General features: G+C 65.0%; 50 protein-coding genes and 1 pseudogene (1 of these 51 running past the window's edge). 25 read left to right on the plus strand and 26 right to left on the minus strand.

Annotation, left to right across the window (positions count from 1 at the left end; all coding sequences use genetic code 11):
• Positions 1-87: 87 nt before the first annotated feature.
• Positions 88-942 (plus strand): AraC family transcriptional regulator, encoded by an 855-nt coding sequence (locus N7650_RS12605; RefSeq protein ID WP_279898472.1) that lies wholly within the window; start codon positions 88-90, stop codon positions 940-942.
• 5 nt (positions 943-947) lie between these two features.
• Here the strand turns inward: N7650_RS12605 and N7650_RS12610 are convergent, their stop codons facing one another.
• From N7650_RS12610 to N7650_RS12620, 3 genes are read right to left on the minus strand one after another with little or no spacing between them, the layout of a single operon-like run.
• Entirely contained in the window at positions 948-2033 is a 1086-nt protein-coding gene (locus tag N7650_RS12610) for an extracellular solute-binding protein (protein WP_279898474.1), read from the minus strand.
• Between the two features lies 1 nt (position 2034).
• Positions 2035-2943 carry an N-carbamoylputrescine amidase gene (aguB, locus tag N7650_RS12615; RefSeq protein WP_279898475.1) on the minus strand — a complete coding sequence of 303 codons (909 nt, stop codon included), beginning with the start codon at positions 2941-2943 and terminating at the stop codon, positions 2035-2037.
• Positions 2940-4001, minus strand: a complete 1062-nt coding sequence (locus N7650_RS12620) for an agmatine deiminase family protein (RefSeq protein WP_279898476.1) — start codon at positions 3999-4001, stop codon at positions 2940-2942. The genes aguB and N7650_RS12620 overlap by 4 nt, the downstream gene beginning before the upstream one ends.
• Before the next feature lie 135 nt (positions 4002-4136).
• Between N7650_RS12620 and N7650_RS12625 the strand changes: the two genes are divergently transcribed.
• Positions 4137-4988, plus strand: a complete 852-nt coding sequence (locus tag N7650_RS12625; protein WP_279898478.1) for a LysR substrate-binding domain-containing protein — start codon at positions 4137-4139, stop codon at positions 4986-4988.
• On the opposite strand, the pseudogene N7650_RS12630 reads toward N7650_RS12625, so the two are convergent.
• From N7650_RS12630 to N7650_RS12650, 5 genes and pseudogenes are all read right to left on the minus strand, one after another.
• Positions 4985-5707, minus strand: a pseudogene (locus N7650_RS12630) (CPBP family intramembrane glutamic endopeptidase). The gene N7650_RS12625 and the pseudogene N7650_RS12630 sit on opposite strands and share 4 nt — an antisense overlap.
• A 192-nt stretch (positions 5708-5899) precedes the next feature.
• Positions 5900-7540, minus strand: coding sequence for an FAD-dependent oxidoreductase (locus tag N7650_RS12635; protein ID WP_009401583.1), 1641 nt, complete (start codon positions 7538-7540; stop codon positions 5900-5902).
• Between the two features lie 11 nt (positions 7541-7551).
• The gene (locus tag N7650_RS12640; RefSeq protein ID WP_037060827.1) at positions 7552-7872 is read right to left on the minus strand and encodes an NIPSNAP family protein; all 321 of its coding nucleotides are present in this window, start codon (positions 7870-7872) and stop codon (positions 7552-7554) included.
• A 2-nt stretch (positions 7873-7874) separates the two neighbouring features.
• On the minus strand, positions 7875-9605 hold the full coding sequence (locus N7650_RS12645) for an FAD-dependent oxidoreductase (protein WP_009401585.1): 1731 nt from the start codon (positions 9603-9605) through the stop codon (positions 7875-7877).
• Positions 9606-9616: 11 nt separating this feature from the next.
• The gene (locus tag N7650_RS12650) at positions 9617-10426 is read right to left on the minus strand and encodes a shikimate dehydrogenase (protein WP_037060872.1); all 810 of its coding nucleotides are present in this window, start codon (positions 10424-10426) and stop codon (positions 9617-9619) included.
• 148 nt (positions 10427-10574) lie between these two features.
• Between N7650_RS12650 and N7650_RS12655 the strand changes: the two genes are divergently transcribed.
• Entirely contained in the window at positions 10575-11348 is a 774-nt protein-coding gene (locus N7650_RS12655) for an IclR family transcriptional regulator C-terminal domain-containing protein (protein WP_009401587.1), read from the plus strand.
• Between the two features lie 166 nt (positions 11349-11514).
• Here N7650_RS12655 and N7650_RS12660 read toward each other — a convergent pair whose 3' ends face one another.
• Positions 11515-12432, minus strand: coding sequence for a LysR substrate-binding domain-containing protein (locus N7650_RS12660; protein ID WP_009401588.1), 918 nt, complete (start codon positions 12430-12432; stop codon positions 11515-11517).
• Between the two features lie 118 nt (positions 12433-12550).
• Between N7650_RS12660 and N7650_RS12665 the strand changes: the two genes are divergently transcribed.
• The 4 genes from N7650_RS12665 to N7650_RS12680 all read left to right on the plus strand — a co-directional run bounded on the left by N7650_RS12665 (position 12551) and on the right by N7650_RS12680 (position 16022).
• The gene (locus tag N7650_RS12665; protein ID WP_009401589.1) at positions 12551-13444 is read left to right on the plus strand and encodes a sugar phosphate isomerase/epimerase family protein; all 894 of its coding nucleotides are present in this window, start codon (positions 12551-12553) and stop codon (positions 13442-13444) included.
• Positions 13441-14217: an SDR family oxidoreductase gene (locus N7650_RS12670; RefSeq protein WP_009401590.1), complete on the plus strand. Its 777-nt coding sequence runs from the start codon at positions 13441-13443 to the stop codon at positions 14215-14217. The genes N7650_RS12665 and N7650_RS12670 overlap by 4 nt, the downstream gene beginning before the upstream one ends.
• A 43-nt stretch (positions 14218-14260) precedes the next feature.
• Positions 14261-15556 carry an MFS transporter gene (locus N7650_RS12675; protein WP_009401591.1) on the plus strand — a complete coding sequence of 432 codons (1296 nt, stop codon included), beginning with the start codon at positions 14261-14263 and terminating at the stop codon, positions 15554-15556.
• Positions 15557-15767: 211 nt separating this feature from the next.
• Positions 15768-16022 (plus strand): type B 50S ribosomal protein L31, encoded by a 255-nt coding sequence (locus N7650_RS12680; RefSeq protein WP_279898481.1) that lies wholly within the window; start codon positions 15768-15770, stop codon positions 16020-16022.
• 61 nt (positions 16023-16083) lie between these two features.
• Here the strand turns inward: N7650_RS12680 and N7650_RS12685 are convergent, their stop codons facing one another.
• From N7650_RS12685 to N7650_RS12715, 7 genes are all read right to left on the minus strand, one after another.
• Positions 16084-17727 carry an acetolactate synthase large subunit gene (locus N7650_RS12685; protein WP_009401593.1) on the minus strand — a complete coding sequence of 548 codons (1644 nt, stop codon included), beginning with the start codon at positions 17725-17727 and terminating at the stop codon, positions 16084-16086.
• 53 nt (positions 17728-17780) lie between these two features.
• Complete coding sequence (locus N7650_RS12690; RefSeq protein ID WP_009401595.1) at positions 17781-18506, minus strand: transporter substrate-binding domain-containing protein; 726 nt, start codon at positions 18504-18506, stop codon at positions 17781-17783.
• A gap of 125 nt (positions 18507-18631) precedes the next feature.
• Entirely contained in the window at positions 18632-19882 is a 1251-nt protein-coding gene (locus N7650_RS12695) for an OprD family porin (protein ID WP_279898482.1), read from the minus strand.
• Between the two features lie 169 nt (positions 19883-20051).
• Positions 20052-21368: an MFS transporter gene (locus tag N7650_RS12700; RefSeq protein ID WP_279898484.1), complete on the minus strand. Its 1317-nt coding sequence runs from the start codon at positions 21366-21368 to the stop codon at positions 20052-20054.
• A 72-nt stretch (positions 21369-21440) separates the two neighbouring features.
• On the minus strand, positions 21441-22493 hold the full coding sequence (locus tag N7650_RS12705; protein WP_279898485.1) for a lactonase family protein: 1053 nt from the start codon (positions 22491-22493) through the stop codon (positions 21441-21443).
• Between the two features lie 106 nt (positions 22494-22599).
• On the minus strand, positions 22600-25275 hold the full coding sequence (gene acnA / locus N7650_RS12710; protein ID WP_037060878.1) for an aconitate hydratase AcnA: 2676 nt from the start codon (positions 25273-25275) through the stop codon (positions 22600-22602).
• 146 nt (positions 25276-25421) lie between these two features.
• Positions 25422-26312 (minus strand): LysR family transcriptional regulator, encoded by an 891-nt coding sequence (locus tag N7650_RS12715; RefSeq protein ID WP_009401600.1) that lies wholly within the window; start codon positions 26310-26312, stop codon positions 25422-25424.
• Between the two features lie 171 nt (positions 26313-26483).
• Between N7650_RS12715 and N7650_RS12720 the strand changes: the two genes are divergently transcribed.
• Complete coding sequence (locus tag N7650_RS12720) at positions 26484-26963, plus strand: OsmC family protein (RefSeq protein ID WP_009401602.1); 480 nt, start codon at positions 26484-26486, stop codon at positions 26961-26963.
• Positions 26964-27138: 175 nt separating this feature from the next.
• Here the strand turns inward: N7650_RS12720 and N7650_RS12725 are convergent, their stop codons facing one another.
• Positions 27139-27843, minus strand: a complete 705-nt coding sequence (locus N7650_RS12725; protein WP_009401603.1) for a FadR/GntR family transcriptional regulator — start codon at positions 27841-27843, stop codon at positions 27139-27141.
• A 258-nt stretch (positions 27844-28101) separates the two neighbouring features.
• On the opposite strand from N7650_RS12725, the gene N7650_RS12730 reads away from it, so the two are divergent.
• From N7650_RS12730 to N7650_RS12745, 4 genes are read left to right on the plus strand one after another with little or no spacing between them, the layout of a single operon-like run.
• A complete protein-coding gene (locus N7650_RS12730; RefSeq protein WP_009401604.1) occupies positions 28102-28881 on the plus strand; it encodes a transporter substrate-binding domain-containing protein in 780 nt (259 codons plus the stop codon).
• A gap of 10 nt (positions 28882-28891) precedes the next feature.
• The gene (locus N7650_RS12735; protein ID WP_009401605.1) at positions 28892-29557 is read left to right on the plus strand and encodes an amino acid ABC transporter permease; all 666 of its coding nucleotides are present in this window, start codon (positions 28892-28894) and stop codon (positions 29555-29557) included.
• A complete protein-coding gene (locus N7650_RS12740; protein ID WP_170394749.1) occupies positions 29554-30204 on the plus strand; it encodes an amino acid ABC transporter permease in 651 nt (216 codons plus the stop codon). The genes N7650_RS12735 and N7650_RS12740 overlap by 4 nt, the downstream gene beginning before the upstream one ends.
• Entirely contained in the window at positions 30191-30919 is a 729-nt protein-coding gene (locus N7650_RS12745; RefSeq protein WP_009401607.1) for an amino acid ABC transporter ATP-binding protein, read from the plus strand. The genes N7650_RS12740 and N7650_RS12745 overlap by 14 nt, the downstream gene beginning before the upstream one ends.
• Before the next feature lie 101 nt (positions 30920-31020).
• Here N7650_RS12745 and map read toward each other — a convergent pair whose 3' ends face one another.
• Complete coding sequence (gene map, locus N7650_RS12750; protein WP_279898489.1) at positions 31021-31791, minus strand: type I methionyl aminopeptidase; 771 nt, start codon at positions 31789-31791, stop codon at positions 31021-31023.
• The gene (locus N7650_RS12755; RefSeq protein WP_279898490.1) at positions 31788-32042 is read right to left on the minus strand and encodes a ParD-like family protein; all 255 of its coding nucleotides are present in this window, start codon (positions 32040-32042) and stop codon (positions 31788-31790) included. The genes map and N7650_RS12755 overlap by 4 nt, the downstream gene beginning before the upstream one ends.
• Positions 32043-32202: 160 nt before the next feature.
• Here N7650_RS12755 and N7650_RS12760 point away from each other — a divergent pair, with 160 nt between their 5' ends.
• The 8 genes from N7650_RS12760 to N7650_RS12795 all read left to right on the plus strand — a co-directional run bounded on the left by N7650_RS12760 (position 32203) and on the right by N7650_RS12795 (position 40661).
• Positions 32203-32805 carry a CDP-alcohol phosphatidyltransferase family protein gene (locus N7650_RS12760; protein ID WP_279898491.1) on the plus strand — a complete coding sequence of 201 codons (603 nt, stop codon included), beginning with the start codon at positions 32203-32205 and terminating at the stop codon, positions 32803-32805.
• A gap of 26 nt (positions 32806-32831) precedes the next feature.
• Complete coding sequence (locus N7650_RS12765; protein ID WP_279898492.1) at positions 32832-34586, plus strand: bifunctional alpha/beta hydrolase/class I SAM-dependent methyltransferase; 1755 nt, start codon at positions 32832-32834, stop codon at positions 34584-34586.
• A complete protein-coding gene (locus N7650_RS12770; RefSeq protein ID WP_279898493.1) occupies positions 34586-35905 on the plus strand; it encodes a phosphatase PAP2/dual specificity phosphatase family protein in 1320 nt (439 codons plus the stop codon). Before N7650_RS12765 ends, N7650_RS12770 begins: the two co-directional genes overlap by 1 nt.
• Positions 35902-36357, plus strand: a complete 456-nt coding sequence (locus tag N7650_RS12775; protein WP_009401614.1) for a hypothetical protein — start codon at positions 35902-35904, stop codon at positions 36355-36357. The genes N7650_RS12770 and N7650_RS12775 overlap by 4 nt, the downstream gene beginning before the upstream one ends.
• 11 nt (positions 36358-36368) lie before the next feature.
• Complete coding sequence (locus N7650_RS12780) at positions 36369-36992, plus strand: lysophospholipid acyltransferase family protein (RefSeq protein WP_279898495.1); 624 nt, start codon at positions 36369-36371, stop codon at positions 36990-36992.
• Position 36993: 1 nt separating this feature from the next.
• Positions 36994-37926: a phosphatidate cytidylyltransferase gene (locus N7650_RS12785; protein ID WP_279898497.1), complete on the plus strand. Its 933-nt coding sequence runs from the start codon at positions 36994-36996 to the stop codon at positions 37924-37926.
• 225 nt (positions 37927-38151) lie between these two features.
• Positions 38152-39072, plus strand: coding sequence for a 3,4-dihydroxyphenylacetate 2,3-dioxygenase (gene hpaD / locus N7650_RS12790; protein WP_279898499.1), 921 nt, complete (start codon positions 38152-38154; stop codon positions 39070-39072).
• A gap of 290 nt (positions 39073-39362) precedes the next feature.
• Positions 39363-40661: an FAD-binding oxidoreductase gene (locus N7650_RS12795; RefSeq protein WP_279898502.1), complete on the plus strand. Its 1299-nt coding sequence runs from the start codon at positions 39363-39365 to the stop codon at positions 40659-40661.
• A gap of 72 nt (positions 40662-40733) precedes the next feature.
• Here the strand turns inward: N7650_RS12795 and N7650_RS12800 are convergent, their stop codons facing one another.
• From N7650_RS12800 to N7650_RS12820, 5 genes are all read right to left on the minus strand, one after another.
• On the minus strand, positions 40734-42056 hold the full coding sequence (locus N7650_RS12800) for a PAS domain-containing methyl-accepting chemotaxis protein (protein ID WP_009401620.1): 1323 nt from the start codon (positions 42054-42056) through the stop codon (positions 40734-40736).
• Positions 42057-42109: 53 nt separating this feature from the next.
• Entirely contained in the window at positions 42110-44644 is a 2535-nt protein-coding gene (locus tag N7650_RS12805) for an EAL domain-containing protein (RefSeq protein ID WP_279898504.1), read from the minus strand.
• A gap of 577 nt (positions 44645-45221) precedes the next feature.
• Positions 45222-46274: an NADP(H)-dependent aldo-keto reductase gene (locus N7650_RS12810; protein ID WP_009401622.1), complete on the minus strand. Its 1053-nt coding sequence runs from the start codon at positions 46272-46274 to the stop codon at positions 45222-45224.
• 9 nt (positions 46275-46283) lie between these two features.
• Positions 46284-47621 carry an LLM class flavin-dependent oxidoreductase gene (locus tag N7650_RS12815; protein ID WP_279898505.1) on the minus strand — a complete coding sequence of 446 codons (1338 nt, stop codon included), beginning with the start codon at positions 47619-47621 and terminating at the stop codon, positions 46284-46286.
• The gene (locus N7650_RS12820; protein ID WP_037060839.1) at positions 47618-48883 is read right to left on the minus strand and encodes an acyl-CoA dehydrogenase family protein; all 1266 of its coding nucleotides are present in this window, start codon (positions 48881-48883) and stop codon (positions 47618-47620) included. The genes N7650_RS12815 and N7650_RS12820 overlap by 4 nt, the downstream gene beginning before the upstream one ends.
• 348 nt (positions 48884-49231) lie before the next feature.
• On the opposite strand from N7650_RS12820, the gene N7650_RS12825 reads away from it, so the two are divergent.
• The 4 genes from N7650_RS12825 to N7650_RS12840 all read left to right on the plus strand — a co-directional run bounded on the left by N7650_RS12825 (position 49232) and on the right by N7650_RS12840 (position 55415).
• Positions 49232-50764, plus strand: a complete 1533-nt coding sequence (locus tag N7650_RS12825; protein ID WP_279898506.1) for a sugar ABC transporter ATP-binding protein — start codon at positions 49232-49234, stop codon at positions 50762-50764.
• The gene (locus N7650_RS12830; RefSeq protein ID WP_279898507.1) at positions 50757-51776 is read left to right on the plus strand and encodes an ABC transporter permease; all 1020 of its coding nucleotides are present in this window, start codon (positions 50757-50759) and stop codon (positions 51774-51776) included. Before N7650_RS12825 ends, N7650_RS12830 begins: the two co-directional genes overlap by 8 nt.
• A 25-nt stretch (positions 51777-51801) precedes the next feature.
• Positions 51802-52857 carry a substrate-binding domain-containing protein gene (locus N7650_RS12835; RefSeq protein WP_009401629.1) on the plus strand — a complete coding sequence of 352 codons (1056 nt, stop codon included), beginning with the start codon at positions 51802-51804 and terminating at the stop codon, positions 52855-52857.
• A gap of 170 nt (positions 52858-53027) precedes the next feature.
• Complete coding sequence (locus tag N7650_RS12840) at positions 53028-55415, plus strand: TonB-dependent receptor (RefSeq protein ID WP_279898508.1); 2388 nt, start codon at positions 53028-53030, stop codon at positions 55413-55415.
• A 31-nt stretch (positions 55416-55446) separates the two neighbouring features.
• Here N7650_RS12840 and N7650_RS12845 read toward each other — a convergent pair whose 3' ends face one another.
• Positions 55447-55905 (minus strand): DUF3574 domain-containing protein, encoded by a 459-nt coding sequence (locus N7650_RS12845; protein ID WP_279898510.1) that lies wholly within the window; start codon positions 55903-55905, stop codon positions 55447-55449.
• Between the two features lie 184 nt (positions 55906-56089).
• Positions 56090-57064 carry a methyl-accepting chemotaxis protein gene (locus N7650_RS12850; protein WP_279898512.1) on the minus strand — a complete coding sequence of 325 codons (975 nt, stop codon included), beginning with the start codon at positions 57062-57064 and terminating at the stop codon, positions 56090-56092.
• A 217-nt stretch (positions 57065-57281) separates the two neighbouring features.
• Here N7650_RS12850 and N7650_RS12855 point away from each other — a divergent pair, with 217 nt between their 5' ends.
• On the plus strand, positions 57282-57671 hold the 5' portion of the coding sequence (locus N7650_RS12855) for an MFS transporter (protein WP_279898514.1). It continues 870 nt past the right edge of the window; the window shows 390 of its 1260 coding nt (coding positions 1-390); the start codon lies at positions 57282-57284; the stop codon falls past the right edge of the window.

Below are 57671 nucleotides of genomic sequence, written 5' to 3' on the forward strand. Positions count from 1 at the left end.
TGACTGACAACAGCAAATCCGGCTAGGCTGCCCTTCTCGAAATCCCCGAACCTGTGCCCATCGCAAGCCACACCACCCGGTACCCACATGTCCACCTCCTACACCGCCCGCTTCAGCGCCGTCCTCGCCTACATCGATGCCAACCTCGAAGGCGATCTGTCCGTGAAGGCCCTGAGCCAGGTGGCGCACTTCTCGACCTACCACTTCCATCGCCAGTTCAGCGCTTTCGTCGGCGTGCCGGTTGCCCGCTATGTGCAACTGATGCGCCTGCGCCGCGCGGCCCGGCGCTTGGCAGGTCAGGCGGAGTATTCGGTGCTGGAAGCGGCGCTGGATGCCGGGTTCGACAGCCCGGAGTCTTTCAGCCGGGCCTTCCGCCGGGATTTCGGGACCAGCCCCAGCGCCTTTCGCCAGAACCCGGAATGGCAGGTGTGGAATGCGGTGTTCGCCATCCCCCACTTTTCGAGGAACATCAGCATGCAAGTGAAGATCGTCGAGTTCGCCGAAGTGCGCGTCGCCGCCCTGGAACACCTGGGCCCGCCCGGCCTGGTCCAGGACACCGTGCGCCGCTTCATCGACTGGCGGATGCACAGCGGCCAGTCGCCGGTGGCATCGAGCCGCACCTTCGGTATCCCCTTCAACAACCCGGATACCACGCCGCCCGAGGAATTCCGCTTCGCCGTCTGTGGCGAGATCGATGAAGCGGTCAGGCCCAACGACACCGGCGTCGGCGAGTTGCGTATCGCCGGTGGCCGCTACGCAGTGGTCCGCCATCACGGCTCGCCGGACCATATCGGCGAAACCATCTACCCGGTCTACCGTGACTGGTTGCCGGCAAGCGGCGAGGAACTGCGCGACCAGCCGCTGTTCTTCCACTACCTCAGCGTGTTCCCGCAGACCCCGCTGGAGCAGTGGCAGACGGATATCTACGTGCCCTTGCAGTAGCGCCGTCAACTGGCGGTCTTGAACCTGGTCCAGGCACGCATCCGTGCACGCATGTCCGACTGCGGGATGTCCTTGCCGGGAATCAGGCGGGCAAAGGCGCTTTCATCAGGGTAGATATCCGGGTTGTCGCGCATCTTCGGATCGACCTGCGTCCGCGCCTTGGCGCTGGACGTCGGGTAACCGGTGAACGTGCTGATCGCCGCCATGTTCTGCGGGCGCATGACGAAGTTGATGAAGGCGTAGGCGTACTCCGGATGCCGGGCGTCCACCGGGATCGCCATGTTGTCCATCCATACCGTGGTGCCCTCGCGGGGGATGCGGTACTGGAAGCTGGCCGGCTTGCCGGCGGCGTCGGCGGCGCGCTGGGCCTGGGTCATGTCGCCGCTGTAGCCGAGGGACAGGCACAGGTTGCCGTTGACCAGGTCGGTGACCGGCTGCGACTGGAACTTGCGGATATAGGGACGCACCTTCATCAGCAGCTCGCTGGCGGCGGCCAGGTCTTCCGGCCTGGCGCTGCGCGGCTCGCGGCCGAGGTAGTTGAGCACCACCGCCAGCACCTCGTCCGGCGAATCGATCACCGAGATCCCGCAGTCGGCGAATTTGGCCGCGTACTCTGGCTTGAACAGCAGGTCGAGGCTGTTGACCGGGGCGTCGGGCATGCGCTTGCGGATCATCTCGTCATTCCAGGTCAGGCCGATGCTGCCCCAGGTATAGGGCACCGTGGCCGCCGCCGAGTGCGGGTAGTGCTCGCGCAACCGGCGCAGGCCCGGCTCGATATCCGCCAGCGCCTCGATCTTCGCCGGGTCGAGCTTTTGCAGGCTGCCGGCACGCATCAGGCGCTCGGCCACGGTGTCGCCCGGGAAGATCAGGTCATAGCCGCTGCCGGAGGTCATCAGCTTGGCCTCCAGCACCTCGCTGCTGTCCATCACGTCGTAGATCACCTTGATCCCGGTTTCGGCAGTGAAACGCGCCAGGGTGTCCTCGGCGAAATAATCGGACCAGTTGTACAGGCGCAGCAGCTTGTCCTGGTCGTCGGCCTGGACCGTGCCAAGGCACAGGGACAGGCCGATCACGCTAAGCAGACGTTTCATCTCACACCTCCCGGGCAGGACGCCAGACGCTGGTCGAACCACCGTCGAGGCTGAGCAGGGTGCCGTACATCTCCGGCCGGCGGTCGCGGAAGATGCCCCAGGTCAGGCGTTCTTCGCGCATGGCCGCGAGGTCCAGGGTGCGCATCAGTACGCCGGGCGTTTCGCGGTCGGCCTCGGCCAGTAGCTTGCCCTTGTGGTCGCTGATGAAGGACGATCCGTAGAAATCCATGTGCAATCCGGGATCACCGGTCGCCACCTCGCGACCGATGCGGTTGGCCGCAACCACCGGCAGCAGGTTGGCCGCGGCATGCCCGCGCATGGTCATCTGCCAGTGATCGCGGGAGTCGAAGGCGGCAGCACCCGGTTCGGAACCGATCGCCGTGGGGAACAGCAGCACCTCGGCGCCCATCAGCGCCAGGCTGCGCGCGGTTTCCGGGAACCACTGGTCCCAGCAGATGCCGATGCCAAGGCGGCCGAAGGCAGTGTCCCAGACGCGGAAGCCGGTATCACCGGGGCTGAAGTATTCCTTCTCCTGGTAGCCGACGGCGTTGGGGATGTGGGTCTTGCGGTAGACCCCGAGCAGGCGGCCATCGGCGTCGGCCACGCTAAGGGAGTTGAAGAAGGCATTGCCGGCCTTCTCGTACCAGCTCAGCGGCAGCACCACACCCAGTTCCCGAGCCAGCGCGGCGAAACGCTGGAGCACCCGACTGTGGGCATATTCCTCGGCCAGGGCGAGATGCTTGTGGTCCTGCTCGATGCAGAAATACGGAGTGGCGAACAGCTCCTGCAAGAGGATCACCTGAGCGCCCTGGGCGGCGGCATCGCGTACCAGTTGTTCGGCACGGTCGAGGTTGTCGTTCAAGTTCCAGGTGCATGGCATCTGGGTGGTGGCAATGGTGAGAAAGGTCATGCTGCTTCCCTCTTCGATGGCCAGGCCGGCTGTTGCTGGGTGATGCAGTGCACGCCACCGCCGCCATGGGCCAGATGCTCGATGCGCACCGGCACCACTTCACGATCGGGGAAGGCCCCGGCCAGCACCCGCGCCGCGTCACGATCGGCCTCGATGCCGTAGGCCGGCATGATGATCGCGCCGTTGGCGATGTAGAAATTGGTGTACGAGGCGCAGAACACCTCTGCCTCCGGGTCCACGGCGGCGCTGGCTTCGTACAGGTCGATCAGCTCGAAGCTGCGCCCTTGGGCATCCCGTGCCAGGGACAGGGCACGACGGTTTTCCCGCACCACTTCGGCGTACACCGAATCGCGGTCATGGGTCGCATCCACCAGCAGCACGCCAGGGCGGGCGAAGGCGCAGACGCCATCCACATGGCCGTCGGTCATATCGCCGGTGACATACTTCGGGTCACCCGGCAGCCAGATCGTCTTCTTCACGCCAAGCAGGCGGGCGAACAGTTCCTCGGCGTCGGCCTTGTCCAGCCCCGGGTTGCGATTGGGGTTGAGCAGCACCGACTCGGTAGTGACCAGGGTGCCTTCGCCATCGACATGGATGGCCCCGCCCTCGTTGGCCAGCCAGGTGCCAAAGCAGTCCAGGCCCATGCCATTAAGCACACGCCGGGCCAGGCCTTCGTCCAGGCCATGGGCCGACTTGCCGCCCCAGGCATTGAAGCGCCAGCTGACGCCGGCCAGGCCGTGCTGCGGGTGGCAAATGAAGGTTGGCCCGGAATCGCGGCACCAGCTGTCGTCCACCGGCTGCTCGATCAACTCGACATTCGCCCCGCACAACCCGGCGGCGCGGGCCCGGGCGCCGGGGGCGACCACCAGTTTCACCGGCTCGAAGCGGGCGATGGCATTGGCGACCCGGGCGAAGTCTTCCTGAACCTGCTCCAGGCGCACGCTCCAGGTGCTCTCCCACAAGGCCCGGTTATGCGGCCAGACCATCCAGGTCGCGGCATGGGGCGCCCATTCCGCGGGCATCATCCAACCAGTGCTTCGATCGCCGTTGCACATCATGCTCAATCCACCTTCAGTTAAGTATTTTTTATGACTTAAATCCGCTGTTGCGGAATGAATGTCATGCTATGGCGCAGACTGAGCGGCAACAAACGATGGATTTAGCCGACAACTGATTAGCAGGACTTATCAATCATGCTTAAACACTGGCCACCCCTGAACGCCCTGCGCGGCTTCGAAGCCGCCGCGCGCCTGGGCAGCTTTCACCAGGCGGCGGAGGAACTGCACCTGACCCAATCGGCCATCAGCCAGCAGATCCGCAGCCTGGAAACCTTTCTCGAGCAGCCGCTGTTCCACCGCAGCGGGCGCAGCGTCAGCCTCACCGATGCCGGGCACGACCTGCACAGCACCACCCAGGCCATGCTGCAACAGTTGTCGGTGGGGATTCGCCGCCTCGACCAATACCGCAAGCCCAACCAACTGGTGGTCAACACCACCCCGGCGTTCGCCCGGCACTGGCTGCTGCCGCGCCTGGGGGATTTCCATCGGCTGCATCCGCAGGTGGACCTGTGGCTGTTCACCACCTACGAAACACCGGACATGTCCAGCCAGACGGTGGACCTGTGCCTGCGGGACGACCTGGAGCAGCAGGCCGGATGCAGCTACGAAGTTTTGCTGGAAGATCGGTTCTACCCGGCCTGCCACCCCGGGCTGATCGACCAGCCGGCGGCACAGCGCACCACCCTGCACGGCGAACGGGAGATGGACTGGAGTCGCTGGTCGGTGCAGGGCGGCGAGGATGTCGGGCAACGCACCCACGGGCTGAATTTTTCCGATCCGGGCTTGTTGCTGGATGCAGCGTGCGAGGGGCATGGGGTGGCGCTGGTCAGCCAGCTGCTGGCCGCGCGGGCGCTGGAGAAAGGCTTGCTGCAACCGCTGAGCGAGCAGCGGGTAGCGGGTGTCAGTTGGGTTTGCCTGGTGCATCAGGACAGTGAGAAGAGTCCGTTGACCCGGTCGTTCATGGGGTGGTTGCGGGCTTGCCTTTAGAAAGGCTGTGCGATCAGCAGGATTGCCGTGCCATGGGCAGCGATTGCCAGAATCACACCATAGCGCAGCCTGATCAAGGCGCAGGCCACACCCTACAGCAGCGTGAACACCAACACCGGCCAGCCCGCCTGGGTGACGGTGAACGCGAGAAACACATGACAGGCGGCAAAGGCCAGCGCACTGCCCAGCGCGGCCCGCAGCGGCGAGGCATGCTGTTCCAAATAGCCCTGCAATACCCCGCGGAACAGCACTTCTTCAAGTGCATTGCCGCCATAGGCAAGCAGCAGCAAGCCACCGAACCAGAGGTTGAAACCGCTGAACCCGCCGCCCTGATACAGGCGCAACGGAAGACCGATGGCACAACCAGCCAACAGCCCGAGGGCCAGCCCCGTGGCGAGATGGCCCTTGCGCCAGACGACCAATGCCAGTAGCTCCGGCGCCAGTTGCTGCAAGACCGCGATCAGTCCCAACGACATCAGCCCCAGCGCAGCGAGCACCAGCGGATTGTCGATGAAGCCGATGCGCACCTGGCCGTCCAGCGCCCACAGACCGGTGGGCGTCATGGCATCGCGCAGGAGGATGAAGGTCAGCAGCAGGATGGCGATGCGCAGGCCGGCCTGGGCTTTCGGGGTGAGCGCGAACCACAGCAGGCATAGGATCAGGCCGGGGGTGATGTGCACGAGGTAAGTGGCAAGGTGGGCGAGTCCGTCCTGGAGCATTGCAGGTGTCCGTCTGCGACTGGGGGGTCAGCAGTCTATCCGATGATGTGTTGTGGGTCTTCAGGGCCCCATCGTTGGCACTCGGGCCTTGTAGCTGGTCACCATCCCAAGGCTCACCAATTTTCTCAAGAGCGGCTCGGAACCTGTGGGAGCTGGCTTGCCAGCGATGAGGCCCTGAAAATCACCAGAACATCATGAAGCCAGCGCCAACCCCGCCAGATACCCGAACACCATCCCAGGCCCCAGGGTGATCCCGCCACTGGGGTAATAACCGCCCATGATGCTGTTCATGTCGTTGCCCACCGCGTGCAGTCCCGGAATCACTTGCCCGTTCCGGTCCAGCACCCGCGCCGCCGCATCGGTCTTCAGCCCGGCGAAGGTGCCGAGGCTGCCCGCCACCAGCCTTACCGCATACAGGCGCCCGTGCAATGGCCGTAACGACGGATTCGGACTGTTCGAGGGATCTCCCGAGGCCCGGTTGTACGCCGACTGCCCTCGCCCGAAATCCGGGTCGTTGCCCAGCCGCGCATGCTGGTTGAAACGCTCTAGGGTTGCCTGCAACTGCAGCGGGTCCAGCCCGCAGCGCGCGGCCAGCTCCCGTGCATCCCGCCCCTCGCGCAGGTAGCCGCAACGCCGGTAATACCCCAGCGGGAACGGCCATGGCTTGGCCCAGCCGATGCCGAAGCGGCGCTGCGCCTGGTGGTCGCAGATCATCCAGGCCTCGGGTTCCTGCCCTGGCGGCGTGCGCGCGAACAAGTGGTTCATGAAGTCGTGATAACAGTCGGCCTCGTTGGTGAATCGCCGGGCATCCGCGCCCACCGCGATGAAGCCCGGTTTGCCGCGATCCACCAGGTGAGGAAATCGCCCTGGCGGCCCGTTGCGCCGAGGTACCAGCGAAACCGGTGCCCAGGCCGCGTCGTGGGCAAGATCGTCACCAACCAGGCCGCCCACGCCTTCCCCAAGCCGCAGGCCATCACCGCTGTTGTCCAGCGGTGCGGCGCAGTAGTGTCGATGCTCGATACGTTGCGCCAGGCGCTGTGGATCATGGGCGAAGCCGCCACAGGCGAGCACCACCCCGCGCCGGGCGAGTACGCGGCGACCGTCCAGTTGCGCCCCGCTCACCCGCTCGCCGTCGCGCAGCAGCCCCAGCACCGGGCTTTGCGTCAGCAACTGCACCTCCCGGTCCAACGCACTGCGCAACAGCCGCGCCACCAGGGCATTGCCATTGACCAGGTACATGCCGCGCCGGTGAAGCAGCAGGTCCAGGCCATGTCGCCCCAAACGCGTGCCCACATGCCAAGCGGCCTTGAACGAACGGCGAACATTGAAGAACGCGCCCATGTCGGCACCGCCGGCGATGCCCATGCCGAACAGGCTGACGATATCCAGCGGCGGCCGCAGGTGCTCGATCCACCGTCCCAGCCGGCGACCGTCGAAGGGCTGCGCGCACAGCGAGCGGCCACCTGAAGCCGAGCCCTCGCCATCACGCATATCCGGCATGGCACTGCCCGGGTAGAACTGCACCGCGGTATGGTTGTGGAAGAATTCGACCATCTCCGCACCGCGCTGCAGGTACACCCGCTGCTGCTCGCTCAACGAGGATCCATGCATCTGGGCCAGCAGATACCGCTCCGGCGCATCGTCGGTCTCGACCCGCCCCAGCGGATTGCGCGGCACCCACAACCAGCCACCGGACCAGGCACTGGTACCGCCCAGCCAACGGCTTTTCTCCGCGACAATCACGCTCAGGCCATGACTGGCCGCAGTCACCGCCGCCGCCAGTCCCGAGGCTCCCGAGCCGATCACCAGCACATCGCATTCCAGCGTCTGCATCGGTTGCGAACTCATTTGAGCGGCGAAAAACCGGTGGGCCGCAGCAGCCGCGACTCCAGTTTCAGCACGGCGCCCAATTCCTTGTTCTTGCGTCCGAACTCGGCCCAGCGCGGATCGGCGGCCATCCTCGCGCGACGTGCGCTGCGATCGTCGAGGCTTTCATAGGCCCAGATATGCACCACCTGGTTGGCCTCGCCGAATTCGGTGGTGAAGAAACCCACCAACTGGCCGAGGTGCTCGGTCTGCACCGCCAGGGCATCGCTCTGGTACAGCGCCAGCCAGTCGGCCATGCGGGTCGGGCTGAGGGTATAGGTGCGCAGTTCGTAGTACATGGTCATTTCTCCAGGGTGAGCGAAGGGGTGTGGGCGAGCCGTTCGGCGGCGTCGCAGGCGGCGAGCCAGCCGAAGGTCAGGCCGGGGCCAAGGGTGATGCCCGGCCCCGGGTAGGTGCCGTCCATCAGCGAATTCATGTCGTTGCCAGCGGCGTACAGGCCGGGGATCGGCGTGCCGCTGGCATCCAGTACCCGTGCCCGGCCGTCGGTGACCAGGCCACGGGCCGAGCCGAGGTCACCGGTGTGCAGGCGGATCGCGTACCAGGGCGCCTGTAGCAACGGCGCGTTGCACGGGTTCGGCTGGTGTCCGGGATCGCCCATGTAGCGGTTGTAGCTATTGCCGCCCTTGCCGAAGGCGCGGTCCAGGCCGTCGCGGGCATCGTGGTTGTAGCTGTCCAGGGTGCGGCGCAAGCCTTGGGGATCGATACCGACCCGTGCCGCCAGTTGCTCGGCACTGTCGGCACGCAGCAGGTAGCCGGCGTCGATCAACGCCTGGTTGTCCACCGGCTTGGGCCGGGCCAGGCCCAGGCCGTACTTGTCCAGGGCCTGGGCATCGCAGATCAGCCAGCACGGCGTGCTGCCCGTGGCGAACATGCGCTGGACGAAATGGTGGTAGGAGTCGGATTCGTTGACGAAACGCTCGCCCTTGCGGTTGACCGCGATCACCCCCGGCTTGGCGCGGTCGGTGACCAGGTGGGGAAAGCGTTCGCGCTCGCCGTTCTTGTGGGTGACTTCGGAGACAGGCGCCCAGAAGAAGTTGGCCGCCAGTCCCTGGCCCAGTACCGCGCCGGTCGCCTGGGCCAGGCGCAGGCCGTCACCGGTGTTGGACGGCGGCGACATGCTCAGGTGGGCGCTGCCGGTATCCGGGCGCTGTGCCGCCGCTTGCGGCGAGGCGGCGAAACCACCGGTGGCGCAGACCACGCCGCCACGGGACAGCACGCGATGCTGGCGACTTTCGCGGGTGATAACCGCGCCCACCACCACGCCGTTCTCGACGATCAGTTCCTCGGTACGGCTGTCCAGCCACAGGGTCAGGCCATGCTCGAAGGCACTGGTCGCCAGCCTGGCGATCAGCGCGTTGCCCGTGGTCAGCCGGGTACCACGAGGATGGCTGATACGGTCGATGGCATAGCGTCCCATCAGTTTCAGGCAATGCAGCAACGAACGCGGCGAGCGCCGGAAGCTGAGGAAGTGCTGGATATCCACGCGATTGACCATCATCGCGCCGAACAGCAGCATCCCCGCCGGCGGCATCTTCAGGTCGTTGAAATGCGCGCCGAGGCGACGCCCGTCGTACTCCAGAATCTCGAGGGCCCGCCCGCGATCGGTGGCGCCCTCCTCGTCCGGGTAGTAATCCGGCGACAGTGGACGCAGGGCGTACTTGAGCTCGGTATTGGCCTCCAGCCAGTGCAGCGCTTGCCGCCCCTGCTCGATATAGGCCTCTACCAGTTCGGCGTTGTAGCCCGGGCCGATGGTCTTGTGCAGGTAGCGGCGCATGGCTTCGGGGCTGTCCTCGGCCCCGGCGGCACGGGCCTGGTCGGTGCCATGTATCCACACCGCGCCCCCCGAGATCGCCGAGGTGCCGCCGAACTGCCCGGCCTTTTCCACCATCAGTACCTTGAGGCCCTTGCATGCGGCGGTGGCTGCCGCAGCAAAGCCGGCCGCGCCGCTGCCCAGCACGATCAGGTCGAACCGCGCGTCGCCCTCGGACGGAAAGCGGGTTGCTGTGTTCATCGTGCCGCTCCTCACAACTGCAGGGGCGTGACGCCCATGAAATGACCGAGGTTGCCAAGCTGGGCGAAGGCCATCTGTGCACCGGTCTGGACCGCGCAACCGCGTTCGCGGGCGGCGGCAAGCAAGGGGGTGATCTCCGGCGAAGTGACCACATCGGCAACCAAGGTGCTGGCACGCAGGCCTTCCAGCAGCGCCGTGGGCAGCGGCAACTCACCGGTGCCGCCCATGCCTGCCGGGGTGGCGTTGACCAGCAGGTCGAAGCTTTCCAACGATTCGTAGCCGATCTCGATGGGCACCTCGGCGAAGGCCTTGCCCAGCAACCCGGCAAGGCTTTCACACCGGGCGGCGCTGGCATCGGCCAGCACCAGCGAGGCGACCCCGGCCTGGCACAGCGACCAGGCGATGGCGCTGCCTACGCCGCCGGCACCGATCACCAGAGCACGTTTGCCCCGGGCCTGGAAACCGTTGAGGCAGGCCGCATTGAGAAAGCCCTCGCCGTCGACGTTATCGCCCAGCAGGCGGCCATCGGCCTGGCGGCGGATCACGTTTACCGTGCCCAGTGCCGCCGCCCGCTCGCTCACCTCATCGAGACGCCCGGCCAGCACCTGCTTGTAGGGCACGGTGACCACCACACCGCGCAGGTTCTGCCAACCGCGCAGGGTCTCGATAAAGGCGTCGAGGGCGTCTTCGCGGATATCGATGGGCAACATCGCCAGGTCCTGGCGGTTGGCCTGGAACCAGCGATTGAAGTTTTCCGGGGATTTGACCTGGGTGATGGGCGACCCGACGATCGCCACCAGTTCGGTGGAGCCGTGCAGCATGCTGACCTCCAAAGGGTCGGTGTTGTTGTGCTGCAAGGGTGCGGTTCAACGCCGTCAGGGCCAATGGCGCAGATCGTCGTTTAGGTTGTTATTCGCTGTAGCACTGCGATAATCGCAGTCTTTCAGCAAATCAACGGAGCGCCAGGCCATGGCCCAGCCCGAGATCCATGCCCGTGACCTGATCGTCGGCCTGCAGAAGGGGCTGGCGTTGATGCAATTGTTCAGCGTCGATCAACCGAAGCTCAGCGTGCCCGAGGCGGCGCGCCTGTCCGGCCTGACCCCGAGTGCGGCACGACGCTTCCTGCTGACGCTGGTGCATGAGGCGTTCGTCGAAACCGATGGTCGTCACTACTGGCTGACACCCAAGGCGCTGCGCATCGGCCAGGCCTATGTGGATTCGGCGCAACTGCCAAGGATGCTGCGACCGGTGGTGGAACAGGTGGCGCGGACCACCCAGGAGCATGTGTCGGTGGGCACCCGCGATGGCGATGAGATCGTGCATATCGTGCGCAGCCGGTACAGCCACATCGCCTCGCTATCGATCCGGCCCGGGTCGCGCTTGCCGCTGTATTGCACCGCTGGCGGGCGAATCTGGCTGGCGTCCTTGGCGGAGGAGGAACTGGCGGCGTATTTCGCCCGGGTCGAACTGCGTGGCCTGACGCCGCATACCTGTGTCGATGAGCAGGCCTTGCGTGAGGAACTGCGTCGTGTGGCGGCCCAGGGATATGCCGAGGTGGACCAGGAGTTCGAGGTGGGCATGCGCGTGCTGGGGGTACCGCTGGTGGATCGGCATGGAGTGTTGCGCTCGACCTTGACCATCACCACCCATGCTTCAAGGATCAGCCTGGAGGAAATGCGGCGGAGGTATCTGATGCCGCTTTATGAGGCACAGGCGTTGTTGAAGCCCGTCATGGAGGCCTGAAAGCCTTGTGTTGCCTGGAAGGGCCTCATCGCTGGCAAGCCAGCTCCCACAGGTTCCGAGCCGCTCTTGAGAAAAATGATGAACTTTTGGATGGCGACCAGCTGCAAGGCCCGAGTGCGCCGCGTACCCTGTGGGAGCTGGCTTGCCAGCGATGAGGCCCGCAAGATCACCCTGAAACCTGAGGGGCACACCACTCCCGCAACAACCCCGCAAACACCTGCGCCGCTTCCGACAACGGCCGGTCCGTCGGTGTGGTGAGGCCGATCGGCGCCCTGAGCAAGGTACTGCTGAACGGCAAGGCCTTGACGATCCCCAGCCGCAGATCCAGATCCACCACCCCACGCTGGACGAACCACACCCCGTCGTAGTCCTGCACATACACCCGTGAAAACGTCTCGCTCAGCGACTCCTGGATGGTAAACCCTTCCTCCGCGCCACTGGACAGCAGGAAGTTGTCGACGCTGATCCGCACCAGCGTGCCCTGGGGCGAAACCAGCAGCACATAGGGCCGCAAATCCTCCAGCATGAGCCTTTCCCGCGCCGCCAGCGGGTGCCCGCTGCGCACCACCAGCAGCAGGTCTTCTTCGTACAGTGCCTCGAAGACTACGCCGAGCATGTCGCGCCCGATCAGGCGTCCGACGATCAGGTCCAGCTCATGGGTGCGCAGCTTGCCGACGAGAAAGTCATAGACACCGGCCAGCACCTGCACCTGGATCTGCGGAAAACGCTGGCGCATCTGCGCGATCACCGGGGCCAGCATGTAGCCCGCCGCCGTCGGCAAGGCGCCGACCCTCAGCACCTGCGGCGCCTGGGGCTGCACCTGCCCCTCATCCAGGGCCATGCGGAAACTGGCCATGGCCTGCGCCGCGTGCTTGTGGAACGCCTCGCCGGCGCGGGTCAACTGCACGCCCTTGCGCCCGCGCACCAGCAGTTGCGAGCCCAGCTCCTGCTCCAATTCCTTGATGCTCTTGGAAACCGCCGACAGGGTGATATGCAGCAAGCGCGCGGCGGTGGCGAGGCTGCCGGAGCTGACCACGGCAAGAAATACACGGAAGTGGCGCAGGCTGATGGTGGAAAGATTCACTGGAATGGCCCGGAAGTTAATCAACCTGCAAGTTAACCAGGCAGCGCTTTTATATCAATTTAATCAACCAGCAACTTCATCTAGCATCCTCTCCATCATCAACAAGGATTCCCTCGCCATGACTCAAGCCCGCCCTCGCCTGGGCGTTTCCAGTGCCTCGCTGCCCAGCCTCGCTCCCGAGGCGCTGGTGGACGAACTCGCCCGCCTGGGTTACCAGGGCGTCGAATGGCGGGTCGCCGATATCGACAACCTGAACTCCAGTCGTGCCTGGGATGCACGCAGTAACAACCGCTGCACGCTGCCCCCCTGCGAGCAGGCCATCGCCCGTATCCGCCAGCAATGCCAGGCCAATGGCCTGGAGATCTTCGGCCTGAGCCCCTACCTGCCAGTGGGCGATGTGGAGCAGGCCTTGCGTCTGATCGACCTCGCTGCCCTGGCCGGCAATGCCCGCCTGCGCTTGTGGGCGCCGGGCTACGAGAACGAGCGCTACAGCGAAGCCAGCATGCGCATGCGTCGCTTCCTCGATCGCTTGCTGCCGCGCGCCGAAGCCGCCGGCGTACGCCTGGCGCTGGAGGTGCACCAGCGCACCATCTGCTCCAGCCCGTCCCTGGCCATGCGCATCGCCGAACACTACCCGGCGCAACACCTCGGAATCATCTACGACCTGGGCAACCTGGCCATCGAAGGCCGCGAGGATGTGCGCCTGTCCCTCGACCTGATGGGCGAGCACCTGGCCCATGTGCAGGTGAAAAATGTGGCCTGGGTGGCCCAGGCCGACGACCTGGGCTGGCGCTGGGAATGGTGCCCGCCGGACCAGGGCGTGCTGCCCCTGCGCAGCATGCTGCAGACCCTGGCCGCGCGCGGTTTCGCCGACTGGCTGTCGATCGAAGACTTCGACACCACCTGGCCCGACGCCCACAAGATGCTGCGCAACCGCGACCTGATCTGCCGCTATCTCGACCTGGATACGCCGGTCGCCCCTGTTTCCACCCCGGAGGTACCCTGCCAATGAACCTGCCCCACATCCCCCGCCGTGTTGCCCTGGTCACCGGCGCCGCCGGCGAGCTGGGCCGCGCCATCTGCCAGCGCCTGAGCCACGACGGCCTCGATCTGATTGCTGCGGATATCAACCTGGACGCCGCCCGAACCCTGGTCGACAGCCTGCCGCTGGCCGAGGGACAACGCGCCATCGCCGTGCACGCCGACCTGGGCGACGCTGCCTCCATCGCTGCCCTGGTGGAGCTGGGCGGCGGCGCCTTCGGACGTATCGATGTGGTGGTGAACAATGCCGCAGTCAATCATCGCGGCTCGCTGCATGATTTCGATCCGGCGCAATGGGACCACATGATGGCCGTCAACCTGCGCGGCCCGGCCCTGCTGTGCCAGAAAGTCGCGCCGTACTGGAAAGCCCAGGCCAGCGGCCGGGTGATCAATATCGTCTCGCGCTGCTGGGTCGCCGGTGGGCCGCCTGCCTATGTAGCCTGCAAAGCCGGGCTGGTCGGCCTGACCCGCTCCATGGCACGAGAACTGGCGCCGGACAACGTGACCGTCAACGCCATCGCCCCGGGCCTGCTGCCGTCGGCCTTCACCCTCGATGGCCGCGATGCGGAAAGCTTCGAGCGCATGGCCCGGGGCTCTATCAACAACACCCCGCTCAAGCGCCTGGCCACCCCGCAGGACATCGCCGGCACCACCGCTTTCCTGGCTTCGGAGGACGCCGCCTTCATCACCGCCGAAGTCATTCATGTCTGCGGCGGCAGCCAGCTGGCGCCCTTCGGCAACTGAGACCCGCCTTACCCGACCACCACAACTACAAGAAAGGTTCGCTATGACCACTCCCCATCCCGAAAACCGGCGCATGGCGCGTCGGGCTGCGTTCGGCAGCTTCCTCGGCAGCGTTGTCGAGTACTACGACTTCTTCATCTACGGCTCGGCTGCGGCACTGGTGTTCAGCACGCTGTTCTTCCCCTCCGGCGACCCGATGGCCGGTACCCTCGCGGCCCTGGCGACCTTTGGCGTTGGCTATATCGCCCGGCCCGTCGGTGCGCTGGTCTGCGGCCACCTGGGCGACCGCATAGGACGCAAGCAGGTGCTGATGATGACCCTGCTGCTGATGGGCCTGGCCACCTTTGCCATCGGCTTGCTGCCCACCTACGCGAGCATCGGCCCCTGGGCCCCAGCATTGCTGGTGTTCTGCCGCCTGCTGCAAGGTTTCTCCGCCGGCGGCGAACAGGTCGGTGCCAGCCTGCTGACCATGGAGCACGCCCCTGGCAAGAGCAAAACCTTCTACACCAGCTGGCTGATCAATGGCGCTTCCATGGGCTCGATCCTCGCCACTTCGGTGTTCATTCCGCTGTCCATGCTCAGCCAGGAACAGCTGCTGGCCTGGGGCTGGCGGATTCCCTTCCTGCTCAGTGCGGTGATGGTGGTCATCACCTGGCTGATCCGCCGCGGCGTGGAGGAAAGCCCGGAATTCAAGGCGAGCAAGCCGGCCGCACGGCGCCTGCCGGTGGCCGAGCTGTTCAACAAGGAGCGCCGCGCGTTCTTCACCGTGTTCAGCTGCGCGCTGATCTGCGCGGTGTCGTCGCTGGTGATGATCTTCGGGCTGTCCTGGGCGACCAACAACCAAAACGTTGATCGTCCATCGATGCTCAGCGCCATCGCCGCCAGCCAGGTCGTGGCGCTGATCTGCCAGCCGCTGTTCGGCCTGCTGGCCGACCGCATCGGACGCAAGCGCATCTTCGCCATCGGCTCGCTGGCCTGCTGTGCCGGGGTATTCCTGTTCCTCTGGTCAATCAGCACCGGCAACCTTGGCCTGATCCTGTTCAGCACCGTACTGCTCAAGGGCGTGCTGTACAGCGCACCGAACGCCTTGTGGCCGTCGTTCTACGCCGAGATGTTCAGCATTCGCGTGCGCTACACCGGCGTCGGCCTGGCGACCCAGTTGAGCTTCATCATCTCCGGCTTCTCGCCAAGCCTGTGCTACGCGCTGATGAGCGATGGCAACGACTGGGTTCCAGTGGCGTGCTTTATCGGCGGGCTGTCGTTGCTCGCGGCGATCGCGGCACTGGTGTCGCGCCCGGCAGGTGCCGACGAGCCAGTGTTGCAGGCGCGGCACGCTTGATTCAGAGATCCGGCTGTTCAGCCCGGCTTGATACCGGGTCGATCCCATCGCTGGCAAGCCAGCTCCCACAGGGTCAGCAGCGCCGCGGACACTGTGGGAGCTGGCTTGCCAGCGATGAGGCCCGAGAGAACCCTCGTAAAGCCAGGGTTGAAATGAGATTCGATATCAACTAGCATTTTGTTACTTTATATCGTACCGACTGGAGTCCCCCATGAAACCCGGCATCCATCCCGCCTACCGCCCTGTCCTGTTCCACGACACCAGCGCCAATGCTTTCTGGCTGATCGGCTCCACTGTCGATACCGACAAGACCCACGTCCACAGCGACGGCAATACCTATCCCTACGTCACCCTCGACGTTTCCAGTGCCTCCCACCCGATCTACACCGGCCAGGAACGCAAGGCCAAGAGCGAAGGCCGTGTGGCAGGCTTCAACAAGCGCTTCGCCGGCTTCACCGCTAAATGAAATGAAAAACGCCGCTTTCCGGAACCCGGAAAGCGGCGTTTGCGTTCAACGTCGAAGCAGCTTAAACGGCCAGGGCGCGCTCACGCAGTTCGCTGTTGAGGATGCGATCGTTCTCGCTGTAGTCCACCGGGCAGTCGATCACGTGCACGCCCGGGGTCTTGATGCAGTGCTCCAGCAGCGGCAGCAGGCCCGCCGCGCTTTCCACCCGGTGGCCGTTGGCACCGTAGGCTTCGGCGTACTTGACGAAGTCCGGGTTGCCGTAGTCCAGGCCGAAGTCGGTGAAGCCCATGTTGGCCTGCTTCCAGCGGATCATGCCGTAGCCGTCGTCGCGCAGGATCACCACGGTGACGTGCATGCCCAGGCGCACGGCGGTTTCCAGCTCCTGGCTGTTCATCATGAAGCCACCGTCGCCGCACACGGCGATGACCGGACGATCCGGGTACACCAGGTGCGAAGCCATGGCCGACGGCAGGCCCGCGCCCATGGTTGCCAGGGCGTTGTCGAGCAGTACGGTGTTGGGCTTGTGCGCCTTGTAGTTGCGGGCGAACCAGATCTTGTAGATGCCGTTGTCCAGGGCAACGATGCCTTCGGATGGCAGGGCGCGACGGATGTCGGCGACCAGGCGCTGCGGGTACACCGGGAAGCGGTCGTCGTCCTTGCCTTCGGCGATCTGCGCTTCGTTGGCTTCGCGAATCGCCATCAGGCGGGTGAAGTCCCAGTGCGACACGTCGCCCAGGCCTTCGCCGATCTGCCATACGGCGTTGGCGATATCGCCGATCACTTCGATCTGCGGGAAGTACACGGCATCGACTTCGGCAGAACGGAAGTTGATGTGGATGACCTCGGTGCCGCCACGGACCATGAAGAACGGCGGCTTTTCGATCACGTCGTGGCCGATGTTGATGATCAGGTCGGCCGCTTCGACCGCACGGTGCACGAAGTCACCGGAGGACAGCGCCGCGTTGCCCAGGAAGCGCGGGTTGCGCTCATCGACCACGCCCTTGCCCAGCTGGGTGGTGACGAACGGAATGCCGGTCTTCTCGATCAGTTGGGTCAGGACCTTGGCGGTCATCTTGCGGTTGGCACCGGCACCGATCACCAGGATCGGGCTGCGCGCGGTGCGCAGCTTGTCGATGGCAGCCTCGATGGCCACGTGCTCGGCCAACGGACGGCGGTGCAGGCTTGGCGGGATCGGCAGCACGTCGGTCTGCTCGGCGGCGATGTCTTCCGGCAGCTCCAGGTGCACCGCGCCCGGCTTCTCTTCTTCGGCCAGGCGGAAGGCTTCACGCATGCGCGAAGGGATATTGTCGGCCGAGGCGAACTGGTGGGTGTACTTGGTGATGGGGTCCATCATCCCGCACACGTCGATGATCTGGAAGCGACCCTGCTTGGACTTCTTGATCGGCTTCTGGCCGGTGATCATCAGCATCGGCATGCCGCCAAGGTAGGCATAGGCGCCAGCGGTCACCAGGTTGGTCGCGCCAGGACCGAGGGTCGACAGGCTGACGCCGGTCTTGCCGGTCAGGCGGCCATAGGTGGCGGCCATGAAGCCTGCGGACTGTTCGTGGCGGGTCAGCACCAGCTTGATCTTCGACTTGCGCAGGGATTCCAGCAGGTCGAGGTTTTCCTCACCGGGAATGCCGAACACATACTCGACACCTTCGTTTTCCAGGCATTGCACAACGACATCGGCGGCCTTGGCCATCTTGCTTGCTACCTCAAATGGGATTGCAGGATCAGGGAAAAAGGGTTGAGCGGTCAGCGCGGAGCGCTGACATCAGGCTGCCCGGTCGCCAACAAAGCGGCACGGACGAAGTCTTGACGTAAGCAACGCTGGATAAAGTCACTTACAAAGACGGCGCCATTGTCGCACCTTTTCGGCACTGCCATAGCTTGACGAATGGCAGTAAATGCACCGTTCAGCACCCGAAAGCGGGAGTCGGCGGCGGCGACCTTCTCCAGCGGCTGGCGCACACCGGCCGCAGCGTCGAGGTTTTGCTCGATAAACAGGTCCACGGCACCTGCCGAAGTGCCGGCCCGCTCCAGTTGCGCGTGCTGCAAGGTGCGGCTCAGGTACAGATCGTAGGCAGCACCCTCGCCTACCGCCAGGCGCAAACCGGGCTGGTCGAGTTGTTCCACATGCTGGAACGGCGCGTCTTTTTTCACCAGGTAGGTGCCTTCGATCAGCACGTAGGGCGCGCTGAAATGGATCTGCGCCTCGCGCACAGGCTCGATGGCGAGGAAGGCGACGGTCCAGGCATTGTCTTCCAGGGCGGCGAAAACCTTGCCGGCGGCATCGAAGGTGCGCATTTCCAGGGTGACGCCCAGTTCTTCAGCCAGCGCCCTGGCCAGGGCCACGGAAACGCCCTGGGGCTCGCCGTCCGGGCCGCGCTGGGCGAGGACCGGGTTGCCGAGGTTGATCGCGGCGCGGAGGATGCCGTCGGGGGCGAGGTCGTTGAGGATGGCGGGGGTTACTGGGGGCATTGGTGTGTCTCCGGCAATAGATGTTGGTCTTTCGGGCCTCATCGCTGGCAAGCCAGCTCCCACAGGTCCGGCGGTGCACGCGGTCAATGTGGGAGCTGGCTTGCCAGCGATGAGGCCCGAAAGGCTTACCAGATCGGCAAGGTATAGGAAACGATCAGGCGGTTCTCGTCCGCGCCACGGGCGAAGCTGGACCGATAGGCCGCATTGCGCCATTTGACGCCGACATTCTTCAAGGCTCCGGTCTGGAACACATAGCCCAGATCGGTGTTGCGCTCCCACTCGTGCCCGCCGCCACTGGTCGTGGCGGCATCGGCCTGGTCGCCGCGCACATAACGGCTCATGAAGGTCAGCCCGGGAATGCCGATGGCGCCGAAGTCATAATCGTAACGTACCTGCCAGGAACGCTCCCCCGGCTCGGCGAAGTCATTGATCTGGATGTAGTTGGCCAGGTACGGGTCGGTGCCGTTGATGAACGGCATGGAGGTCGAGCCGTTCATCTTCTGCAAACCGAGGCCAAAGGCGTGGCCGCCGAGGCTGTAGGTGAACAGGCCGCTCAGCGCACCGCTGTCGATGCGCCCGCCACGGGCCGCGCCGGCCTCCTCGCTGAGCAGGTAGCGCAGGTCGCTTTTCAGCTTGCCCGGGCCCAGCGCCAAGGTATGCACCAGGCCCAGGAAGTGCTGGCGGTAAACCTCTTCAAGCTCGGCGTACTGGTAGCCGAGGGTGAGCTGCTTGCTCAGCGCGTAGTCGGCGCCACCGATCAGCAAGGCATCGCCATCGGCCGCAGAGCGGAAGCGGCGATTCTTGTTGTTCAGGGTCAGGCCCACGGCATTGGTCGAGTCGCGGTCGGTCATGCGCTCGAAACGCGCGCCGGTAAAGGTCAGGCCCTCGATTTCCTTGCTGGTCAGCAGGCCGCCATCGAAGGTCTGCGGCAGGATGCGCCCGGTGTTGGCCTGCAGGGTCGGCAGCTTGGGAATCAGCGTGCCGTACTTCAGTTCGGTGTCCGACACCCGCACCTTGGCAGTCAGGGCGACCCGGCCGAACTCATCGGCGGCGTGGCCGTCATCGTGGGTTGGCAGCAGGCCGGTGCCGGTGCGATCCGGGCTTGAGTCAAGCTTGAGGCCGAGCATGGCCATGGCGTCGAGGCCGAAGCCGATAGTGCCCTGGCTGTAGCCGGAGCGCAGGTCGAGCATAAAGCCCTGGGCCCATTCCTCGCGCTTGCTCTGCCCGACGCCGTCGCGGAAGTCGCGGTTGAAGTAGTAGTTGGAGGTTTGCAGGCTGGCCTTGCTGTCCTCGATGAAACCGGCGGCGCTGGCGGTGCCGGTGGCCAGGCAGGGGGACAGGGTGAGCAGGGTCTTGAGGATGTTCTTGTTGTGCATTGATGGGGATCTGTCTTTTTTATAGGTATGGGGGTGCCGGGGCCCTCGGGATCGGGGCCAGGCAGGAAGGAAAGTGTGGATTCGAGGGCCTCATCGCTGGCAAGCCAGCTCCCACAGGGTCTGTGTGGGAGCTGGCTTGTCGGCCGCCGCACCGCAGCGATAGCGGTCGTCAGTGCGCCGATGCCGCCACAGGCTGACCCGGCTCCTTGTTGCTCACCCGCATCAAGGCAGTCATGAGGAAGGCAATCACCAGCAGCCCGCTGAGGAACAGCAACCCGGTCGCCGCACTCTGGCTGCTGCCCTTGACCACGCCGATCATCGAAGGCCCGACGAAGCCACCCAGGTTGCCGATCGAATTGATCACCGCGATCGACACCGCCGCCGTGGTACGGTCGAGGAACAACGTGGGCAGCGCCCAGAACGGCGATTTGAAGCTGTACAGGCCGGACAGCGCGACGCAGATCATTGCCATCGACAGTACCGGACTCCCCAGCATGCCCGCCCCCACCAGCCCCAGCGCCGCTACCAGCAGCGGGATCGCCGAATGCAGCTTGCGCTCGTTGCGCCGGTCGGAGCTGCGCGACCAGACCACCATGGCGAGGGTGGCGACGATATACGGCAGCATGGCGATCAGACCGATCTCGGTATGGCTCAGGCTGGTGGAAAAGCCCTTGATGATCTGCGGCATCCAGTAGCCGACGCCGAGGCTGCCACACTGGTAGACGAAGTAGATGAAGGCCAGGTACAGCACCTTGGGGTTGGTCATGGTTTTCATGACGCCCAGGCTCTTGACGTTCTTGCGGCTCTTGCGGTCGCGCTCAAGCTCGGCCAGCAGCCATTCCTTCTCCTCGGGCTTGAGCCATTTGGCCTGCTCCGGCTTGTCGGTAAGGAAGAAGTAGCAGGCGACGCCCAGCAGCACGGCAGGGATGCCCTCGAGGAACAGCATCCAGCGCCAGCCGCTCCAGTCGAACCACTTGACGTTGTCCATGATCCAGGTGGAAAGCGGCGCTCCGATGATGTAGCTGACCGGGATCGCCGCGGTGAACAGGGCCACGGTGGTCGCCAGTTCACGGGAGCGGAACCAGTAGGTCAGGTAGACGATGATCCCCGGGAAGAACCCGGCCTCGGCCACGCCCAGGAGGAAGCGCAGCACATAGAGCTGGTTGGCGGTCTGGGCAAAGGCGGTGCCGGCGGCGATCAGGCCCCAGGTCACCAGGATCCGCGCGATCCACACCCGCGCCCCGTATTTGTTGAGCATCACGTTGCTCGGCACTTCGAAAAGGAAGTAGCCGATGAAGAAGATCCCGGAAATGAAGCCGAAGGCCTCGCTGGTCAGGGCCAGCTCCTTGTTCATCTCCAGCGCGGCGTAGCCGATGTTGGCCCGGTCCAGGTAGGAGACGATGTAGAGCAGGAACACGAAGGGGATGATCCGCCAGGTGATCTTGCGGACTATGGCGTGCTCGTCGAGCGTCTTGTTGTTGTTCATGATGACCTCTTGGAGGGCAAGCTTGCGCCTGCCTCGTGCGTTTTTATAGTGACCGGGGCGAACCCGGATGGATCAGGCAGAAAAAACCATGCACACCGGGCTGCCGATGGCGATCGAGAAGTCGCTGTCGTGTAGCCGTCCACTGGCCGCATCGACGGCCAGCGAAACGATGGAGTCGCTGTCTTCGTTGAGAACGAAGAGGAAGCGCTGGTTGGGCGTCAGGGCAAAGAAACGCGGGGTGCGGCCCAGGCTCGGGGCGAATTCCACCGGGCTCAGGCAGCCGCTGGCGGTGTCGATGGCGAACACCGCGATGCTGTCGTAGCCGCGGTTGGAGGCGTAGAGGAATCGCCCGTCGGCGCTTACCTCGATTTCCGATGCGCGGCTGTTGCCGGTGTAGGTCGATGGCAGCGACGGAAGTACCTGTACGGGGTCCAGCGCTCCGCTCACAGGATCGAAGCGGTAGCTGGTGACGCTGGAGTCCAGCTCGTTGATGGCGAACACCAGCGGCGCCTGCGGGTGTGCGGCGACATGCCGGGGCCCGGCGCCTTCACGGGTCACGACGAACGCCTGCTCGGTGGGAATCAGCCTGCCGTTGTCGAAATGGAACACGAAGATCCGGTCCAGGCCCTTGTCCGGTACCAGGACGAACCGGCCGCTGGGATCGAACAGATTGAAATGCGGTTTGGCGAATGGCTGCTCGATCCGGTGCGGGCCGCTGGGACCGTGCAAGGCCAGCAGTTGCACCAGCGCGCCGAGGGCGCCATCGGGCTCGATCGCCAATACGGTCAGGGTGCCGCTGAGGTGGTTGGACACCACCAGGAAGCGCTCGCTGGGGTCCAGGGCCAGGTGTACCGGGTTGTTGCCCTCGCATCCCTGGCGATTGAGGAAGCTCAACGTGCCGTTGGCCTTGTCGACGTTGAAGGCACTGACTTCGCTGCGGTCGCCGTGGACGCAATAGAGACGGTCTCCGGCGCGGTTGAGGGCGAGGAAGGACGGGTTGACCAGGTCCTCGACGACCTGCACGCGCTCAAGGCGGCCCTGGTCCGGATCGACGGCGAAGACGCTGATGCCGTCGCCGCGGGCGTTGCGTTCGCGAGTGGTGCGCGAGCCGATGTAGGCAAACATGGGGTTACTCCGGAATCTTTGTTGTTCTTGAGGGCCTCATCGCTGGCAAGCCAGCTCCCACAGGCAGCTCAGTACCCTGTGGGAGCTGGCTTGCCAGCGATCCGGGTCACCGCGAAACGTTGGTCCTGGCCACGACCTTGCGGATCACATAGGGCAGCACCCCGCCATTGCGCAGGTAGCGCACCTCCTGCAGCGAATCGATCCGCACCCCGACCTGCACCTCGTTCCGCTCGCCATCGGCCCGGCGAATCACCAGCAGCACCGGGTTGTCGCCGACCTGCAGATCATCCAGCCCGACAAAGTCCAGCGCTTCGCTGCCGTCCAGCTTCAGGTCGTCCACCGACTGCCCGTCCTTGAACTGCAACGGGATCACGCCCATGCCGATCAGGTTGCTGCGGTGGATCCGCTCGATACTGCGCGCCACCACCGCCTTGACCCCGAGCAGCGCCTGGGCCTTGGCCGCCCAGTCGCGGCTGGAGCCGGCGCCGTAGTTGATCCCGGCGAACACGACCAGTGGCGTGCCGGCATAGCTGCTGGCCGCTTCGTACAACGGCAGCACATCGATGCCGTCCGCCGTGCGCGCCCAGGCGCCCTGCCCCGGCTGTTCGGCCAGCAGGCGGTTGTGCACGGATTTATTGGTGAATGCGCCACGCAACATGACCTCGTGGTTGCTGCGCCGGGTCGAGTACTGGTTGAGGTCCCGAGGATCCTCGCCACGCGCCAGCAGCCATTGTCCGGCCAGGCTATCGGCCGGAATCGCCCCGGCCGGGGAAATGTGGTCGGTGGTGACGTTGTCGCCCAGTACCATCAGGGTCCGCGCGCCGGAAATCGCCAGGCTGTCCCGTGCCTGGGGCTGGATATCGGCGAGGTATTGCGGGCGGCGCAGGTAGGTGGATTGCGGACTCCAGGGGAACTGCACGCTGCCCTCGGCGGACAGCGCCTGCCAATGATGAGTACCGTCCCAGACCGTGGCCAGGCGCTGCCGGAAATACTCCGGCCGCACCACCCGGGCCACTTGTTCGGCGACCTCGGCGTCCGCCGGCATCAGATCATGCAGATAGACCGGCCGGCCTTGAGCATCGTCGCCCAGGGCATCGCGGGTGAGGTCGATATCGATACGCCCGGCGATGGCGTAGGCCACGCACAGCGCTGGCGAGGCCAGGTAACCGGCAGGCACCTTCGGGTTGACCCGGCCTTCGAAGTTGCGGTTGCCGGATAGCACCACCACGCCCTTCAAACCTTGCTCGGCGAAGTCCTCCACATGCGCTTCGAGCTTGCCGGAGTTGCCGATGCAGGTCATGCAGCCAAAACCGGCAAGGTCGAAACCAAGGGCCGAGAAGTCGTCCAGCAAGCCGGCCTCGGCCAGGTAGTCGGCGACCACCCGTGAGCCTGGCGACAGCGACGTCTTCACCCACGGCTTGCGTTGCAGCCCCCGTTCACGGGCACGGCGGGCCAGCAGGCCGGCCTGGATCATCAGCGACGGGTTGGCCGTGTTGGTGCAACTGGTAATTGCCGACATCACCACGGCGCCATGGCTGATGGACTCGCCGAAGGACGGCTCGAAGAACGCCTGGGCAGCGGGACCTGCAATCAGCCCTTCGCCACCCAGCACTTCCTCGCGGAACGAGGCGCCGGCAGCGGAAAGCGGCTGGCGCTGGTGCGGCTGGTGCGGCCCGGCAACGCTCGGTTCCAGGCTGGCGAGATCCAGTTCGATCAGGTCGTCGAACTGCGGCTCCGGCAGATCGTCCCGGCGCCATAGCGGCTGGGCTTTCATGTAGGCGGCCACTTGCTGGCGCAGTTGCGGCGAACGGCCGCTCAATTCCAGGTAACTCAGGGTCTCGTCGTCGAATGGGAAGAACACCACGGTGGCGCCATATTCCGGCGCCATGTTCGACACCGTGCCGCGCGCGGCCCAGCCCAGGGTGGACAGGCCGGGCCCGGTGAACTCGACGAACTTGCCGACCATCGGGCGCCTGCGCAGGATCTCGGCCACATGCAGGGCCAGGTCGGTGGCGGTGACGCCCGGGCGCAAGGCGTTGACCACACGGATACCGACCACATCGGGGAAGCTGATCGGCACCGGCTCGCCGACCATCGCCGCCTGTCCTTCCAGGCCGCCAACACCCCAGCCGAGCACACCGATGGCATTGATCATCGGGGTGTGGCTGTCGGTGGCGACCATGTCGTCCGGGTGCAGCAGGCGCCGGCCATCGGCGCTGCGGCCTTCCCAGACCACCCTGGCCAGCGCTTCCATGTTCATCTGGTGGATGATGCCGGTGCCGGGAGGGATCACCGCGAAATTGTCGAGGCTTTTCTGTGCCCACTTGATAAAGCGGTAACGCTCGCCGTTGCGGCGAAAGTCGATATCGAGGTTCTGCTCCACCGCATCGGCCTCGGCATAGCGCTCGACGATCACCGAGTGATCGATGGTCAGCACCGCCGGGATCAGCGGGTTCATCGCCTGCGGGTCGCCCCCCAGCTCGGCGACCACGTCGCGCATCCCGGCGAAGTCGGCCAGCGCCGGCAGGCAGGTGGTGTCGTGGAACATCAAGCGGTTGGGCTGGAACGGCACTTCGCAGGTCGGGCCCTGGCCGGTGGCACGGGCCAGCACCGAGGGCAATGCCTCGGGCGAGCAGCGGGCGACGTTCTCCAGGAGGATGCGGATCGAGTACGGCAGGCGCTCGACCTGCGCGGCATCCAGCAGCTTGTGCAGGTCGACGTAGGCAAACTCCTGCTGCTCGATCATCAAGGGGGAAAGAAGGTCGCGGGCTGTCTCGGTCATGCTGCTCATCGCTCGGCTTTTTATAAGGGTCACGGGCCGGACCAGGCCGTGCGCCGTTGATGGGGCCGATACTAGGAGCAGGCAGGCGGGATGAAAATTGGTCGATTGCCACAGAAGCGTTCTCCGATGGAGAACGCTCGAGTGGATCACTCCTCGCCGAGTTTCAGATGGTCGATAAAGGTCTTGAGGGTGGCGGAGGCCGCATCGTATTTACGCAAGACCAGCACCAGCGAGCGTTGCGCCCAGTCTTCGGCCAGGGGCACGGCCTTGAGCGAATGGCTGCGCTGGTACTGCATGACCACGCTGCGCGGCAGGACGGCAACGCCCAGGCCCGCCGAAACCAGGCGGCACATGCAGTCGAAGCTGCTGATACGGATGCGCAGGCGCAAGGCCAGGCCGAGCTTTTCCGCCTCGCTGGTCAACAGCATGTGCACCGAGCTTTCCAGATGCGGCCCGACGAACTCGTGCTCCAGGGCATCGCGAAACGGCACCGACCTGCGCTGGGCCAGGACGTGGCCGCTGGGAACCACCAGGGTCAGCTGGTCGTTACGGTACGGCAGGGTTTCGAGACCCTGGGCAGCGGTCTGCGCAGCGATGATGCCAAGGTCGGCGCGACCGTCGGCCACCGCCCGCACCACTGCCGAACCGACCCGCTCCTCGATATCGAACTTGATCTGCGGGTACAGCTCGGCAAAGCCGGCCACGTCCTGGGGCAGGAACTGCGAGAGCGCCGAGGTAATGGCATGGATGCGGATATGCCCCTTCACCCCGCTGGCGTAGTCGCCCAGCTCGGTGTCCAGTTGGGCCAGGGTCTGCTTGAGCTGGCGCGCATAGAACAGCAACGACTGCCCCGCCGGGGTGAGCTCGACGCCGCGGGCATTGCGGATCAGCAAGGGCGAGCCGATCTGCGCCTCCAGTTCGCTGATGCGCTTGCTGATGGCCGAGACGGCCAGGTGCCTGATCCGCGCGGCGCGGGTCAGGTTACGTTCCTGGGCGACGGTGATGAACAGGTCGAGGCTGGTCAGGTCGTAGCGCATGGGCGATTGCTCCATCGGCCAGAAAGGGCGCTGATTCTAGGGGAATCGTGCAGGCTGCTCAATTTGCCGGGCCTATTGCATCCGTGCAATCAACATTGACCCGGTTGCCGGTTTCATGATGGCGCACTCAGGGCGTAGGCTGGATTACCGCTCATTTTCAGGACGAAGCTCATGGCCGAAAAACACCACCACTACGCCGTCACTGTTACCTGGACCGGCAACCAGGGCACGGGAACCGCGTCCTATCGGGGCTACAGCCGCGACCATCTGATCCAGGGCGACGGCAAGCCGGCGATCGAAGGCTCGTCGGACCCGGCCTTCCGCGGCGATCCAGCGCGCTGGAATCCGGAGGAGTTGCTGCTGGCCTCGCTTTCGGCCTGCCACAAGCTTTGGTACTTGGGGCTGTGCGCCGAGGCCGGGATTGTGGTCCAGGCCTATGAAGATCGCGCCGAAGGCGAGATGGTCGAAGAAGCCAACGGTGCCGGGCAATTTACCTCCGTGACCCTGAAACCGAAGGTGACCCTGGCACCCGGCACGGACCTGGAGCAGGCACGCTCGCTGCATCGACTGGCGCATCAGAAGTGCTTCATTGCCAGGTCGGTGAACTTTCCGGTGGAGCATGAGGGGGAGCTGATACTGCAACCATCTTGAGGCCCTGTGGGAGCTGGCTTGCCAGCGATGAGGCCGGTCTGGGCAATGATGTTGTCGGATAGGGCCAAATCGCTGGCAAGCCAGCTCCCACAGGGTCCATGGCAGCCTCACCTCCTCCAGCGACTTCCACAAACTGCGCAATGTTGGATCATTGCGAGGGGTTTGCGCTGGAAACCTAGGCAGCAAACACGATCCCGCAACGCGCCGCCGCGTTGCGGATATGTTCCTGCATGGCCTTCTGCGCTGCGGCCGGAGAATGCCGGGCCAGGGCGCGCAGTATCTTGCGGTGTTCCTGCCAGGTTTCCATGGCGCGCTCGGGACGGATGAACGGCAGCTTCTGGCTTTCGACGAAGATCGCTTCACTGCTGGTGACGATATGCAGCATCGCCAGGTTGCCACCGGCCTCCAGCAGACGGCGGTGGAAGGCGAAATCCAGCTGCGCCGCCGCCTCGAAATTGCCCGCCCGCAGTTCCACGCGCATGGCCTCGACATTCACCTCAAGGGCATCGAGGTCGTCGGCGGTCAGGGCATTGGCGGCCTGGCCGGCGGCGAAGCCTTCCAGCACGTAGCGCAACTGGAAGGTATCCGCCGCACCGATCTGGGCGGCGAAAGGCCAGGCGAACCAGGGTGATTCACTAGCCGGTAGCGGCTTCGCCGCCTGCACGAACACGCCCTTGCCCGGCTGCACGCTGACCACGCCCAGCGCACTCAGGGACGATAGCGCTTCGCGCAGTGACGCCCGGCTGACACCCAATCGCTCCGCCAGGTCGCGCTGCGATGGCAGGGCATCGCCAGCCTGGAATCCGCCTTCGCGGATCAGTTGCTGGATAGCCTGCACGGCCTGCTCCGGGACGGCGCTGCGGGTGGGGGTTTCGAACATGTGTTCAGACCAGTCGGAACGGAAGATGCGCTGTTTTACGTCCTTTCTCACCTGCCGCGCAAGTTTCGCTCCATCCTGGCGCAGGCCCGTGGCGCCTGCCTTTTCTCGGGGCATACGGCGCCGGCAAGACCCACAACTGTTCAGACCAGTAATACCGCACAACACCTGCTTTCCAGCTCGTTTCCATGGTTTCCTCCGCAGGCTGGCACGGCGACTGCAATAGCCGGAAACACACCTTTCCGCTGCGAGGCACCGACCATGATTTCCTTCCGCAAACTCCTGCTTGCCACCCTGCTCTGCGGCAGCGCCCTCGGCGCCCAGGCCGATGTGCTCGGCGACATCACCCAGCGCGGCGTGCTCAAGGTCGCCGTGCCCCAGGACTTCCCGCCGTTCGGCTCGGTCGGCCCGGACCTCAAGCCCCGCGGCCTGGATATCGACACCGCGCAACTGCTGGCGGACAAGCTGGGGGTGAAGCTGGCCCTGACCCCGGTCAACAGCACCAACCGCATCCCGTTCCTCACCACCGGCAAGGTCGACCTGGTGATCTCGAGCCTGGGCAAGAACCCCGAGCGCGAGAAGGTGGTGGACTTCTCCCTGCCCTACGCGCCCTTCTACCTCGGCGTGTTCGGCCCCGAAGACAGCAGTATCGACAAGGTCGAGGCCCTGGCCGGCAAGACCATCAGCGTGACCCGCGGCGCCATCGAGGACATGGAGCTCAGTGCCGTGGCCCCGCAGGGCACCACCATCAAGCGCTTCGAGGACAACAACTCGACCATCGCCGCCTACCTGTCCGGCCAGGTCGATCTGATTGCCAGCGGCAGCGTGGTGATGGCGGCGATCGCCGAGAAGAATCCGAAGAAGGTGCCGGTGCTCAAGGTCAAGCTCAAGGACTCGCCGGTGTACGTCGGCATGAGCAAGGAGCAGCCGGCGCTGCGCGACAAGGTCAACGCGATCCTCACCGAAGCCCGCAACGATGGCAGCCTCAACGCCAATGCCGAGAAATGGCTGAAGCAACCGCTGCCCGCCGACTTCCAGTGAGCCCTTGCGCATGGCCTATCAATTCGATTTCGCTGCAGTACTGGCCCAGGGTGACCTGCTGCTCAAGGGTGCGCTGTTCACCCTGGAGCTGACCCTGATCGGTACCGTGGCCGGCGTGGCCGTGGGCATCCTTGGCGCGGTGGTCCGCGCCTGGCAACTGCGTCCGTTCAACTGGGTGTTCGCGGCGTACGTGGAACTGATCCGCAACACACCCTTCATCGTCCAGCTGTTCTTCATCTTCTTCGGCCTGCCGGCCCTGGGCCTGCGCATGACGGAATGGCAGGCCGCGGTGCTGGCCATGATCATCAACCTGGGCGCCTATTCCACCGAGATCATCCGCGCCGGCATCCAGGCGATACCGCGGGGTCAGCTGGAAGCCGCGGCGGCCCTGGCCCTGAGCCGGGTCGAGACTTTCCGCCACGTAATCCTGCGCCCGGCCCTGGCGCGGGTATGGCCGGCGCTGTCGAGCCAGATCGTGATCGTCATGCTGGGTTCGGCGGTGTGCTCGCAGATTGCGACCGAAGAGTTGTCGTTCGCCGCCAACTTCATCCAGTCGCGCAACTTCCGCGCCTTCGAAACCTACCTGCTGACCACCCTGGTGTACCTGCTGATGGCCATCGCCGTGCGCCAGGTGCTCAACCTGCTGGGCCGGCGCCTGATCCTGAGGAAAGGCTGATGGAATTCACCTTGTGGGACATCGTCCGCAACCTGCTGGTCGGCCTGCAGTGGACCCTGCTGCTGTCGCTGGTGGCCTTCGTCTGCGGCGGCCTGGGCGGTTTGCTGATGCTGCTGGCACGAATCTCGGAAAACGCCAGCCTGCGCGTGCTTGCCCGCTGCTATATCGAGCTATTCCAGGGCACGCCACTGCTGATGCAGCTGTTCATGGTGTTCTTCGGCATTGCCCTGTTCGGCATCGACGTCTCGGCCTGGATGGCGGCGACAGTGGCGTTGACCCTGTTCACCAGCGCCTTCCTCGCCGAGATCTGGCGCGGCTGCGTCGAGTCGATCCCGCGCGGGCAATGGGAGGCAGGCTCGAGCCTGGCGCTGAACCGCTACGAGCAACTGCGCCATGTGATCCTGCCGCAAGCCCTGCGTATCGCCGTGGCGCCGACCGTCGGCTTTTCGGTGCAAGTGGTCAAGGGCACCGCGGTGACCTCGATCATCGGTTTCACCGAACTGACCAAGACCGGCGGCATGCTGGCCAATGCCACGTTCGAACCCTTCCTGATCTACGGCCTGGTTGCCCTGGGCTATTTCATCCTGTGTTTTCCATTGTCCCTGGGTGCGCGTTACCTGGAGAGGAGGCTGCATGCCGCTGGTTAGAGTGTCCGCGTTGCACAAGTACTACGGGGACAACCATGTCCTCAAGGGTGTCGACCTGAGCATCGAGCAAGGCGAGGTGGTGGCGATCATCGGACGCAGCGGCTCGGGCAAGAGCACCTTGCTGCGCACCCTGAACGGCCTGGAGTCGATCAATGATGGGGTGATCGAGGTGGACGGCGAGTACCTCGACGCCGCCCGTGCCGACCTGCGGTCGTTGCGACAGAAGGTCGGGATGATTTTCCAGCAGTTCAACCTGTTCCCGCACCTGAGCATCGGCGAGAACGTCATGCTCGCCCCGCAACTGGTGAAGAAAACGCCCAAGGCCGAAGCCCGCGAGCTGGCGCAGCGCATGCTCGACCGGGTCGGCCTGGGCAATCGTTTCGACGCCTTCCCCGACCAGCTTTCCGGTGGCCAGCAGCAGCGGGTGGCCATCGCCCGGGCCCTGGCGATGTCGCCGAAAGTGCTGTTATGCGATGAAATCACCTCGGCGCTGGACCCGGAGCTGGTCAACGAAGTGCTGGCGGTGGTCCGCGAACTGGCGCGGGAAGGCATGACCCTGGTGATGGTCACCCACGAAATGCGCTTTGCCCGTGAGGTAGGCGACAAGCTGGTGTTCATGCACCAGGGCAAGGTGCATGAGATGGGCGATCCGAAGGTGCTGTTCGACGCACCGCAAACGCCGGAGCTGGCGAATTTCATTGGTAGCGTTGCCTGAACACAGAACCCTGTGGGAGCTGGCTTGCCAGCGATGAGGCCGGCTTGAGCAATGATGCTGTCAGGTCAGGCCCAATTGCTGGCAAGCCAGTGCCCACAAGGTTAGCGGCGGTCCTCAGGCCAGGTGGTGAGGACCTCGAATCCATCGCTGGTCACCACCACCATATGCTCCCACTGCGCCGACAATGAATTGTCCCTGGTGACCACCGTCCACTGGTCCGCCAGGGTCTGGGTCTGGCGCTTGCCGTAGTTGAGCATCGGCTCGATGGTGAAGATCATCCCTTTCTTCAAGCGCATGCCATAGCCCCGCTGCCCGAAATGCAGGATCTGCGGTTCGCCATGGTAGACCTGCCCGATGCCATGTCCGCAGTATTCGCGGACCACGCTGAATCCGGCGCCCTCGCCCACCGACTGGATGGCGTGGCCGATATCGCCCAGGGTCGCCCCCGGCCGCACCACGCGAATCCCCGCCCACATGGCCTCGAAGGTCACGTCGATCAAACGCTGGGCTTCGGCGCTGACCTTGCCCACGGTGTACATGCGGCTGGTATCGCCGTACCAGCCGTCCTTGATCACTGCCGTGTCGATATTGACGATGTCACCTTCGTTGAGCACCCGTGCCGACGGAATGCCGTGGCACACCACCTCGTTGACCGAGATGCAGAGGGTCTTGGGGAACCCGTGGTAGCCGACGTTGGCCGGAATGGCCTTCTGCACGTTGACGATGTAGTCGTGGCAGATGCGGTCCAGCTCATCGGTGCTGACCCCGGGCTGGACATGCGGCTTGATCATCGCCAGCACATCGGCGGCCAGTTCGGCGGCGATGCGCGAGCGGGCGATCTGCTCGGGGGTATGCAGGGTGATGTTTCTCAATGCTGGGCCTCCAGGACGCGTGGGCTCGAGGCGCCGCCAAGGGCGCAGACCTGCCTGATATCGAGGCCACCCTGCTGTTCGGCCTGGATCAGCAGACGGCAGATTTCGTTGTGGTTCAGGTCGGGATGCAGCTCGGCGAGCATGCCGATGCGCATCCAGTGTTCGGCCTGGGCATTGATCGAGCGACTCAGGGCACTACTGGCGACGCGAAGGCTCTCATGCATGCTTTCAGAGATCTTTACGATACCCACATTTCCTATATGAAACGCAGACGAATCGTATACTACCCGAAAATTTGCGCTGGGTAACATTTCCCGCTTGAAGCCCTGTACGGCGCTTCGCTGGAAAAGCACAGTTTCGCGCTTACGCTTTATCGATAGCCCGGTCACGCATCTGCTCAAGGAAGTTCAAGTGCCATCGATCTACCAGCTCAAACCCCGCTTCCAGGCGCTGTTGCGCCCGGGTGTCAGCCGCCTGCATGAGCGCGGCGTCACCGCCAACCAGGTAACCCTCGCCGCCGCCCTGATCTCCGTACTGCTCGGCGTGTTGCTCGCCTGGGGCGCTTCCCATGCGTGGCTGTTCGCCCTGCTGCCGCTATGGATGCTGCTGCGCATGGCGCTCAACGCCGTGGACGGCATGCTCGCCCGGGAGTTCGGCCAGCAATCGCGCCTGGGCGCCTACCTCAACGAACTCTGCGACGTCATTGCCGATACCGTGCTGTACCTGCCCTTCGCCCTGCTGCCCGGGGTATGGCCGCTGCTGGTGGTACTGGTGGCCATGGCCGCGCTGGTCAGCGAATACGCCGGAGTCATGGGTCCGCTGGCCGGAGCTTCGCGACGCTACGACGGCCCCATGGGCAAGAGCGACCGTGCCTTCGTCTTCGGCGCCCTGGGCCTGGCAGTGGCCCTCGCCATGCCGCCAGCCTGGGTCAACGGCGTATTGCTGGTGGTCCTGCTGCTATGCCTGTTCACTCTCTATAACCGGGTTCGCCAAGGTCTGGCCGAAACCCGCTGAACTCCAGCCGGATAAGGATCTGTCCCATGCGTCAGGTGCATTCATCGCATTTCACTACCCATGACGGCGTCGAGCTGTTCTATCGCCACTGGCCGGCACAACGCGAGCCGGGCCAGGCCAGGAAGGCCGTGGTCATGTTCCATCGCGGCCATGAACACGGCGGCCGCATGGCTCACCTGGTAGACGAACTGGACCTGCCCGATCACGACTTCTTCGCCTGGGACGCCCGCGGCCACGGCCAGTCCCCGGGCACCCGCGGCGACAGCCCGGGCTTCGCCCACAGCGTGCGCGACGTGCAGACCTTCATTTGCCATATCGGCGACCAGCACGGGATTCCCGAAACGGATATCGCCGTTCTCGCCCAGAGCGTCGGTGCCGTGCTGGTGGCGACCTGGGCCCATGACTACGCGCCCAAGGTGCGCTGCCTGGTGCTGGCCTCGCCGGCCTTCGATATCAAGCTCTACGTGCCCTTCGCCCGCCCCGGTCTCAAGGCCCTGCGCGCCTGGCGCGGCAATTTCTTCGTCAACAGCTACGTCAAGCCGCAGCTGCTTACCCATGATCCGGAGCGGGTGCTGAGCTACCGCAGCGATCCGCTGATCACCCGGCCGATCTCGGTGAACATGCTGCTTGGCCTGTACGATGCGGCCGATCGGGTGGTGGCCGATGCCCAGGCGATCCAGATCCCCACGCAACTGCTGATTTCCGGAGCCGACGTGGTGGTCCGGCGCAAGCCGCAGGAAGATTTCTTCGAGCGGCTTGGCACCCTGCACAAGGAAAAGCACATCCTCCCCGGCTTCTTCCACGACACCCTCGGCGAGCGCGATCGCGGCCATGCCCTGGCACGGATCCGGCGTTTCGTCCGCCAGTGTTTCCAGCAGCCCGCGCAGCGCCCGAGCCTGCTCGACGCCGACAGGCAGGGCGCCAGTTGCGCCGAGGCCGAGAGCCTGGCTGCGCCGTTGCCGAAATACTCGCCGCGCAACCTCTACTGGCAGGCCACCCGCGCCTCGCTGCGCCTGGGCAAGGGGCTGTCCGAGGGCATCAAGCTGGGCTTCGACACCGGTTTCGATTCCGGTAGCACCCTCGACTACGTCTACCGTAACCAGCCCGCCGGCAAGGGCAACTTCGGCCAGTTGGTGGACCGCAACTACCTCGACGCCATCGGCTGGCGCGGCATCCGCCAGCGCAAGCTGCATGCCGAGGAACTGCTGCGCCTGGCCATCGCCCGCCTGCGCGAACAAGGGCGGGCGGTGCATATCGTCGATATCGCCGCCGGCCACGGGCGCTACATTCTCGAAGCACTGGAAGGGCTGGAACAGCGTCCCGATTCGATCTTGCTGCGCGACTACAGCGAGCTGAACGTCAGCCAGGGCAGCGTGCTGATCGAGGAGAAAGGCCTGGGCGATATCGCCCGCTTCGTGCGTGGCGACGCCTTCGACCGGGCGTCCCTCGCCGCCCTCGATCCACGGCCGAGCGTGGCGGTGGTGTCCGGGCTGTACGAGCTGTTCCCCGACAACGACCTGATCCGCGCCTCCCTCGGCGGCCTGGCCGATGCCGTCGAAGACGGCGGCTACCTGGTCTACACCGGCCAGCCGTGGCACCCGCAACTGGAGATGATCGCCCGCGCCCTGACCAGCCATCGCGACGGTCAGCCCTGGGTCATGCGTCGGCGCAGCCAGGCGGAGATGGACCAACTGGTCGAGGCCGCCGGCTTCCGCAAGCTGGAGCAGCGCATCGATGAATGGGGCATCTTCAGCGTCAGCCTGGCCCGGCGGGTACGTTGATGCAGGTCTCGCGCGAACCGGGGCTGATCAAGCGCGGCGTGCTCTGGCTGGTGTTGCTCGGCCCGCTGTTCTTCCTCAGCTATGGCCTGAGCAATAGCTTCACCGCCGGGCGCAACGATGTCGGCACGCTGGTCTTCGACTGGGAACGCCACATTCCCCTGTGGTCGTGGAGCATCGTGCCCTACTGGTCCATCGACCTGCTCTACGGCCTGTCCTTCCTGCTCCCGCGCAATCGCCGGGAAATGGACCTGCACGCGCTGCGTCTGCTCAGCGCCCAGCTGATCTGCATCGCCTGCTTCCTGCTCTGGCCGCTGCGCTTCACCTTCGAGCGCCCGGAACTCGCTGGCGCATTCGGCTGGCTGTTCGATGTGCTGATGGGCTTCGACAAGCCCTACAACCAGGCGCCATCCCTGCATATCGCCCTGCTGGTGATCGTCTGGGCGATGTTCGCCCGGCATACCCGCGGGGCCTGGCTACGTGGCCTGATGCATGCCTGGATGGCGCTGATCGGGCTGTCGGTACTGACCACCTGGCAACACCATTTCATCGACCTCCCCACGGGTGCCCTGGCCGGTTTCCTGTGCCTGTGGCTGTGGCCCCGGGAAGGCGAGCTGCCATTGCGCCTGGCGCGCCTGCAATCGTCGCGACGGCGCCTCGGCCTGGCGCTGCGCTACGGCCTGGGGGCCGGGTTGCTCGCAGCGCTGGCCTTCACCTTGAAAGGCTTCTGGCTCTGGCTGTTGTGGCCCGGCATTGCGCTGCTGATAGTGGCGCTGAACTACGCCGTGTTCGGCGCTGCCGGCTTCCAGAAAGGGGCTGATGGCAACCTGTCCTGCGCGGTACGCTGGCTGCTGGCACCCTATCTGGCGGCAGCCTGGATCAATTCACGCCTGTGGACCCGCCGTCACCCGCAGGCCGACGAGGTCTGCGACGGCGTCTGGCTCGGTCGCCTGCCCGCCCGGGGCGAGGCCACGGCCTTCTCCGGGATAGTCGATCTGTGTGCCGAACTGCCGATGACGCCCGCCCCTGGCCAGCACTATCGCAGCCTGCCCAGCCTGGACCTGGTGGTAGCGGACGCCGCGCTGTGCCGTGAGGCCGCAGCGACCATCGAAGCCTTGCGCGCCCATGGCCCGCTGCTGGTCTGCTGCGCCCTGGGCTACTCGCGCAGCGCCAGCGCGGTGGCGGCCTGGCTGGTACTCAGCGGCCGCTGCGCGGATATCGACGCGGCCGAGGCGCTGATCCGCCAGGCCCGGCCCGGCGTGGTGCTGCACCCGGCCCACCGCCGCGTGCTGGAACATTTGCACCCAGGAGCCTGTCCATGAGCGAAGAACCGCAACTGGCCCTGACCGCGCGCCTGCTGGAGCGCGGTCGGCAGATCGAACGGCTGTCCGACGGCATCAGCCTGCTGGCCCTGGGTTTCGGCCTGGCGCCGCTGCTGCTGGCGCCCCGTCATCCCGGCCTGACCAGCACACTATGTGCCTTGCTGCTGATCCTTGGGCTGGCGCAGAAGTACCATGCCCTGCGCGTGGCCCTGGATGCCGAATTGATCGGCGCCCTGGCCAACGATGCCGGACGCCTGGGCAGCCGCACCCGGGCCCTCGACCAGGCCCTGTACGAACTGGGCCTGAAACGCGGCGTGGCCGAGCGCGACTGGCTGGCCCGTTGTCGTGGCGCCTTGCGCCTGTTGCGCCGGCAAGGCATCTGTTTCGCTGTACAAGTGTCATTGGCGTTGTCGGGGCTACTGATCCTGCCCTGGCTTCCACCGGCTGCATAAAGGACGCACCCATGCTCGCTACATTCACCGCCTTCCTCATCACTTCCTTCGCCCGCCTGGTCACCGGGGCCCGTGCCCTGTGGCTGGGCTGCAGCCCGCTGCCGATCCAGCGCCTGTATTTCGCCAACCACAGCAGCCACGGCGACTTCGTGCTGATCTGGGCGTCCTTGCCGGAAACCCTGCGCCGCCGCACCCGCCCGGTGGCCGGAGCCGATTACTGGCTCAAGCCCGGGATCCGCAGTTTCCTGATCCGCAAGGTGTTCAACGGCGTGCTGCTGGACCGCCAGCGCAGCGAGCCCGATGCCGATCCGCTGCTGCCCGTGAAGGAGGCCCTGGCCCAGGGTGATTCGCTGATCTTCTTCCCGGAAGGTACACGCAACCTCGGCGACGCCCCCTTGCTGCCGTTCAAGAGCGGGCTGTTCCACCTGGCCCGGGCGCAACCGGGCATCGAACTGGTACCGGTGTGGATCGCCAACCTCAACCGGGTCATGCCCAAGGGGCGCACCCTGCCCCTGCCACTGCTGTGCACCCTGAGCTTCGGCGAGCCGCTGCAACTGCAGGCCGACGAGAGCAAGCAGGCTTTTATCGAACGCGCCAGCCAGGCCCTGCTGGCCCTGGCCCCGAAGGAGGTCTGACATGCACGCTTCCGCCTGGCCACTGTTCGCCGGCATCGGCGCCCTGCTCCTGCTTGCCAGCCTGATCGGCCGCGCCTTGAAATGGCGCGCCGGCCCCGGCCCACACGCGGTGATCGATAACCTCAATGCACGTATCGACGCCTGGTGGGTGATGGTCCTGGTCATCGGGCTGGCGTTCATCTTCGGCAAGACCGGGGTGATCGTGTTGTTCTACCTGGTGTCGTTCTATGCATTGCGCGAATTCATCACCCTCACCCCAACCCGGCGCAGCGACTACCCGGCGCTGGTGCTGGCGTTCTACGTGGCGCTGCCGGTGCAGTACCTGCTGATCGGCTTCGACTGGTACGGGCTGTTCAGCATCTTCATTCCGGTGTACCTGTTCCTGTTGTTGCCGATCCTGGCCAGCTTCGGCGGCGATACCACGCGTTTTCTCGAACGCGCGTCCAAGGTGCAGTGGGGGCTGATGATCGCGGTCTACTGCCTGTCCTCGGTGCCGGCACTGATGACCCTGGACATCCCCGGCTTCGAGGGGCGCAACCTGCTGCTGATCGCCTGGCTGATCCTCGTGGTGCAGATCAGCGACGTGTTGCAGTACGTCTGCGGCAAGTTGTTCGGCAAGCGCAAGGTTGCACCGTCGCTCTCCCCGTCCAAGACCCTGGAAGGCCTGGTCGGCGGCGTGGCCCTGGCTACCCTGGTCGGCGCCGCGCTGTACTGGATCACGCCGTTCAACCCCTGGCAGGCGGCGCTGATGGCCCTGGTGGTGAATGTCATGGGCTTCTTCGGCGGCCTGGTGATGTCGGCGATCAAGCGCGACCGCGGGGTCAAGGACTGGGGCCACATGATCGAGGGCCACGGCGGCATGCTCGACCGGATGGACTCGGTGTGCTTTGCAGCGCCGATCTTCTTCCATTTCGTCCGGTATTGGTGGGCGTAAGCGGCCTGCCACTGGTGGCCCCCAGCCACCCGTGGCAAGCTGGATCAAGTGCTTGGCAGAGGAAGGCAAGCGGTGACGCGGGTGACCGTGTCCAATGGGCAGCCCGCATTTCCCGAGTCCGGGACGGGCCACAAGAGCCAGCCACTGGCCGATGGTGCCTGCGTGCCAACGTCCCGATAATCGCCGCGCCCCGCCAGGAGGGCGTCTGCCACCAGGAGTACCGTCATGGGCAAACTTGCTCTGGCTGCCAAGATCACCCACGTTCCGTCCATGTACCTGTCCGAGCTGCCCGGCCCGCGCCAGGGGTATCGCCAGGCCGCGATCGATGGCCACAAGGAGATTTCCCGGCGCTGCCGCGAACTGGGGGTCGACACCCTGGTGGTGTTCGACACCCACTGGCTGGTCAACGCCAACTACCACATCAACTGCAGCCCGCACTTCAAGGGCACCTACACCAGCAACGAGCTGCCGCACTTCATCGCCAACATGGACTACGAAGTGCCGGGCAACGCCTTGCTGGGCAAGCTGATGGCCGCCGAGGCCAACCGCCTCGGCGTCGAGACCATGGCCCACGACGCCACCAGCCTCGGCCCGGAATACGGCACACTGGTGCCGATGCGCTACATGAACGAAGACCAGCACTTCAAGGTCGTCTCGGTTTCCGCCCTGTGCACCTCGCATTACCTCAACGACAGTGCGCGCCTGGGCTGGGCCCTGCGCAAGGCGGTGGAAGATCACTACGAGGGTACCGTCGCCTTCCTCGCCAGCGGTTCGCTGTCGCACCGTTTCGCCCAGAACGGCCAGGCCCCGGAATTCGCCGACAAGGTCTGGAGCCCGTTCCTGGAAACCCTCGACCACCGCGTGGTGCAAATGCGGGAAAACGCCGAGTGGGACGACTTCTGTACCATGCTCCCTGAATACGCGGTCAAGGGCCATGGCGAAGGCTTCATGCATGACACCGCCATGCTTCTCGGCGCCCTGGGCTGGTCGAAGTACGACGGCAAGGTCGAGGTGGTCACCCCGTACTTCGGCTCGTCGGCGACCGGGCAGATCAATGCGATCTTCCCGGTGACCCCGCAGGATGGCTCGGCGATTCCGGCGGCGCAGGCGTCTTCGGGGCAGTTGGCGGCGGTTGGCCGGTTGTAAGCATTCGCTCCTGCCAGACCGCAGAGGCCCGGCATAGGCAAAACCCTGTGGGAGCTGGCTTGCCAGCGATAGGGCCCTCAACACCAATGATGTTGTCGGGTCTGGCCTCATCGCTGGCAAGCCAGCTCCCACAGGGCAATGAGCCCCCTCTTTCCTTTACCCATCCTGGCAGCCCCGATCAAATCCCCCGGCAACCTGAGTCAAGCACCTACCGACCGTTAGGCATTTAATGCAAAGTGTAACAAGCGCCACGGTCGCCCCTGCCCAACTCCAATTATTCAGGCCGCCCCATGATCAACGTCGAAACGCCCACCTACTACTCCGCCACCAAGAAGTACAACCTCGCCTTCCCCACCCTCGAAGCCGATATCGAAGCCGACGTGGTGGTGATCGGCGGTGGTTTCTCCGGCATCAACACCGCCCTGGAACTGGCCGAGAAAGGCATCACCAATATCGTGGTGCTGGAAGCGCGCTACCTGGGCTTCGGCGGCACCGGGCGCAATGGCGGGCAGATCATGGCCGGGATCGGCCACGACCTCGAGAAAATCCGCAGCAGCGTCGGTGAACAAGGCCTGCAGCAGATCTTCGAGATCAGCGAACTGGGGGCCGGCATCATCAAGGAGCGAATCGCCAGGTACGACATCGATGCCGACTTTCGCCATGGCTACGGCTACATGGGTTTCAACGCCCGGCAGGCCCGCACCCTGCGCAACTGGGAGCAGGAGTTCAAGAAGGTCAATACCAAGGATGAAATCCGCTTCCTCGGCGGTTCCGAGGTCAAGCAGATCATTGGCTCCGACGCCTACAGCAGCGCCCTGCTGCACATGGGTGGCGGCCACGTGCATTCGCTCAACCTGCTGCTCGGCGAAGCCCAGGCCCTGGTGAGCCACGGCGTGCGCATCTTCGAGCACAGCGCGGCCCTCGAAGTGCGCTATGGCGACACCATCACCGTGCGTACTGGCCGCGGGTCGGTGAAGGCCGCCAAGCTGCTGTGGGCCTGCGACAGTTTCCTCAACAAGCTTGAGCCGGAACTGCACAGCCGTACCATCAACACCTACGCCTTCCAGTTGATGACCGAGCCGCTTTCCGAGGAACTGATCCAGCGCATCAGCCCGATCCGCGGGGCCTACAGCGATATCCGCCCGGTCATCGACTACTACCGGGTGACTAACGAAAACCGCCTGCTGTTCGGCGCCGCGACGCCCTTCATCGAGCACATCCCCAACGACCTCAAGGCCTGGAACCGCGCCTTGATGCTGAAGATCTTCCCCTACCTCAAGGACGTGAAGATCGACCTCGCCTGGGGCGGCCCGATGGCCACCAGCGCCAACCTGTTCCCGCAGATCGGCACGCTCGGTGGTCGACGCAATGCCTTCTATGTGCAGGGCTACTCCGGTTTCGGGGTGACACCGAGCCACATCGTCTGCAAGATCCTCGCCGAAGGCATGGCCGAGGGCTCCAGCCGCTACGACCTGTTCAGCTCGGTGAAGCATGCGCGGATCATCGGCAAGGACAGTTTCCGCCCGGCGATCCTCACGGCGGCGAAGACGCTGCACCAGTTGTCGGGGTTCTTCAACGGCAGGCGTTGAAGCTCTTGGTTGTTGCTGAGGGCCCCGCCGAACCTGTGGGAGCTGGCTTGCCAGCGATGAGGCCCTCGAGGTTCACACCGACAGCTGATTGGTAAACTGCCCCACCGCGTTCACCACCTTCTGCGCGCCGTCCTGGATCTCGACGATCACATTGCCCGCCTGGGCCGATAGCTCCAGGCCCTGCTCGGCCCGGGCCTTGCCTTGCTCGATGATGCGCACCGCTTCCTCGGCCAGTTTCTGGTTCTGCGTGACCACGTCGACGATTTCCTCGGTGGCCTTGGTGGTGCGCGACGCCAGCTGCCGCACTTCGTCGGCGACCACCGCGAATCCGCGGCCCTGCTCCCCTGCCCGGGCCGCCTCGATGGCCGCGTTGAGCGCCAGCAGGTTGGTCTGGTCGGCAATGCCGCCGATGCTCTTGACGATGCTGCCGACGATCTGCGACTGCTTGTCCAGCGCCGCGATGCCCTCCACGGCCGCCGCCATCTGCACCGCCAGGCCCTGGATCACCTCCACGGTTTCCTGGATCACCACGCTGCCGCGGCGGGCACTGTCGTCGGTGTGCTGCGAGGTGGTGAAGGCGATTTCCGCAGCCTTGGACACGGCGATTTCACGGTTGACCTGGTCGGTGATCACCGTGGCGAACTTGACGATCTTGTACAGCCGCCCATGGGCATCGGAGATCGGGTTGTAGGTTGCCTCCAGCCAGACCACCTGGCCATGGCTGTCGATGCGCTTGAAGCGGTCGGCGATGAATTCACCGCGGCGCAGCTTGTCCCAGAAGCGCTCGTACTGCGGCGAGGCGACTTCGGCAGGATCGCAGAACACCCGGTGATGCTGGCCCTTGAGGGCCGCCAGCGTATAGCCCATGCCCTGCAGGAACCGCTCGTTGGCGGTCAGCACATTGCCCTGCAGGTCGAATTCGACCACGGCGGTGGAACGCTGCAGGGCCTCGATCAGGTTCTCGCGCTCGCGGGACGACTCGATGGTGCGGGTCAGGTCATTTGCATACAACGAGATGTAGTTGACCTGGCCGTTGCGGTCCTTGATCGGCTGGACGATGGCGCGCAACCAGGCCTCGTTGCCATTGCCGCGCTTGAGCTGCAAGGCCCCGGCCCAGTGTTCGCCGCTCTGGATCGCGCGCTTCATCAGGTTGAAGTGGTTGGTGCCCTGGGCATACTCCGGAACCAGGCCGAACAGGACCTTGCCCTCCACCGCAGCGGCGGAGTACTGCATTTCGCCGAGGAAATTGGCATTGGCCGAAAGAACCTGGCCCTGGGAGTTCAATTTGAGAAAGAGCATCTCGCGGTCGAGGCTTTCCTTGACCTGCTCGAGGGATGAAAGCCGGTCCTGTGCCTCTGCCAGTTCCTGCTTGAGCCGCCGATACGCTGGAAACATGAGGGATTACCTCCAAGAGTGCGAAAGTGTGAGCAGCTTGCCCGATCAATGCGTCAATACTTCATCATCCAGGCTTCCAGGTCGTGCGCCGGGAGCGGCTTCGACAACAGGTAGCCCTGGACGACGTGATACCCCTGGTCCTTCAGAATCCGGTACTGGCCGTGTTGCTCGACCCCTTCGGCCACGACTTTCAGGTGCAGGCTATCGCCGATGCGCATTACTGCGTCACTCAGCGCCCGGCTGGTTTCGTCCGCTTCCAGATCCAGCACGAAACTGCGATCCAGCTTCAGTTCCTGTATCGGCAGCTTGCGCAGATAACTCAAGCTCGAATAACCGGTACCGAAGTCGTCCATGGCCAGGCGGATGCCCCGGGCATTGAGCTCATGCAGGACCTTCATGGTCCCGGGATTGGTATCGAGCAGCAGGTTCTCGGTGAGCTCGATGGTCAGGTCCGCGGCGACCAGGCCGTGCTGGTCGAGGACGCTACCGATCATTGCGGCCAGGTCCAGGTTATGGAAGTTGCTCGGTGACAGGTTCACCGACACCGCAGGAATGTTCAGGCCCCTGCGCCGCCATGCCGCCAGTTGCCGGCAGGCCTCGCGCAAAACCCAGTGGCCCAGTTCGGTAATCAGCCCGCACTCCTCGGCCAGCGGGATGAAGCGCGCCGGCGAGACCACACCGAAGGTCGGGTGGGTCCAGCGGGCCAGGGCCTCGACGCCATAGACCCGGCCGTCTTCGATGGTCACCTGAGGCTGGTAATGCAGTTGCAGCGTACCCTGCGCGATCGCCTCGCGTAACGCGCTTTCCAAGGCCTGGCGCTCCTGGGCCAGTTCGTCGAGCTCGTGGCTGAAAAAGCTGAACCGCCCGCGCCCGGCACTCTTGGCCTGGTACATGGCCATGTCGGCGCGGTGGATCAGGCTGCTCATATCGTGGCCATCGCGCGGATACAGGCTCACGCCGATACTGGCCGAGGGCGAGAAACAGGAGCCGGCGATCCGGCACGGCTGGGAAATCGCCTGGCGGATCTCCTCGATGGTGTCGTTGACCCGCTCGCTGTCGCAATCGGGCAGCACCACCACGAACTCGTCGCCGGACAGGCGGCCGACGATATCGTTGCTATTGCGGTTGGCGCCCAGGCGCTGGGCCACCAGCTTGAGCAGTTCGTCCCCCGCCGGATGCCCCAGGGAATCGTTGATCTGCTTGAAGCGATCGAGATCGATGAACAGCACCGCCAGCGCCGTCCGGGTACGCCGCGCCTCGATCAAGGCATGGTCGGCATTGGCATGCAGCAGGCTGCGGTTGGGCAGGCGGGTCAGGCTGTCGTAGAACGCCAGTTGGCGAATGCTCTCGCGGTTGGCCTCGCGCTCCATGGCCACGGCACACAACGGCAGGACCACCTCGACGATCTGCTGGTGCAGGACCGAAGGCGTGCGGTGCTCGCCGTAATAAAAGGCCAGGACGCCGATCGCCGCGCCCTTGGCGCTCTTGATCGGAATCGACCAGGCACTGCTGATGCCCAGCGCCCTGCACTCGCCGCGGATCGGCGTCCAGTGCGGATCGCTGGCGATGTCCCGGGCAAAGACCATTTCGCCACGGCAGGCGGCCACACTGGACGAGCCGATACCATCGCGGATCGGCATGCCCTCCAGCAGTTGCCCGTAGCGCTCGGAAAAACCCGGTGCGGCCAGCGGGTGCATGGCGCCGTCCTCGTCGACCTGGATCACCGCCGCGCGGACCTCGGGCGCCATGCGCCGGATTTCGCTGCACAGCAGGTCCATCACCGACGCCAGGGGCATCTCCCGAACCATGGCGTCGAGAATGCAGTGCTGCAGCACCTGATGGATCTTGGAGGCGGTGATATCGGTGAGCACGGTCACGGTATGGGCCAGTTCGCCATTGGCACCGGCCACCGGGTTGATCGCCACGTTGCACCAGATGCGCTCGCCGCCCTTGACCTGCAACAACTCCTCGACCTGGCACGAACGCCCGCCGCGCAAATCGCGCTGCAACCCGACAAGCCGCTGCGGCGGCAGATCCGGCACCAGCAACTGCGCCGGCTGGCAGTCGGCAATCTCCTCCAGGTGATAGCCGAACAGCTTCTCGAAGCCCTTGTTCAGGTACACCAGCCTGCCGCTACCGTCGGTGATGAAGATTGCGTTGTCGGTCTGGTCGGCCACCAGCGACAACAGCTTGGTGCGCTTGCGCTCCTTGCGCTGCTCGGTCACGTCCTTGACGAAGGCGGTGTAGAGAATCTGCCCCTCGGTCTCGACCCGCGAGATCGACATCGAACCCCAGCGCTGGCTGCCGTCCTTCTTGTGGATCGGCACGTCGCGGGTAGTGCCGACGATCTTGTTGACCCCGGTACGGCGATTGCTATCAACATAACCGTCATGTTTGCCGCGGATGTTCTCCGGCACCAACATGCTCACATTATTGCCGAGCACTTCTTCGCGATGAAAACCCCACAACTTTTCCGCGGCACTGTTGAACAGAATGACGCGGTTATCACTATCAATCACCACGACACTGTCAATGGCTTGTTCCAGGGTATGAACGAAGATCTCAGAAAGATTCCGGGTAGTGGACATCAAGTCGATCCGAACGCAACTTGTTGAAAGCGGCCAAAGCGCTACGAAGCCATGCAGCAAAGCACTGCATGACCAGGCGTAGAGCCTCTGGGGCCGGGAGGTGCGCGACAGGCGCGGGGGCATAGCTTACGCCGCGATATGGCGCGTAGCCATTACTCGACAAGATATTATTCGAATTATTTTCCGGCGCCGGGAAACTGGCGACAGGACAAACGATTAATCAAAACTTCGTTTTTAAAATAATTGATCTGGATCAATGAATATTGAATGGACTGTGCTAGTGCCGATTTAATAAAACTGACAACAACAATACTTCTGAACACCGCGTCCCCTGTTGGAGCGGGTACATCGCCGGATCCAGGGTGAGGCTGATGGCCTCATCGCTGGCAAGCCAGCTCCCACAGGGTTCTGGGTCAGCTGCAGCATTCGTGCCCGGCGCGGACCTTGTGGGAGCTGGCTTGCCAGCGATTGCGGTAATGAATTCACCATCGCAATCGCGGGTGAGCCCGCCCACAGGGTATGCGTCGTGCTCTGGAACTGTTGTTCGCCCACCACAGCGCCCGTGACCGGCTTGCGCTCAGGGCGCCGGATTGGGAATCCGTTGGTGAACAGCCTGAAGCTGCCCACGCAGCTCGTCACCCAGCACCACATCCAGCGCCCCCAGGTTCTCGCGCAATTGCGCCAGGCTGGTCTGTCCGGTCAGCGCACTGGCAACGAACGGCTTGTCGATCACCGCCGCCAGCGCCAGTTGGGCCGGGGTCAGCCCATGCGCCCGGGCAATCTCCACGTAATCTGCAATGGCCGCCTGGGCCGATGGACTGTCGTAGCGATTGAAGGTGCGGTACAGCGACGATAACCGCGAACCCGCCGGGCGCGCGCCGGCCAGGTACTTGCCGGTCAACGCCCCGAAGGCCAGCGGCGAATACGCCAGCAAGCCGATGCCTTCCCGGTGACCGAACTCCGATAATCCGCCCTCGTACAGACGGTTCAGCAGGCTGTAGGGATTCTGCACACTGACAATCCGCGGCAAACCCAGGCGTTCGCTCTGCTTGATGAACTCGGCAACACCCCACGGCGTTTCATTGGAAACGCCGATATGCCGCACCTTGCCCGCCTGCACCTGCTCGGCCAGCACCGCCAGGGTTTCCTCGATGGCAATGCTTTCGGGATCGTCCTGCCACGCGTATTCGCGCTGGCCGAAGGTGGTGGTGCGACGATCCGGCCAGTGCAATTGATAGAGATCCAGATAGTCCGTGCGCAGGCGTTGCAGGCTGCCCTCCAGCGCCTCGACGATATTGCGCCGGTCATGCCGGCTGAGGCCGCCCCGAATATGCGGCTGCGGCGCCTTCTCGCTGGACGGCCCGGCGATCTTGCTCGCCAGGATCACCTCGTCGCGCCGCCCGCTGGCCGCCAGCCAGTTGCCGATGTAGCGCTCGGTGGTACGCCAGGTTTCGGCGTTGGTCGGCGTGGGGTACATCTCGGCGGTGTCGATCAGGTTGACCCCGGCGGCCAGCGCCAGCTCGATCTGCTGGTGCGCCTCGGCCTCGCTGTTCTGATGCCCCCAGGTCATGCTGCCCAGGCCAAGCACGCTGACCTGGAGTTCACTGTTGCCCAATTGGCGGTAACGCATGCTGGATCCTTAGCGTGAGTATCGATTCTGCGGAAACGGCAACCCGAGGTGCTCGCGCAGGGTGCTGCCGCTGTATTCATGACGGAACAGGCCGCGCCGTTGCAGCAGCGGCACCACCTCGTCGACGAAGTGTTCGATACCGGACGGAAACACGTCCGGCATGATGTTGAAGCCGTCGGCGGCATGGGCCTGGAACCAGGTGTCCAGGCTGTCGGCCACCTGCTCCGGGGTGCCGACCAGCAGGCGGTGGCCGACCAGGATGCGCCGCGACAACTGGCGGATGCTGAGGTTTTCCTGGCGCGCCAGGTTCAGTTGCGCTTCGAGGAAACCCTGGGAACCGCGCTCGAAATCCGCCACTTCGCCAATCCGTGCCCAGGGCAGCGGTCCGTCCGGGTCCAGTTCGCTGACCGCCAGCCCGAAGCGCGCCGCCACCCGCTCCAGCAAGCCTTGCTCGCCATGCCAGGCGTTCAACTCGTCGAAGCGCGCCCGGGCCTCGGCCTCGGTACTGCCGATTACCGTGGCCAGGCCGGGCATGATCTTCAGATCGGCGGGGTTGCGTCTCCAACGCACGGCGCGCGCCTTGATATCGCGATAGAAACGCTGGCCGGCATCGAGGGTAGTCTGGGTGGTGAAGATCACCTCGGCATAGCGTGAGCCCAGGACCTTGCCCGGCTCCGAGGACCCGGCCTGCACCAGCACCGGCCGCCCCTGCGGCGAGCGCGGTACGTTCAGCGGCCCCTGCACCGCGAAATGCTCGCCGACGAAATCGATGGCGCGGACCTTTGCCGGATCGGCGAAACGCCCGCCAGCCGCATCACCGATAATCGCGCCATCCTCCCAGCTGTCCCACAGCTTGAGCACCACCTCGAGAAACTCCTCGGCCCGGGCATAGCGTTCGGCATGGCCCGGCACCCCGGGCAGGCTGAAGTTGCGCGCGGCCTCGTCGCTGGCGCTGGTCACCAGGTTCCAGGCGGCGCGGCCGTGGCTGACATGGTCGAGGGAGGCGAAGCGCCGGGCGGTGCCGAAAGGATCGTTGTAGGTGCTGGCTGCCGTGGCGATCAACCCGATCCGCCGGGTCACCGCTGCCACGGCGCTGAGCAGTACCACCGGGTCGAGATGGCCCACCGGCTGGCTCGCCGGATCACCACTCAAGGCTGACCAGTCGGCAAGAAACAGCGCATCCAGGCAGCCACGCTCGGCGATACGGGCAATGTTCTGGTAATGGGCGATATCCAGATGGGCCGTCGCCGTCGCCCCCGCCTCCGCCTTGCGCCACGCTCCCGGATGAGCGCCGAAGCCAAGGACGTTCAGGCCGAGGCCGATGTGTCCCTCACGACGGATGCTCATACCGCACTGGCCTCGTCGCGCACGCCGTTGCCGGCGCTTTGCTGGGCCAGCCAGGCCTGGTCCGGAGTCACGCCGTTGAGATGGTAGTTGCCCAGCACCCGCTCGCGGTAGATCGCCGGGTTGTGCGAAGCCAGGGTGCGGGCATTGCGCCAGTGACGGTCGAAGCGCCGGGTTTCGCTGGTGGCAGACGCGCCGCCAACCTCGAACAACAGCGTGGTGGCTTCCAGCACCTGGCCGATAATGATCTGCTGGGCCTGGAACGCGGCCACTTCCGCCTCGGTGTAGTGATGCTCCTCGGCATAGCCGCCCTGCTCCGCATCGAACACCTGCTGCACCTGCTCGGCCGCCGCCAGCACCTGGGTCTGCGCCGACCAGGCCAGGCTGGACAGCCGGCCGATCACCCGCTGCACCAGCGGATCATCCTTGGGACTGGCCTCCCCAGGGAAACCGAAAGCCCGGGTGCGGCCTTTTACGAACGCCGTGGCATCGCGCAGCACCGCCTTGGCGATCCCGGCCAGAGTGGCGAGATGGAACAGTTGGTAATAGGCGGTCAGGTAGGATTCGGCGCGCACTTCATCAGGTTTGTAGCGGCGGATCACATGCTCGTTGGGCACGCGCACGGCATCGAAACGGGTAGTGCCGCTCCCCGTCAGGCGCTGGCCGAAGCCATCCCAGTCGTCCACCACAGTAACGCCCTCGGCCGTCACCGGTAGCGCCACACTGACGAAATCGTCGCCGGCCAGGGCCACGGCGGCGATCCAGTCGGCATACACGGTGCCGGTGGAGTAGTACTTTTCGCCATCCAGGCGCCAGCCAGCCTGTTCATTGCCGGGCTCCAGCGGGCTCAGCGCCACCGTGATGCCGGTAGTACCGCTGCGCTCGGCCATGGCCGCGCCCCACAGTTGCCGGTCCACCACCTTGCCCAGCCAATGCGCCTGGGATAGCGGGTCGCGACTGGAAAGGCGACCTTCGACGAAGCCGAAATGGGCGCGGAAGATCTGCGGCAGGTTGGAGTCCGCCGCGCCCAGTTCGATCAGCAGGCGAAACAGCTGCGGGATGCTCGCACCCAGCCCGCCCAACGCCTGGGGTACGCGCAAGGCCCCGAAACCGGCCTCGCGCAGCCAGCGCACCGCCTCGAAGGCCAGTTCGCGTTGCTGCTCGCGGTGCACGGCGGTTTCGGCAATCCGCTGGAAACTTTCGGCAAAGCGCTGCTGCAGGGTTTCGTAACTAACGGCAGTGGAACTCATGATGCTTCCTTTCATTGGGCAGTGAGCCGAGGCAAATAAAAAGTGCCGACCGCTTAATTGAAAAATAAATTAAAGGTCATTGAAAAAGAACGATAGCAAGCGACATGCCATGACATTCCAGCTGCCCTAACCCAATGATTTTCATGGCCCGCACAGGGATTTTAATAACCGGATCGCCGGTACTTATGCTAATACCGCAGGCCCGGCCTGCCCTATTCAAAACACTTTGTTGGTCAACTGTTCACCGCCGAACAGTTGGCCGACCGCATATAACCGGAAAACTTTTTCCATACCATCTGGCTATTTGATTTTTAGTCGACCAGTGAATTTAATCGCCACCATTCATTAGTTCAGGATGTTCTTATGAAACTTCCACAGGCGCTGGTCGAGTTGCGCGCCTTGAGCAAGGACTTCGGCGCCCAGCGCGCCCTCGACCGGGTGGACTTGCAGCTCTTCCCAGGCGAAGTGGTGGCATTGCTCGGTGCCAATGGCGCGGGCAAGTCCACCCTGGTGAAGATCCTCGCCGGCAGCCAGCCTCACGACCGCGGCGAACTGCGCGTACAAGGTACGCAGCAACGCTTCGACTCGCCGCTGGCAGCACGCCGGGCGGGGATAGTTGCGGTGCACCAGCATGTCGACGACGGCATCGTGCCGGGCCTGAGCGTGGCGGAAAACCTGATGCTCGACGAGCTGTGCCAGGCGCAGGCAAGTCCCTGGGTGCGGCGCAGTGACCTGCACCAGCGGGCAGCAGCCATCGCGGCCGGGTTGAACCTCGATTTGCCTTTGCACGCACCCGTCGAGCAGCTCGGCCAGGCCGAACGCCAACTGGTGGTGCTGGCCCGTGCCCTGGCCCTGCAACCGCGCCTGCTGATCCTCGACGAACCCACGGCGGCACTGTCTGCGGCCGAGGCGCAGCGGCTGTTCGAGCTGATCGGGCAACTGCGCCAGCGCGGCGTGGCGATCCTGTATATCTCCCATCGCCTCGCGGACCTGCAATGCATCGCAGGACGTGCACTGGTCCTGCGCGATGGTCGGCTGGTCGGTGAATTCAACGCGCAACAGCTGCCGCAGGCCATCGAGGCGATGCTCGGCGTGGCACTCGACCCGCAGCGCTTCGTGCCGCGCCTGCCGGGCCGCGAAGTGCTGAGCCTGCGCGACGTGCGCCTGCTGCCGCAGACCCGGACCTTCGACCTGACCCTGCACGAGAACCAGGTAGTGGCCCTGACCGGCCTGCTCGGCGCCGGCAAGAGCGAGATCGCCGAAACCCTCTTCGGCCTGCGCCGCCCTGCCGCTGGCAGCCTGCACCTGGACGGCCAGCCGTGGCAGCCGCGTTCGCCCCGGGACGCGATCGATGCCGGGGTATTCCTCGCCGTGGAGGACCGTGCCGCTGGCTCCCTGGTGCCGGGCTTTTCCCTGCGCCGGACCCTGACCCTGCCTTTTCTCCAGCGATTCAGCCGCGGCGGCTTTATCGACCGCCGCGCCGAGGCCGCAGCCGTCACCACGCAGATCAGCGAGCTGGGGATCAAGACCGCTGGCATCGACGCACCAATGGCCAGCCTCTCCGGCGGCAACCAGCAGAAGGTGGTGATCGGCCGCTGGCTGCTGCAGGAGGCGCGCCTGCTGATCCTCGACGAACCCTTCCAAGGCGTGGATATCCGCGCCCGCCGCGAGATCGGCCAGTTGCTGCGCAACGGCGCCGGCCAGCGCGCGACCCTGGTGATCTGCACCGATATCGACGAAGCCCTGGAGATCGCCGACCGCGTCCTGGTGGTACGGGATTTCGCCGTGGTCGCCGAATACCCCCGCACCGACCTGAGCCGCAATACCCTGGTGGCCGAACTGGCCGGTAGCGCCCCACCGACACCGCAAACGCCAAGGAGTACCGTGCGTGCCTGATTCGCTATCCCGCTCTCTGCAAACCGCGCCCCGGCGCTGGCTGGAAGCCCTGATCCACTATGGCCTGCTGCTGTTGCTGGGCCTGATCGTGCTGCTGTTCAGCCTGGTCGAACCGGCATTCGTCCAGGTCAGCAACCTGTTCATCATTCTGCAGTCGGTGTCGATCGTCGCCCTGCTCGCCCTCGGCGTGACCCTGACCATGGCCGTCGGCGGCCTCGATCTGTCCATCGGCGCGGTGGCGGCCATGAGCCTGATGATCGCCAGCTACGTGATGGTGGTGCTGGACTGGGGCCCGTTGCCCGCAATCGTCATCAGCCTGGCCGGCGGCGCGCTGGTCGGCCTGCTCAATGGCTGGCTGATCGTACGCATGGGCATCCCGGACATCCTCGCCACCCTGGGCAGCATGTTCCTGGTGATCGGCGTGCAACTGATACCCACCGGCGGGCGCTCCATCGCCGTGGGCATGACCCTGCCCAGCGGCGAGGAAACCGAGGGCGTGTTCAGCCCGGCGTTCCTCGCCCTGGGTCGCGGCCGGTTGTGGGACACGGTGCCGGTCCCGGTGCTGGTCACCGCCGTGCTGGCCCTGGCGGTCTGGCTGTTTCTCGAACGCACGCGGATCGGCCGGCTGTTCTACGCCATCGGCGGCAACGAACAGGCGGCGCGCCTGGCCGGTGCCCCGGTGCAGCGCTACAAGCTGCTGGCCTATGTCCTTTCGGCCCTGCTCGCCTCGGTCGGCGGCCTGCTCCTGGCGGCGCGGCTCGGGCGTGGCGATGTCAGTTCCGGCAATGGCCTGGTGCTGGATGCCCTCGGCGCGGCGCTGATCGGCTTCGCCGTGCTCGGTGCGAAGAAGGCCAATGCCTTCGGCACCCTGGCCGGCGCCGTGCTGATCGCCACCTTGCTCAACGGCCTGACCATGCTCAACGCGCCTTACTACGCCCAGGACTTCGTCAAGGGCCTGGTCCTGGTGCTGGCCCTGGTCTTCACCTTCGGCCTCGCCCGGCAGACCCGCTGAATTCATCGACTTGCAAGGACCACCCATGACCGCATCACCCAAGCGTTTCGTTCGCCACCTTCTCGCCGCAGTACTGCTCGCCAGCCTGGGCTGGCAAGCCCAGGCCAAGGGCCTGCCCGGTGCCCCCGCGCCCTTCGACAAGGGCGAGGTGCAGATCGCCCTGGTCGGCTACCTGTTCTCCGGCGACTTCCCCGAGGCCTACCTGCAAGGCGTGGAAAAACAGGCCGCCGCCCTCGACGTCAAGCTGCGCATCTTCGACGCCCGGCAGCAGGCGGCCAGCCAGCGCGAGATGATCGAGCGGGCCATCGACCTTGGCGTCGACGGCATCATCGTCCAGCTGGGGCTGGCGGAAACCCTGCGCGACTCGGTAGAAAAGGCCGTGGCCAAGGGCATCAAGGTGGTGGCCTTCGATGTCGACCTGAACAACCCCAAGGTCACCCAGATCGAACAGGACCACCACGCCATCGCCCAACTGGCCCTGGACAAGGCGCTGCAGGACAACGGCCCGGCGTTCAACGCCGGCTACGTCTATATCGGCGGCTTCACCCCGATGGAGCGCCGCGACGAGATCTGGCGCCAGGTCAAGGCGGCCAACCCGGGCATCGTCGAAAAGGCCCGTTTCGGCACGCTCAACCCGCCCATCGCCAACTCGGTAGCCGACCAGGCCAGTGCCGTGCTGCGCGCCAACCCGGATATCAACGTGATCTTCGCGCCCTTCGACGAGTTCGCCAAAGGCGCCAAGATCGCCGTGGACGAAGCGGGCCGCGCCGCGAAGATCAGGATCTACAGCGCCGATATCTCCACCGCCGATATCCAGATCATGAAGGAGCCCGACAGCGCCTGGACCGCTACCGCCGCGATCAACCCGCAGGTGGCCGGAGCCATCAGCGTGCGCAGCCTGGCGATGCTGATCGCCGGGGAAGACCCGGGCCAGCGCCTGCTGGTGCCGCCGACCCTGATCAGCCGCCAGCAGTTGCTTGACCTGGATGTGAAGAACGTCCGCGACCTGGCGCGCAAGGTGCCTGCCTTCGGCGACAGCGCGGCGATTGCCAGCCCGGCATGGATTCCAAAGGTGGACTGAGACCCGAACCCTGAACACTTGCGTGCAACGCCTCTGCCATACAGCGGCGCCTCCCCGCTTCGATCGCACTTTCAATCAAAACTAAAAAACGGCTGCGGTACTGCCCTGCCCGGCAACTTCCAAGGTTGCCGGTCGTGGGTGCTATTGCCTGCTGTTCAAGGAGCGCTGCCATGCAACACCGCCAACTTTCATTACTTGCACTTGCGATAACTTCCGCACTTTTTCAATTGAACGCCCGGGCTGAAGACAGCGTGCCGACCGGCGAAGACGCCAGGCGCCTGGACACGGTGCTGGTCACCGGCACCCGCGGTACGGCGCATACCGTGCTGGACTCACCGGTACCGGTGGACGTGCTCACGGCTGCCGACCTCAAGGCCACCGGCGCCAGCAACGGCGAACTGGGCCAGGCCCTGCAGACCCTGCTACCGTCGTTCAGCATGCCGCGCCAGTCCAACTCCGGCGGTGCCGACCATATCCGCGCCGCGCAACTGCGCGGGATGAGCCCGGACCAGGTGCTGGTGCTGGTCAACGGCAAGCGCCGGCACACCTCGGCGCTGGTCAACGACTCGTCGAAGATCGGCCGCGGCACCGCCCCGGTGGACTTCAACTCGATCCCCATCAGCGCGATCAAGCGCATCGAAGTGCTGCGCGACGGAGCCGGGGCGCAGTACGGTTCGGACGCCATCGCCGGGGTGATCAACATCATCCTCGACGACGCCCCCGAAGGTGGCGAGGTCTCCACGACCTACGGCGCCTACCACACCCACCAGGATGCCATCGGCCGCACCACCACCGATGGCCAGAACAGCCTGACCACGGCCAAGGGCGGCGTACGCCTGGGCGAGGACGGCGGCTTCGTGCGCGGCGGTGCCGAGTACAAGGAACGCAACCCGACCAACCGCGCCGGCTTCGACGGTTTCGCCGACACCCCGGGCCAGCGCAACTACGTGATGGGCGACGGTTCGGCGCGGGACGTCAACCTGTGGTTCAACGGCTCGCTGCCCCTGGGCGAGCACGAGCTGTACTCCTTCGGCACCTGGAACGAGCGCCATTCCACCGGCGCGCAGTTCTACCGCTACCCCTACGAGCAACCGCAGTTCTACCCCAACGGCTACCTGCCGCAGTCCCTCGGCGTCAACCAGGATCTCTCCGCCACCGCCGGCTTCAAGGGCCTGCTGGGGGATGGCTGGGACTTCGACAGCAGCCTGACCCATGGCCGCAACCGCTTCGAATCGGCCAGCCGACGGACCTTGAACGTCAGCCTCGGCGCCGACTCGCCGACCCGTTTCGATACCGGCGACTACGAGCTGCGCCAGACCACCGCCAACCTCGACTTCAGCCGCGAACTGCGCCTGGCCGAGCGTTCCTTCGTGCTGGCCGTGGGTGGCGAGTACCGCTACGAGAACTACCTGACCACTGCCGGCGACCCGGCGTCGTACTTCGGCAGCGGCGCCGATGGCGCCAACGGCCTGCGCCCCAGCGAAGAAGCGGACCTGGACCGCAAGGTGTTCGGCACCTATGCCGAGCTGTCCGGCGACCTCAGCGACCGCCTGTTCGTCGATGCCGCCACGCGCTGGGAACGTTACGACGATGCCGGCAGCAAGCTTACCGGCAAGCTCAGCGGGCGCTATCGCCTGAACGAGCAATGGGCCCTGCGTGGCGCGGTATCGAACAATTTCCGTGCGCCGTCCCTGGCGCAGATCGGCTTCCAGCACACCACCAGCAACTTCGGCGACGGCGGCACCCTCACCGATGTTCGCGTGCTCTCGGTCAACGACCCGATCGCCCGCGCCCTGGGTGCGGAAAAGCTCGATCCGGAAACCTCGAAGAACTTCAGCCTCGGCGTTACCGCCCAGCTCAGCGAGCGCTTCGATGCCTCGCTGGACGTGTTCCGCATCGACGTGAAGGACCGTGTCACCCTGTCCCAGCGCATCGGCAGCGACGCCCTGGAGCAGTACATCAACGACACCTTCGGCGTGGCCGGGGTGCATGACGTCAACTTCTTTACCAACGCTGCCGATACCCGCACCGATGGTGCGGAGCTGGTGCTCAACTATCGGCAGCCGTTCTACGACGGCGAACTGGCCCTGACCGGTGCCTACACCTGGAACCACACCAAGGTGACCAAAACCAAGGGCACGCCTGCACAGCTCACCGCCCTGGGTATCGGCAACGATGCGTTGGTCGGTGTCGAGGAGCGCAACACCCTTACCGACGCCGCGCCCAAGGACCGCTTCGTCGTCTCGGCCAACTGGACCAGTCAACACTGGGGCCTGCTCGGCCGCCTGACCCGCCAGGGCGAGACCACCCGCGTCTTCGATTTCGGCGACAGCCAGCCGGAGCAGACCTATGGTGCGGTGTGGCAGCTGGATGCGGAGGTACAGTACAAGTTCACCCCGACCTTCGATATTGCCGTGGGCGGCAACAACCTCACCGACAACTATCCAGAGCGCTCCGGCTCGGAGATCAACTATGGGGGTAACCTGCCGTATGACGTGCTGTCGCCGATCGGCACCAACGGGGCTTATTACTATGCCCGGGTAACCTACGGGTTCTGACAGTCAGGGGACTTCGGTCCCCTGATGCTTTTCAGAAGGAGACTTGGGCCGGCTGCGACAGGCGCAATACCGACAGGTCCCCGGTGATCCGCTTCCAGGCCAGGCGAATCGCCTCGATATCCTTGCCGGCCTGGGCGGTGTCGGCATGCAGAATCACGATCACCCGGGTGTCCAGGCGCTCCGGCTCCTTCGCCCCATGATCCCGCCATTGCCCATAGGCGTTCAGCACGCTGAAGCCATCGGGGAAGCGCGGGGTCACTTCCTTATCGAGAAACGCGCGCCAGCGGGATTCGCTGATCACATCCTTGCCACCTTCGAGGCGGCCGAGGGCGAAATACAGTTCGGTACGCTGCCAGGCGGCCTGGGCAGGCCGGCTCGGATCGCCTTGCAAAGTTGAACTTGCGGGGTGGGTCGTGTGAACGGGAAGTTGGGTATTGGCACAGCCGGAAAGTGCAACCAGAACCGAGGCAAGAACCAGACGGCGAAACATGGAATATCCTTTTTCGAGTTATAGGCGAGGCACTATAGGAAGGAATATCCGGGGTTCAAAATAACCAATTAACAGCGGGATATAGCTGTGTTGTTGCTGATGGCCTCATCGCTGGCAAGCCAGCTCCCACGGGGATTGTGGGAGCTGGCTTGCAGCGATGAGGCCAGCACGGACAACACACCTCTCACCTGTCACTCAACATCGCCTGGATCTGCTGGGTCGCCTGCCGCGTACTCTCCGCCAGCTTCTTCACCTCCTCCGCCACCACCGAAAAGCCGCGCCCGACCTCCCCGGCCCGGGCTGCTTCGATCGCGGCATTCAGTGCCAGCAGGTTGGTCTGCTCGGCGATGCTCTTGATCACGCCCACCACCGTGGCAATCTGCGCATAGGTGGTCTGGTTCTGCGCGAGCATCTGTTCGTGGCTGGCCTGGGCACTGCGTTCGTCGCTGATATCCCGCACCGCGCCGATCACACGCACCAGCACGCCCCTTTCGTCCCGTACCGCACAGCCGCGCTCGCGGCACCAGATGTAGCCGCGGGTCTTGTGGCGCATGCGGTACTCGAACACGTATTCGCCACTGGCCCCGGGCTTTAGGATCTCGCGGTCAAAGATCGCCATGATCTGCGGCAGGTCGTCGGGATGGGTGATGCCGACCTGGGTGTCCCAACCGTCCGGCAGCTCCGCAGGGCCGTAGCCCATCACCGCGCGGAACTGGTTGGAGATGCGCATATGGCTGTCCGGGTGTTGCAGATCGCCCTGGACCACCTTGATGTCCCAGGTGCCCTCGGTGATGGTGGATTCCAGTTGCGCCCAGATCGCCGCCTGCTGGCGGTGCGCATCGAGCTGTCGTTCAAGGTCGGCGACGCAGGCCGCCAGGTCGCTGCAACGCTGTTCCAGGCGAACCACCTCGGCCTCGGCACGCTGGCCCTGTTCCGTGGCCTGCTCGGCCTGCTGGCGCGACTCGCTGGCGAGGGCGTGTGCTTCGTCGAGCTGGCGCTGCTGCTGCTGACGCGCCACTGCCAGTTCGCGCAGGGCCGCGAGCACGGCCGGGTGTCGCTGCAGGTGCGGCGCGTCCATCCCGTCCCAAGGCTCCCCGTGGCCGACCCGCGCCAGCAAGGACTCCAGCTCCCGCACCCAATGATCGTTCCTGAAAAACATCAGTGCACACCGTCTGCCAGTGAAAAACACCGAGTTGACCGGATTGTGCCGGCGCCGTCTTGCACCCGGGTGCCGGGCATTTGATCGTCGCTGCCAGGAATGTCGCGATCCTGGCAGGCATACGCATGCCTTCGACAGGCTGGGTCAAGACGCCGCGCGCGCAAGCGGGTAAAGTCAGGCAGGCCCGTTCTTCCATCGGCCATGGCGTGCGCGAATCGTGAAAGTTGAGCAACAAACCCGCCCGAACCGCTGGCCCGCCGTGTTGCGGGCCCTGCATCATCGCAATTTCCGCCTGTACTTCGCCGGTCATGCGGTATCCACACTCGGCACCTGGATGCAGACCGTGGCGCTGTCCTGGCTGGTCTATCGCCTGACCGGCTCGGCCGCGCTGCTGGGCATCACCACCTGCGCCACCCTGCTTCCGCAATTGCTGGTGGGGCCGATCGCCGGGGCCTGGATCGACCGGCACGACAAGCGCAGCCTGCTGATGAAGGTCGAAGCCCTGCTCGCTGCCCAGGCCCTGTTGCTGGCAGTGCTGACCGGCCTTGAGCTGATCACCCCGGGCCTGATCGTGACCCTGGCCGCCACCCTGGGGATCCTCAATGCG

Source organism: Pseudomonas sp. GD04058, from assembly GCF_029836855.1.
GTDB classification, from domain to species: Bacteria; Pseudomonadota; Gammaproteobacteria; order Pseudomonadales; family Pseudomonadaceae; genus Aquipseudomonas; species Aquipseudomonas bharatica.

Bases quoted from the DNA above. Each gene is read 5' to 3' on its own strand.
- N7650_RS12605 (WP_279898472.1), top strand. From the start codon at position 88: ATGTCCACCTCCTACACCGCCCGCTTCAGCGCCGTCCTCGCCTACATC.
- N7650_RS12610 (WP_279898474.1), bottom strand. From the start codon at position 2,033: ATGAAACGTCTGCTTAGCGTGATCGGCCTGTCCCTGTGCCTTGGCACG.
- aguB (WP_279898475.1), bottom strand. From the start codon at position 2,943: ATGACCTTTCTCACCATTGCCACCACCCAGATGCCATGCACCTGGAAC.
- N7650_RS12620 (WP_279898476.1), bottom strand. From the start codon at position 4,001: ATGATGTGCAACGGCGATCGAAGCACTGGTTGGATGATGCCCGCGGAA.
- N7650_RS12625 (WP_279898478.1), top strand. From the start codon at position 4,137: ATGCTTAAACACTGGCCACCCCTGAACGCCCTGCGCGGCTTCGAAGCC.
- N7650_RS12635 (WP_009401583.1), bottom strand. From the start codon at position 7,540: ATGCAGACGCTGGAATGCGATGTGCTGGTGATCGGCTCGGGAGCCTCG.
- N7650_RS12640 (WP_037060827.1), bottom strand. From the start codon at position 7,872: ATGTACTACGAACTGCGCACCTATACCCTCAGCCCGACCCGCATGGCC.
- N7650_RS12645 (WP_009401585.1), bottom strand. From the start codon at position 9,605: ATGAACACAGCAACCCGCTTTCCGTCCGAGGGCGACGCGCGGTTCGAC.
- N7650_RS12650 (WP_037060872.1), bottom strand. From the start codon at position 10,426: ATGCTGCACGGCTCCACCGAACTGGTGGCGATCGTCGGGTCGCCCATC.
- N7650_RS12655 (WP_009401587.1), top strand. From the start codon at position 10,575: ATGGCCCAGCCCGAGATCCATGCCCGTGACCTGATCGTCGGCCTGCAG.
- N7650_RS12665 (WP_009401589.1), top strand. From the start codon at position 12,551: ATGACTCAAGCCCGCCCTCGCCTGGGCGTTTCCAGTGCCTCGCTGCCC.
- N7650_RS12670 (WP_009401590.1), top strand. From the start codon at position 13,441: ATGAACCTGCCCCACATCCCCCGCCGTGTTGCCCTGGTCACCGGCGCC.
- N7650_RS12675 (WP_009401591.1), top strand. From the start codon at position 14,261: ATGACCACTCCCCATCCCGAAAACCGGCGCATGGCGCGTCGGGCTGCG.
- N7650_RS12680 (WP_279898481.1), top strand. From the start codon at position 15,768: ATGAAACCCGGCATCCATCCCGCCTACCGCCCTGTCCTGTTCCACGAC.
- N7650_RS12685 (WP_009401593.1), bottom strand. From the start codon at position 17,727: ATGGCCAAGGCCGCCGATGTCGTTGTGCAATGCCTGGAAAACGAAGGT.
- N7650_RS12690 (WP_009401595.1), bottom strand. From the start codon at position 18,506: ATGCCCCCAGTAACCCCCGCCATCCTCAACGACCTCGCCCCCGACGGC.
- N7650_RS12695 (WP_279898482.1), bottom strand. From the start codon at position 19,882: ATGCACAACAAGAACATCCTCAAGACCCTGCTCACCCTGTCCCCCTGC.
- N7650_RS12700 (WP_279898484.1), bottom strand. From the start codon at position 21,368: ATGAACAACAACAAGACGCTCGACGAGCACGCCATAGTCCGCAAGATC.
- N7650_RS12705 (WP_279898485.1), bottom strand. From the start codon at position 22,493: ATGTTTGCCTACATCGGCTCGCGCACCACTCGCGAACGCAACGCCCGC.
- acnA (WP_037060878.1), bottom strand. From the start codon at position 25,275: ATGACCGAGACAGCCCGCGACCTTCTTTCCCCCTTGATGATCGAGCAG.
- N7650_RS12715 (WP_009401600.1), bottom strand. From the start codon at position 26,312: ATGCGCTACGACCTGACCAGCCTCGACCTGTTCATCACCGTCGCCCAG.
- N7650_RS12720 (WP_009401602.1), top strand. From the start codon at position 26,484: ATGGCCGAAAAACACCACCACTACGCCGTCACTGTTACCTGGACCGGC.
- N7650_RS12725 (WP_009401603.1), bottom strand. From the start codon at position 27,843: ATGTTCGAAACCCCCACCCGCAGCGCCGTCCCGGAGCAGGCCGTGCAG.
- N7650_RS12730 (WP_009401604.1), top strand. From the start codon at position 28,102: ATGATTTCCTTCCGCAAACTCCTGCTTGCCACCCTGCTCTGCGGCAGC.
- N7650_RS12735 (WP_009401605.1), top strand. From the start codon at position 28,892: ATGGCCTATCAATTCGATTTCGCTGCAGTACTGGCCCAGGGTGACCTG.
- N7650_RS12745 (WP_009401607.1), top strand. From the start codon at position 30,191: ATGCCGCTGGTTAGAGTGTCCGCGTTGCACAAGTACTACGGGGACAAC.
- N7650_RS12765 (WP_279898492.1), top strand. From the start codon at position 32,832: ATGCGTCAGGTGCATTCATCGCATTTCACTACCCATGACGGCGTCGAG.
- N7650_RS12770 (WP_279898493.1), top strand. From the start codon at position 34,586: ATGCAGGTCTCGCGCGAACCGGGGCTGATCAAGCGCGGCGTGCTCTGG.
- N7650_RS12775 (WP_009401614.1), top strand. From the start codon at position 35,902: ATGAGCGAAGAACCGCAACTGGCCCTGACCGCGCGCCTGCTGGAGCGC.
- N7650_RS12780 (WP_279898495.1), top strand. From the start codon at position 36,369: ATGCTCGCTACATTCACCGCCTTCCTCATCACTTCCTTCGCCCGCCTG.
- N7650_RS12785 (WP_279898497.1), top strand. From the start codon at position 36,994: ATGCACGCTTCCGCCTGGCCACTGTTCGCCGGCATCGGCGCCCTGCTC.
- hpaD (WP_279898499.1), top strand. From the start codon at position 38,152: ATGGGCAAACTTGCTCTGGCTGCCAAGATCACCCACGTTCCGTCCATG.
- N7650_RS12795 (WP_279898502.1), top strand. From the start codon at position 39,363: ATGATCAACGTCGAAACGCCCACCTACTACTCCGCCACCAAGAAGTAC.
- N7650_RS12800 (WP_009401620.1), bottom strand. From the start codon at position 42,056: ATGTTTCCAGCGTATCGGCGGCTCAAGCAGGAACTGGCAGAGGCACAG.
- N7650_RS12805 (WP_279898504.1), bottom strand. From the start codon at position 44,644: ATGTCCACTACCCGGAATCTTTCTGAGATCTTCGTTCATACCCTGGAA.
- N7650_RS12810 (WP_009401622.1), bottom strand. From the start codon at position 46,274: ATGCGTTACCGCCAATTGGGCAACAGTGAACTCCAGGTCAGCGTGCTT.
- N7650_RS12815 (WP_279898505.1), bottom strand. From the start codon at position 47,621: ATGAGCATCCGTCGTGAGGGACACATCGGCCTCGGCCTGAACGTCCTT.
- N7650_RS12820 (WP_037060839.1), bottom strand. From the start codon at position 48,883: ATGAAAGGAAGCATCATGAGTTCCACTGCCGTTAGTTACGAAACCCTG.
- N7650_RS12825 (WP_279898506.1), top strand. From the start codon at position 49,232: ATGAAACTTCCACAGGCGCTGGTCGAGTTGCGCGCCTTGAGCAAGGAC.
- N7650_RS12835 (WP_009401629.1), top strand. From the start codon at position 51,802: ATGACCGCATCACCCAAGCGTTTCGTTCGCCACCTTCTCGCCGCAGTA.
- N7650_RS12840 (WP_279898508.1), top strand. From the start codon at position 53,028: ATGCAACACCGCCAACTTTCATTACTTGCACTTGCGATAACTTCCGCA.
- N7650_RS12845 (WP_279898510.1), bottom strand. From the start codon at position 55,905: ATGTTTCGCCGTCTGGTTCTTGCCTCGGTTCTGGTTGCACTTTCCGGC.
- N7650_RS12850 (WP_279898512.1), bottom strand. From the start codon at position 57,064: ATGTTTTTCAGGAACGATCATTGGGTGCGGGAGCTGGAGTCCTTGCTG.